Annotated in this window: 42 protein-coding genes and 2 tRNA genes (1 of these 44 running past the window's edge); 18 read left to right on the forward strand and 26 right to left on the reverse strand. The window is 72.0% G+C overall.

Annotated features, from left to right (window positions below; translation table 11 throughout):
• Positions 1-126 precede the first annotated feature (126 nt).
• From FRAAL_RS28790 to FRAAL_RS28800, 3 genes are all read left to right on the forward strand, one after another.
• Positions 127-756, forward strand: coding sequence for a hypothetical protein (locus FRAAL_RS28790; RefSeq protein WP_157892250.1), 630 nt, complete (start codon positions 127-129; stop codon positions 754-756).
• Positions 757-889: 133 nt separating this feature from the next.
• Positions 890-2,461 (forward strand): TldD/PmbA family protein, encoded by a 1,572-nt coding sequence (locus tag FRAAL_RS28795; protein WP_041939930.1) that lies wholly within the window; start codon positions 890-892, stop codon positions 2,459-2,461.
• Positions 2,458-3,987 carry a metallopeptidase TldD-related protein gene (locus FRAAL_RS28800; RefSeq protein ID WP_011607635.1) on the forward strand — a complete coding sequence of 510 codons (1,530 nt, stop codon included), beginning with the start codon at positions 2,458-2,460 and terminating at the stop codon, positions 3,985-3,987. The genes FRAAL_RS28795 and FRAAL_RS28800 overlap by 4 nt, the downstream gene beginning before the upstream one ends.
• 30 nt (positions 3,988-4,017) lie before the next feature.
• Here FRAAL_RS28800 and FRAAL_RS28805 read toward each other — a convergent pair whose 3' ends face one another.
• The 4 genes from FRAAL_RS28805 to FRAAL_RS28820 all read right to left on the reverse strand — a co-directional run bounded on the left by FRAAL_RS28805 (position 4,018) and on the right by FRAAL_RS28820 (position 6,647).
• On the reverse strand, positions 4,018-4,593 hold the full coding sequence (locus FRAAL_RS28805; RefSeq protein ID WP_011607636.1) for a bacterial proteasome activator family protein: 576 nt from the start codon (positions 4,591-4,593) through the stop codon (positions 4,018-4,020).
• Positions 4,594-4,724: 131 nt separating this feature from the next.
• Positions 4,725-5,708: an NAD(P)H-quinone oxidoreductase gene (locus FRAAL_RS28810; RefSeq protein ID WP_197537233.1), complete on the reverse strand. Its 984-nt coding sequence runs from the start codon at positions 5,706-5,708 to the stop codon at positions 4,725-4,727.
• Between the two features lie 53 nt (positions 5,709-5,761).
• Complete coding sequence (locus FRAAL_RS28815) at positions 5,762-6,409, reverse strand: nitroreductase family protein (RefSeq protein WP_011607638.1); 648 nt, start codon at positions 6,407-6,409, stop codon at positions 5,762-5,764.
• Positions 6,410-6,449: 40 nt separating this feature from the next.
• Positions 6,450-6,647, reverse strand: coding sequence for a hypothetical protein (locus FRAAL_RS28820; protein WP_011607639.1), 198 nt, complete (start codon positions 6,645-6,647; stop codon positions 6,450-6,452).
• Between the two features lie 518 nt (positions 6,648-7,165).
• On the opposite strand from FRAAL_RS28820, the gene FRAAL_RS34380 reads away from it, so the two are divergent.
• The 4 genes from FRAAL_RS34380 (at position 7,166) to FRAAL_RS28840 (ending at position 11,527) form a co-directional block, all read left to right on the forward strand.
• A complete protein-coding gene (locus FRAAL_RS34380) occupies positions 7,166-8,548 on the forward strand; it encodes a SigE family RNA polymerase sigma factor (protein WP_011607641.1) in 1,383 nt (460 codons plus the stop codon).
• Positions 8,549-10,051, forward strand: coding sequence for a hypothetical protein (locus FRAAL_RS28830; protein WP_011607642.1), 1,503 nt, complete (start codon positions 8,549-8,551; stop codon positions 10,049-10,051).
• Between the two features lie 583 nt (positions 10,052-10,634).
• Positions 10,635-11,108 (forward strand): hypothetical protein, encoded by a 474-nt coding sequence (locus FRAAL_RS28835; protein WP_011607643.1) that lies wholly within the window; start codon positions 10,635-10,637, stop codon positions 11,106-11,108.
• A complete protein-coding gene (locus tag FRAAL_RS28840) occupies positions 11,108-11,527 on the forward strand; it encodes a DUF3817 domain-containing protein (protein WP_011607644.1) in 420 nt (139 codons plus the stop codon). The genes FRAAL_RS28835 and FRAAL_RS28840 overlap by 1 nt, the downstream gene beginning before the upstream one ends.
• A 100-nt stretch (positions 11,528-11,627) precedes the next feature.
• On the opposite strand, the gene FRAAL_RS28845 is transcribed toward FRAAL_RS28840, so the two are convergent.
• The 3 genes from FRAAL_RS28845 to FRAAL_RS28850 form a co-directional block, all read right to left on the reverse strand.
• Positions 11,628-12,308, reverse strand: coding sequence for a hypothetical protein (locus FRAAL_RS28845; protein WP_231861764.1), 681 nt, complete (start codon positions 12,306-12,308; stop codon positions 11,628-11,630).
• Entirely contained in the window at positions 12,308-12,439 is a 132-nt protein-coding gene (locus tag FRAAL_RS35675) for a hypothetical protein (protein ID WP_256788234.1), read from the reverse strand. Before FRAAL_RS35675 ends, FRAAL_RS28845 begins: the two co-directional genes overlap by 1 nt.
• Before the next feature lie 154 nt (positions 12,440-12,593).
• On the reverse strand, positions 12,594-12,884 hold the full coding sequence (locus tag FRAAL_RS28850; protein ID WP_041939931.1) for an FDXHR family putative zinc-binding protein: 291 nt from the start codon (positions 12,882-12,884) through the stop codon (positions 12,594-12,596).
• A 345-nt stretch (positions 12,885-13,229) separates the two neighbouring features.
• Here FRAAL_RS28850 and FRAAL_RS28855 point away from each other — a divergent pair, with 345 nt between their 5' ends.
• On the forward strand, positions 13,230-14,117 hold the full coding sequence (locus tag FRAAL_RS28855) for a helix-turn-helix domain-containing protein (protein WP_083866957.1): 888 nt from the start codon (positions 13,230-13,232) through the stop codon (positions 14,115-14,117).
• A 358-nt stretch (positions 14,118-14,475) separates the two neighbouring features.
• Here the strand turns inward: FRAAL_RS28855 and FRAAL_RS33385 are convergent.
• Together FRAAL_RS33385 and FRAAL_RS28860 are read right to left on the reverse strand one after the other, a co-directional pair.
• Positions 14,476-14,564: transfer RNA gene (locus tag FRAAL_RS33385), tRNA-Ser, on the reverse strand.
• Positions 14,565-14,651: 87 nt separating this feature from the next.
• On the reverse strand, positions 14,652-15,125 hold the full coding sequence (locus tag FRAAL_RS28860; RefSeq protein ID WP_041941133.1) for a MarR family winged helix-turn-helix transcriptional regulator: 474 nt from the start codon (positions 15,123-15,125) through the stop codon (positions 14,652-14,654).
• Between the two features lie 262 nt (positions 15,126-15,387).
• Here FRAAL_RS28860 and FRAAL_RS28865 point away from each other — a divergent pair, with 262 nt between their 5' ends.
• On the forward strand, positions 15,388-16,890 hold the full coding sequence (locus FRAAL_RS28865; protein WP_011607652.1) for an MFS transporter: 1,503 nt from the start codon (positions 15,388-15,390) through the stop codon (positions 16,888-16,890).
• A 530-nt stretch (positions 16,891-17,420) separates the two neighbouring features.
• On the opposite strand, the gene FRAAL_RS36230 is transcribed toward FRAAL_RS28865, so the two are convergent.
• From FRAAL_RS36230 to FRAAL_RS28910, 8 genes are all read right to left on the reverse strand, one after another.
• Positions 17,421-20,156, reverse strand: a complete 2,736-nt coding sequence (locus FRAAL_RS36230; protein WP_011607654.1) for an FUSC family protein — start codon at positions 20,154-20,156, stop codon at positions 17,421-17,423.
• A 169-nt stretch (positions 20,157-20,325) separates the two neighbouring features.
• Positions 20,326-21,087, reverse strand: a complete 762-nt coding sequence (locus tag FRAAL_RS28880) for an ABC transporter permease (protein WP_011607655.1) — start codon at positions 21,085-21,087, stop codon at positions 20,326-20,328.
• Entirely contained in the window at positions 21,084-22,124 is a 1,041-nt protein-coding gene (locus tag FRAAL_RS28885; protein WP_011607656.1) for an ABC transporter ATP-binding protein, read from the reverse strand. Before FRAAL_RS28885 ends, FRAAL_RS28880 begins: the two co-directional genes overlap by 4 nt.
• A gap of 227 nt (positions 22,125-22,351) precedes the next feature.
• A complete protein-coding gene (locus FRAAL_RS28890) occupies positions 22,352-23,056 on the reverse strand; it encodes a GAF and ANTAR domain-containing protein (protein WP_011607657.1) in 705 nt (234 codons plus the stop codon).
• Between the two features lie 76 nt (positions 23,057-23,132).
• Positions 23,133-23,528 carry an STAS domain-containing protein gene (locus tag FRAAL_RS30810; RefSeq protein ID WP_050997292.1) on the reverse strand — a complete coding sequence of 132 codons (396 nt, stop codon included), beginning with the start codon at positions 23,526-23,528 and terminating at the stop codon, positions 23,133-23,135.
• Positions 23,529-23,570: 42 nt separating this feature from the next.
• The gene (locus FRAAL_RS28900) at positions 23,571-24,092 is read right to left on the reverse strand and encodes a hypothetical protein (RefSeq protein WP_157892251.1); all 522 of its coding nucleotides are present in this window, start codon (positions 24,090-24,092) and stop codon (positions 23,571-23,573) included.
• Positions 24,093-24,176: 84 nt separating this feature from the next.
• On the reverse strand, positions 24,177-25,055 hold the full coding sequence (locus tag FRAAL_RS28905) for an LLM class F420-dependent oxidoreductase (protein WP_011607660.1): 879 nt from the start codon (positions 25,053-25,055) through the stop codon (positions 24,177-24,179).
• A gap of 169 nt (positions 25,056-25,224) precedes the next feature.
• Positions 25,225-26,115, reverse strand: a complete 891-nt coding sequence (locus tag FRAAL_RS28910; RefSeq protein ID WP_011607661.1) for a class II glutamine amidotransferase — start codon at positions 26,113-26,115, stop codon at positions 25,225-25,227.
• A gap of 1,234 nt (positions 26,116-27,349) precedes the next feature.
• On the opposite strand from FRAAL_RS28910, the gene FRAAL_RS28915 reads away from it, so the two are divergent.
• A complete protein-coding gene (locus FRAAL_RS28915) occupies positions 27,350-28,741 on the forward strand; it encodes a glycosyltransferase family 4 protein (protein ID WP_011607662.1) in 1,392 nt (463 codons plus the stop codon).
• Between the two features lie 16 nt (positions 28,742-28,757).
• Here the strand turns inward: FRAAL_RS28915 and FRAAL_RS28920 are convergent, their stop codons facing one another.
• The 5 genes from FRAAL_RS28920 to FRAAL_RS28940 all read right to left on the reverse strand — a co-directional run bounded on the left by FRAAL_RS28920 (position 28,758) and on the right by FRAAL_RS28940 (position 41,957).
• Positions 28,758-29,723 carry a PfkB family carbohydrate kinase gene (locus tag FRAAL_RS28920; RefSeq protein WP_041939934.1) on the reverse strand — a complete coding sequence of 322 codons (966 nt, stop codon included), beginning with the start codon at positions 29,721-29,723 and terminating at the stop codon, positions 28,758-28,760.
• 180 nt (positions 29,724-29,903) lie between these two features.
• Positions 29,904-30,704 carry a DUF11 domain-containing protein gene (locus FRAAL_RS28925; protein WP_041939935.1) on the reverse strand — a complete coding sequence of 267 codons (801 nt, stop codon included), beginning with the start codon at positions 30,702-30,704 and terminating at the stop codon, positions 29,904-29,906.
• A 92-nt stretch (positions 30,705-30,796) separates the two neighbouring features.
• On the reverse strand, positions 30,797-40,153 hold the full coding sequence (locus FRAAL_RS28930) for a DUF7927 domain-containing protein (protein WP_157892252.1): 9,357 nt from the start codon (positions 40,151-40,153) through the stop codon (positions 30,797-30,799).
• A gap of 89 nt (positions 40,154-40,242) precedes the next feature.
• Positions 40,243-41,313, reverse strand: a complete 1,071-nt coding sequence (locus FRAAL_RS28935; protein WP_157892253.1) for a fimbrial biogenesis chaperone — start codon at positions 41,311-41,313, stop codon at positions 40,243-40,245.
• Positions 41,314-41,420: 107 nt separating this feature from the next.
• A complete protein-coding gene (locus tag FRAAL_RS28940; protein ID WP_231861414.1) occupies positions 41,421-41,957 on the reverse strand; it encodes a hypothetical protein in 537 nt (178 codons plus the stop codon).
• Between the two features lie 86 nt (positions 41,958-42,043).
• Between FRAAL_RS28940 and FRAAL_RS35680 the strand changes: the two genes are divergently transcribed.
• Complete coding sequence (locus FRAAL_RS35680) at positions 42,044-42,166, forward strand: hypothetical protein (RefSeq protein WP_256788229.1); 123 nt, start codon at positions 42,044-42,046, stop codon at positions 42,164-42,166.
• A gap of 375 nt (positions 42,167-42,541) precedes the next feature.
• On the opposite strand, the gene FRAAL_RS28945 is transcribed toward FRAAL_RS35680, so the two are convergent.
• The 3 genes from FRAAL_RS28945 to FRAAL_RS28955 form a co-directional block, all read right to left on the reverse strand.
• A tRNA-Gly gene (locus tag FRAAL_RS28945) sits at positions 42,542-42,612 on the reverse strand.
• A 194-nt stretch (positions 42,613-42,806) separates the two neighbouring features.
• Positions 42,807-45,368 carry a glycoside hydrolase family 65 protein gene (locus FRAAL_RS28950; RefSeq protein WP_011607670.1) on the reverse strand — a complete coding sequence of 854 codons (2,562 nt, stop codon included), beginning with the start codon at positions 45,366-45,368 and terminating at the stop codon, positions 42,807-42,809.
• Positions 45,365-46,153, reverse strand: coding sequence for a beta-phosphoglucomutase family hydrolase (locus tag FRAAL_RS28955; protein ID WP_011607671.1), 789 nt, complete (start codon positions 46,151-46,153; stop codon positions 45,365-45,367). Before FRAAL_RS28955 ends, FRAAL_RS28950 begins: the two co-directional genes overlap by 4 nt.
• Before the next feature lie 227 nt (positions 46,154-46,380).
• Between FRAAL_RS28955 and dcd the strand changes: the two genes are divergently transcribed.
• Positions 46,381-46,980 (forward strand): dCTP deaminase, encoded by a 600-nt coding sequence (gene dcd, locus FRAAL_RS28960; protein ID WP_011607672.1) that lies wholly within the window; start codon positions 46,381-46,383, stop codon positions 46,978-46,980.
• A gap of 166 nt (positions 46,981-47,146) precedes the next feature.
• Here the strand turns inward: dcd and FRAAL_RS28965 are convergent, their stop codons facing one another.
• A complete protein-coding gene (locus FRAAL_RS28965) occupies positions 47,147-49,348 on the reverse strand; it encodes a (Fe-S)-binding protein (RefSeq protein WP_011607673.1) in 2,202 nt (733 codons plus the stop codon).
• Positions 49,349-50,019: 671 nt separating this feature from the next.
• Here FRAAL_RS28965 and FRAAL_RS28970 point away from each other — a divergent pair.
• The 6 genes from FRAAL_RS28970 to clpB form a co-directional block, all read left to right on the forward strand.
• Positions 50,020-51,264: a nuclease-related domain-containing protein gene (locus FRAAL_RS28970; RefSeq protein WP_011607674.1), complete on the forward strand. Its 1,245-nt coding sequence runs from the start codon at positions 50,020-50,022 to the stop codon at positions 51,262-51,264.
• A gap of 332 nt (positions 51,265-51,596) precedes the next feature.
• Positions 51,597-53,426 (forward strand): molecular chaperone DnaK, encoded by a 1,830-nt coding sequence (dnaK, locus tag FRAAL_RS28975; protein ID WP_011607676.1) that lies wholly within the window; start codon positions 51,597-51,599, stop codon positions 53,424-53,426.
• Positions 53,423-54,214 (forward strand): nucleotide exchange factor GrpE, encoded by a 792-nt coding sequence (gene grpE / locus FRAAL_RS28980; RefSeq protein ID WP_041939936.1) that lies wholly within the window; start codon positions 53,423-53,425, stop codon positions 54,212-54,214. Before dnaK ends, grpE begins: the two co-directional genes overlap by 4 nt.
• Positions 54,215-54,238: 24 nt before the next feature.
• Positions 54,239-55,438, forward strand: coding sequence for a molecular chaperone DnaJ (gene dnaJ, locus FRAAL_RS28985; protein WP_011607678.1), 1,200 nt, complete (start codon positions 54,239-54,241; stop codon positions 55,436-55,438).
• On the forward strand, positions 55,435-56,001 hold the full coding sequence (locus tag FRAAL_RS28990; protein ID WP_041939937.1) for a heat shock protein transcriptional repressor HspR: 567 nt from the start codon (positions 55,435-55,437) through the stop codon (positions 55,999-56,001). Before dnaJ ends, FRAAL_RS28990 begins: the two co-directional genes overlap by 4 nt.
• 200 nt (positions 56,002-56,201) lie before the next feature.
• On the forward strand, positions 56,202-57,671 hold the 5' portion of the coding sequence (clpB, locus tag FRAAL_RS28995) for an ATP-dependent chaperone ClpB (protein WP_011607680.1). Its footprint extends 1,149 nt past the window's final position; the window shows 1,470 of its 2,619 coding nt (coding positions 1-1,470); it begins with the start codon at positions 56,202-56,204; its stop codon lies off the right edge, out of view.

Here is a 57,671-nt window from a genome sequence, read left to right on the forward strand (position 1 = left end):
TCCGCCCAACAAGATCGACCATGTGCCGCGGGATGTCGGGCCGGCATCACCGGGGTCGGCGGGATCGGGCGGCTTCCTCGCCGCCTCGACCGACGTCGAGGCCTGCCCGACAGGAGGGAAGGTCGCATGGACATCCCCAGCCGGCCGGGTGCGGCTCTCCTCGACGCCCCAAGGTCCTGGCCGTTGCTGTTGGCCTGGACGATCGTCGCGATCCTCATGGTGGTCGTGAAGGCGCTCGTGGATGCGCGGCTCGGTCCTCGCGGCCGGCCTCGCGCCCCGGAAGCGGTCGGGACGCCGGATGCGCGGCCGGTTCCGCCGTCCGCGATGCGCGGTACCGGCGTCCGTCGCTTCGCCCCGGCCGCGTTCGCCCCGGCCGCGTTCGACCCGGCCGCGTTCGACCCGACCGCGTTCGACCCGCTCGCGGACCGGATGTCCTGCCTGCTGCGGGTCTTCCTCGCCGCCGCCGTCCCCAGGGCGGACCGACCCGCCCGACTCGACTTGCGCGCCCCCGCGACGGCCTGGTTCGTCGACGCCTTCACCGCCGCCACGGACCTGCTCATCGGCGTGAGCCAGTCCGATCGTCCCGAGATCCTGGCCGCCGCCGTCCGGGAGGCCGAACGGCGCTGGAGGCTGATCGACGCGTGGAGCCGCGAGACGGCCGAGCCCACGGGCAGTCTCCCCGCACCGCCGCCGGGGGCGGCCGGATCCGGCCGCCCCCGTCCGGACGATCCGGGCTCTGCCGATCATCCGGGGTAGCCATTCACGTGTGGTAATCGAGGCGCGGCCCCGGGCCGCCCTCGGCCACGGGGTGTCGATGGTGGGCGCCGCCACTGCACCGCCCACCCGGGTCGGCGCCCCACCGGGCGCCGGCGCGGGCCAGGATAGGGACATGGCGACACCCGTCCATCAGGACCCGGCCGCATCCGGCCTGCCGGCGCACGAGATCGACGCGGAGTTTCTCGCGCTGCCGCGTCCCGCCCTCGCCGACGCGGCCCTGCAGACCGCACGCGATCTCGGCGCCACGCATGCCGACATCCGCATCGAACGGCTGCGGGACTCCTCGCTGTCCTTCCGCGACGCCGCCCTGGAAAGCCGGCACGAGGGCGCCACGGTGGGCCTCGCCGTGCGGGTCGTGCACGGCGGAACCTGGGGTTTCGCGGCCGGCGTCGACCTCACCCCGGACGAGGCGGTCCGGCTGGCCCGGGAGGCCGTCGAGATGGCGCGGGTGGCGGCCCCGCTGAACTCCGAGCCCGTCGAGCTCGCCCCGGAGCCGGCGCACGCCGACGCGGTCTGGGTCTCGGCGTACGCCGCCGATCCCTTCGCCATCGACGCGCGGGAGCGGATCGAGCGGGTCGGGGGGCTGTGCCGCACCCTGTTCGCGGCGCAGGACGTCGACCACGTCGAGGGCCGGTTCGAAGCGGTGATGGAGAACAAGTACTACGCGGATCTGGCCGGCACCTCGACGACGCAGCAGCGGGTGCGGGTGCTCAGCCAGATCGAGGCGACGCGCGTCGACCCGGGCGGCGGCTTCGAGACCATGCGCACCATCGCCCCGCCCGTCGGCCGCGGCTGGGAGTGGATGGTCGCGGGGCCCGCGGCGGGCTGCTGGGACTGGGACGGCGAGATCGCCCTCATTCCCGGGCTGCTGGCGGAGAAGGCCAAGGCGTCCTCGGTCGAACCCGGCCCGTACGACCTGGTGATCGACCCGTCGAACCTGTGGCTGACGATCCACGAGTCCGTCGGCCACGCCACCGAGCTCGACCGCGCGCTGGGCTACGAGGCGGCCTACGCCGGCACGTCGTTTGCCACCCTCGACCAGCTGGGCGCCCTGCGCTACGGCTCACCGGCGATGACGGTCACGGGTGATCGCACGGCCCTGCACGGGCTGGCCACCATCGGCTACGACGACGAGGGCGTGCAGACCCGCCGGTTCGACATCGTGCGCGACGGCACCCTCGTCGGCTACCAGCTCGACCGGGCGATGGCGGCCCGCAACGCGAACGTGCTCGGGGTCGAGCGCTCCAACGGCTGCGCCTTCGCCGACTCCCCCGGCCACGTGCCGATCCAGCGGATGGCGAACGTGTCCCTGCTGCCGGCGCCGGGCGGCCCCTCGACCGAGGAGCTGATCAGCCGGGTGGACCGCGGGATCTACATCGTCGGCGACAAGAGCTGGTCGATCGACATGCAGCGGTACAACTTCCAGTTCACCGGGCAGCGGTTCTACGAGATCCGGTCGGGGCGCATCGTCGGTCAGCTCCGCGACGTCGCCTACCAGGCGACGACGACGGACTTCTGGGGTTCGCTGGAGGCCGTCGGCGGTCCGCAGACGTACCTGCTCGGCGGCGCGTTCAACTGCGGCAAGGGGCAGCCCGGCCAGGTCGCGGCGGTCAGCCACGGCAGCCCGGCCACGCTGTTCCGCGGCGTCAACGTCCTCAACACGCGGCGGGAGGCCGGCCGATGAGCCAGGTGACCGGGGCGGACACCACCCGGGCCGACCAGGGCGACCGGGGCGACCGGGCGGGCGCGGTGCCCGAGGCGGCCCACGAGATCGTCGAGCGCGCCCTCGCGCTGTCCCGGGCGGACGGCTGCGTGGTGATCGCCACCGAGTCCAGCTCGGTGAACCTTCGCTGGGCCACCAACACCCTGACCACCAACGGGGCGAGCCGCGACCGGTCGATCACGGTCGTCAGCGTCGTCGGCCGGTCGTTCGGGGTGCGCACGGCCTCCACCGTCGGCGCCCCGGCCGGCCGGGGCGCGCGGCCGGGGGACCTGCCGCATCCCACCGACGCCGACGGCCTCGCCGAGCTCGTCCGCGCCGCCGAGGACGCCGCCCGCGAGGCGGCGGACGCCGAGGACTACGCCGACCTGCTCGGGCCCGCCACCGCCGGTCTGGCCGGGGGCGGGCCCGAGCAGGTCACGGGCGGCGGTGCCTTCACCGACCCGGCGGCCCGCACCGGCACGGGGGTGTTCGCCGCGTTCGCCCGCGACCTCGCCGAGGCGTTCGGGGCCGCCCGGGCGCAGGGCAGTCGACTGTTCGGCTTCGCCCAGCACGGCGTCACCACCACCTGGCTGGGCACGTCCACCGGGCTGCGGCTGCGGCACAGCCAGCCGACGGGCAGCGTCGAGTGGAACGCCAAGTCCGGCGTTCCCGGCGGGTCGGTGTGGCACGGACAGTCCACCCACGACTTCACCGACGTGGACGTGGCCGCGACGGTCGCAGCGTTGCGCTCCCGGCTCGCCTGGTGCGAACGCTCGGTGGAGCTGCCCGCCGGCCGCTACGAGACGCTGCTGCCCCCCTCCGCGGTCGCCGATCTGATGATCTACCTGTACTGGTCGGCCGCGGGGCGGGACGCCGCCGAGGGCCGCACGGTGTTCAGCCGGCCGGGCGGCGGTACCAGGATCGGCGAGGCGATCGGGCCGGCGGGGCTGCGGCTGTTCAGCGACCCCGCCGACCCGGAGCTGGCGACGACCCCGTTCGTCACCGCCGGGTCGTCGTCGTCGATGTCGAGCGTGTTCGACAACGGGCTGACCCTGGGCGCCACCGACTGGATTCGCGACGGCGCGCTCGCCGCGCTCGTGCAGACCCGCGCCTCGGCCCGCGCCACGCAGAGCGCGGTCACGCCGATGATCGATAACCTGACCCTGGACGCGGGGGGCGCCGCGTCGCTCGACGAGATGATCGCCTCGACGCGGCGCGGCCTTCTGCTGACCAGCCTGTGGTACATCCGGGACGTCGATCCGGAGGTCCTGCTGCTGACCGGGCTCACCCGCGACGGCGTCTACCTGGTCGAGAACGGCGAGGTCACCGGGGCGGTGAACAACTTTCGGTTCAACGAGTCGCCCGTGGACCTGCTGGGCCGCACGGCGCAGATCGGCGCGGCCACCCGCACCATGGCCCGCGAGTGGGCGGACTGGTTCACGCTCACCCGGATGCCACCGATGCGGGTGCCGGACTTCAACATGAGCTCGGTCAGCCCGGCGAACTGATCGCCGGGCCGCCCGCGGGCGCCGGCGCCGTCACAGGTAGGCGCCGCGCCCGAACGTCTCACCGCCGGGCTGCTGCTGTTGCTGCCCGCTCGGCAGCGCCCGGCGGCGCATCTCCTCCAGCTGCGCCCGAGCCGCCATCTGCTGGGCGAACAGCGCCGTCTGCAGGCCGTGGAACAGGCCCTCCAGCCAGCCGACCAGCTGTGCCTGGGCGATCCTGAGCTCGCCGTCCGACGGGGTGTGGCCCTCGTCGAAGGGCAGCGACAGCCGCTCCAGCTCGGCCCGCAGCTCCGGGGCCAGCCCGTCGGAGAGCTCGCGGATCGAGCTGCGGTGGATCTCTCGCAGCCGGACGCGGCTGGCGTCGTCCAGCGGCGCGGCGCGCACCTCCTCCAGCAACTGCTTGATCATCGTGCCGATGCGCATCACCTTGTCGGGCTGGGAGACCAGCTCGGCCACGGGGTTGCCGCCGGCCGGCCCCCCCTCCTGCTCGTCCTGCTCGTCGGCCGGGGTCACCGACCGGGCCGGCCGGCCGAGCACCGTCTGCGGGCCGTCGTGCAGGGCTCCGTCGGGCCCGACGATCACGACGCGGGGTTCCGGTTGATCCGTCATGACCCCTATCCTGCCCCGTCCGGGCGCGCCACACGGCGCCGGTGCACCGTCGGCCGCCCGGCCATGGCGCGACCGCGGGCCAGCCGTGGCCCAACCACGATCAGCGACAGCCGGTCACGACGCGCCGTCCGTCAGTGCGCAATGGTGAGGATCACCTTGCCGACGTGCCCGAGATCGGCGACGTGCGAGTGCGCCCCCACCACCTCGGTGATCGGGAGCACCCGGTCGATCACCGGTCTGATCGCGCCGCGTTCGACCGCCGGCCAGAACTCGGCGCGGACCCCGGCGATGATCTCGGCCTTCTCCGCCGCCGGCCGGGCCCGCAGCGACGCGGCATGCACCGACGCCCGCTTGGTGAGCAGAGCCCCGAGACTGAGCTCGCCCTTCACCCCGCCCTGCAGGCCGATGACGACGAGCCGACCGCCGACCGCCAGCAGCGACACGTTGCGCGGCAGGTAGGCCGCGCCCATGTTGTCGAGGATGACGTCCGCCCCGTGGCCCTCGGTGGCCTTGCGGATCACCTCGACGAAGTCGGAGTCCCGATAGGAGACGGCCACGTCGGCGCCGAGCTCGCGGACCCTGGCCAGCTTCGCCGCGGTACCGGCGGTGGTGGCGATCACCGCGTCGGGCCGCAGCGCCCGGACCGCCTGGATCGCGAAGGTGCCGATGCCCGACGCTCCTCCGTGGACGCAGAAGACCTCGCCGTCGCGCAGGTCGGCGATGCCGAACACGGTCGAGTAGACGGTGGCCGCGACCTCGGGCAGGCCGGCGGCCTCGACCAGGTCGACGCCCGCCGGGATCGGCAGGAGCTGGCCGGCCGGCACGTTCACCCTGGTCGCGTACCCGCCGCCGCCGAGCAGGGCGCACACCTCGGTGCCGACCTCGACCCCGGACACCTCGGGCCCGACGGCGGCGACCCGGCCGGAACACTCCATCCCGATGATCTCGGATTCGCCGGGCGGCGGCGGGTAGAGGCCCTGCCGCTGCAGCAGGTCCGCCCGGTTGACCGCGGTCGCGACCACGTCGAGGGTCACCTCACCCGGCCCGGGGTCGGGCGGGTCGGCCACGCTGGACCAGGACATGACTTCGGGCCCGCCGGGGGCCGACACCGTCACCGCATGCACCCTCACACGCTACGACGCCGCCGGCGCCCTGGAACCCGCAGGTCCTACCAGCGGTCGCGGTGCAGGACGCTCGCCAGCGGCTCCCGTGCCGCGGGCCGGAAATCCGTCCCGACGGTGTAGGCGACGGGCAGCAGCACGCCCTGGCTCACGTCCGGCGGGATGCCGAGCAGCTTCCCCACCTCGTCGGCGTAGCGCAGGTGCAGCGACGTCCAGGCGCTGCCGAGGCCGCGAGCCCGCAGGGCGAGCATGAAGCTCCACGCGGCGGGCAGCAGCGACCCCCAGAAGCCCGCCTGCAGCTCCCCCGGGATCTGCCTCGCGTCTCCCTCCAGGCAGCCGATGACGTGCACGGGAACCCGGTGCAGGTTCTCGGCGAGGTACCGGGCGGAGTCGCTCACCCGCTGCTGGACGGCGCGGCGCTCGCCCTCGTGCGAGTCCTGCACCGGCCCGGAGCCGGCGTCGAGATAGGCGGTTGCGGCGCGCCGGTAGTACTCGGCGATGCCCGCGCGCAGCTCCGGGTCGGTCACCACGATCCAGTGCCAACCCTGCCGGTTGGAACCGCTGGGCGCCTGCAGGGCGATCCGCAGGCACTCCTCGATGACCTCCGGTTCGACCGGACGGTCGAGATCGAGCCGCCGGCGCACGCTGCGGGTCGTCGTCAGCACCTCGTCGGGGGTGAGGTCGAGCAGGGTCACGATGAGCTCCTTCGTGGCCGCATCCCGCGCGGGTGGCGGATCAGACCGGTTCGGGCTCGGGTTCGGGCGAGTCCGGCGCCGGCTCGGTGTACGGCGAGGGTTCGTGCGGCGCCGGCGGCAGATCCGGCGTATCGGGCAGCAGCGGGCCCGGATCGTCCGGAATCGGAGCGTCCGGGTCGAGCGGCGGCGGCGTGTCCGGACGGTGCGGACGGATGGTCGAGATGAGCGGGCTGGACATAGCACCCGCCGTACCCGGTGGTCGGAGCCGCGGAAACATCGTCCCAGCATCGCACGGCCATCGACCCGTCCATCCGAAGCCTCGCGACCCGCCCCGAAGACCGGATCGGCGCCGCTACATCACCGCTCAACCAACAAAAGCATCGAAGCAACAACAGACACAATCTCGGGACACGACCAGCCAAACAACAAAGACAGCCGATCCACAACGGGACTTCGTTCGGGTGGCGGCCGGCCGCCGAAAGGGCTCGCCGGCGGGCCGGCCCGGCCCCTGACCCGGATGGCGCACAGGTCACAGCGGAGACGGCGGTCCGCACGAGGTGCGACGTCCGTATCGCCGTATTAACGGTACAGGAACTGATCAGCACTCAAGTGCCACGACAGACAGCAGATCCAGTCGCTACCGTCATATGCGCATCACCCTGAACTCTTGGTTCTCTGCAACCAGTCACAGACGACCACAGCATCGACTGTCTGGCCGGCGCCGGGGACGCGCCGGCCAGGACGGGCCCGGGGAGCGTGCCAGTGGAAGCGGTCGCGGCCGACGACGAGCACGAACATCCCCACAGACAGGCGGAGTTCCACGCGTTCTTCGAGAGCCATCATCGCGCGCTGAGCCGCTTCGCGTACCTGTTGACCGGCGACCACGACGCAGCCGACGACCTCACCGCGGAGGCGCTCACCGCGGCCTGGTCGAACTGGGACCGGGTCCGTTCGGCCGAGCTCCCGCTGGCCTACGTCCGGCGCATCGTCGCCAATCTGGCGGCGGACCGCGTCCGCAGGGTCGTGCGCGAGCGGCGCGGGCTGGCCGTGCTCGGGCAGCGCGCCGAGCGATCCGCCCCGGTGCCGGACGTGCCGGCCGTGGTCGACCTGCGCACCGCCCTGATGAGCCTGCCCTCGGGCAAGCGGGCCTGCGTGGTCCTCCGTTACGCCTTCGACCTCTCGGAAGGGGAGACCGCCCGGACACTGGGCATCTCCGTCGGGACGGTGAAGAGCCAGACGGCCAAGGGAGTCGCCGAACTCGAGCGAATCCTTAAGAGAGCCGAACCGCCGCCGACCGCGACGACCCAGCAGGAGGTGACCCCCCGCATGGCGCCCGAACACCCCGCAACGCCCCCGGGCGGCACGTCCCGGCCCGGCGAGTCCCGGATGCACGGCGCGCGATCCGGCTCGGCCGAGTCCCTCGGGGGACACGGCACCGACCAGTCCGACGAACCCGCCGGGCCCGACCGGTCCACCTTCGCGCCGCCGCGCGGCACCGAGCCGACGCCGGGGCCCGAACTGACACCGAGGGCCGGACTGACACCGGGGGCCGAACTGACACCGGGGGCCGAACTGACACCGGGGCCCGGACGGGTTCCCGGAGCCGGTCGGCACCCCGGCGGTGACCCCTTCCCCGAGACGGGCCGGAAGCTCGGTGCGGCGCCGCTGGCCCGGCGTGAACCGCTGCGGCGCGAACCCGTCCCCCGGCGCGGATCAGGCCTGGGGCACCCACCGCTGGCCTGGCGCGAACACGTTCCCGAGCGCGTACCAGGCCCCGACCACATTCCTGGTCCCGAACGCATTCCCGATCCCGACCATGTTTCCGGTCCCGACCACGTTTCCGGTCCCGAACCTGTTCCCGGAGCCGAACGCGTTACCGGCTTCGAGTGCGTTACCGGCCCCGAACGCCTCACCGGAGCCGAACACGTGACCCTGGCCGAACACGCGTCGCAGGCCGTACACGCGTCGCAGGCCGAACACGTGACCCTGGCCGAACACGTGACCCGACTGGACGAACCGGGCTGGCTCGAGCGACCGGGCGGGGCGGGTTCACCGACCTGGCCCGGGTCGCTTCCCTGGCCGCGACTGGCCTGGCCGGAACGACTGGCCTGGCCGGTGTGGCGGGTCGGCGAGGCGTAGATGACACCGAGCACGTCGGGGTTCCAGGAGCCCGGCCATGAACCACCTGCCGGGGCGGGCCGCGCCGGCACGCCGTTCCACGAGGAGCTGCGCGGTCTGCTGGGCGCCGAGATGGCCCGCCACCAGCCCGACTCCGACCGGATTCGGCGCCGGCTCGCGGCGGCCGTCGGGCAGCCGCTGGGCGGGCCGTCCGTCCTCCCGCTGCGCCAGCCGGGCTCCGTCTCCCCCTTCACCGCCCGGGCGGCCGGCAGCGTCCAGGATCTCCCGCAGCCAGGGCTGTACGCCGAACCGCACGCGGACGCCGAGATGGCCGCGGACGCCGAGATGGCCGCGCGGGACGGCCTGGGCACGCTGATCGACCTGACCGGTCCGCTCGACCTCGGCGAGCCCGCCGACGAGGAGGCGAACCGGCCCGGCGCGACGTCGCCCCTGCGGCTGGAGGCTCGCTCCGGCGCGCCCCGCAGGCGCCCGTCCGCGGTGCTGCCGCGGCGGGGCCGGCGCCGACGGCGCACCCGACCCGGCGGCGGTGCGCCCGGGCGGGCGGGCCGGCGTCGCACCCAGGCGCTCGTCGGCGCAACCGTCACCGTGTTGAGCCTGGCCCTGATCGCGCTGGTCGCTCTGTTCGATCTGCAGGGTTCCGATTCGTCCGACCCCCCGACCACCACCGTGACCGCCCGCCCCCGCCCGGCGGAGTCCCCGTGGGCGACCGCGGGCGCCACGCTGGCACCGTCCCGACCGCCCGCCGCGCATTCCCCCACGCCCGCGGACCCCTCGGCCGGTGTCCCGCAGGGGCAGGGCAGTCCGCCCTCCAGCACGGCGGCCGCGGGAGCGGCCGAGCCGGCGGGCGCGGCCAGGCCGTCGAGCGAGGCGTCCACGCAGCCGCTGACGAGGGGCACCAGGCCCGATCCGGCCGCACCGGCCCAGGACGGCACCGGCGCGGCCGGCACCGGCCAGGCGCCCACCACCGGCCTGGCGCCGTCCGCCACCGGCATCTACACCAGCTCCGCCGCGCCGTTCCCGGCCGGATCGCGAGTCCAGCTCCCCGGCGCCGGGGCCGCGGACTGGGCGCTGTTCGGCGAGGGGTGGGGCGGGGTGCAGAACCGGGCGGCGCTGCCGGTCCCGCTGCTCAGCGCGAGCGTGGCGGGCGTCCCGACGACGTCGCCCTCGGGCTTCGACTGGAGCGGCGGGATGCCGACGGCCAGCGGCACCGATGACACCGACCGGCTGGCGGTCCAGGGCACCGCCGTGTTGTCGACCTTCGTCCTGCAGCAGGCCCGCACCCTGGACGTCTACCTCGGGTCGTCGTCGGGACGCGTCGAGATCACCGTGTCCTCGCTACGGGACAGGCGGACCTTCACCGTCGCGCTGCCGTCGACGTTGCTCGACGGTTCGGCGGATGCCCGGGTGAGCGTGTCGCTGCCGGCGAACATCGGGGCCGCCACCGTGTCGATCTCCAGCGGGAGTTCCGCGGGCTGGACGCTCGCGGCCGCGGTGCTGCGGTGACGAAGCGGTGCTCGGGCGATCACGGCGCTCGACCCTTCCGAGCCGGACTCCCTGGCCGCCGGTACGAAGGCGTCGCACCATCGTGTCTAGCCCGTTCGGGTCACCCGGCGGAGATCGCGAAAGACTTTCAAAGAATCTTGCCCTCCGCGGCAACCAAACGACATCTCCCGGACGACTGACTATGTGAACGCCACACCGGCCCCCGCGCCAGGAGGTCCGGCCGGCGTTTCGGCCCGTTCGTCCGGCTAACCCCCCCCAGCCGACCGAACGGGCCGTCGAGCGGTACCGGGGCTGGCCGGTCAGGCCAAGGCCGGCCAGCCCCCTCACCACCGCCCCTTCGCCCACTCCGGGCATCGGCACCCGGCACTCCGGGCGCCCAGCGCCCTCATCCAGTGCCCCGGGCATCCAGCCATCGCCGCCTCCGCCGCGCCCCGGGGCCCGACCGGGCCCCCGCCGTCCGGCTCGGTGCGCGGACCGTCCGTCGCCCGGCTGGCCCGAGCGGGTCATCGACGGTGTGAGCCTGGTCGCTGGCACCTGACCCGCGACCTACGCGAAGCGGACCCGGAGAGGTAGCGTCGACAGCGTGCGCCGGCTGTTGTTTGCACCCTCGTGGATCGCGCGTCATCTCCTCGCGCTCGCTATGGTCGCGCTGTTCATCCGCATGGGGATATGGCAGCTCACCAAGGGCGAGTCGGCGCAGGGCTCGTTGCAGAACCTCTTCTACGGCGTCGAGTGGCCGATCTTCGCCGCCTTCGTCGTGTACTGGTGGTACAAGATGATCAGAGAAGAGCTGGCGCCCCAGGACGACGGCGGTCCCCAGTGGGGCGCGGGCGGGCGGATCGCCCCCGAGGCGCCCTGGCGGCCGGAGCTGGACGGCCCCCGGATGTTGACCGCGGCGTCGGACTCGCCCGAGGAGGACGACGAGCTCGACGCCTACAACCGCTACCTCACCTCGCTGTACGAGCGCGACGTGCTGCGCGAGGCCCTGAAGCAGATCGACCCGAAACAGATCACCTCGAAGCAGATCAACGCGAAACAGATCAACGGAGCCCGCTGATGACCCCCGCCCCCTCCCGCACCGCCGGGGGACGTTCCGCCGCGTCGGCGGTCCGAGCCGCCCTGCTGCGGTACCGCGTGATCGCCTACGTCGTCGGCCTCGGCCTGATCCTGCTGGTGTGCGTCGGCGTGCCGCTGAAGTACGCCGGCGGCAACGACACCGTCGTCGCGGCGATCGGCCCGATCCACGGCGTGCTGTACATGGTGTACCTGGCCTGCGCGTACGACCTGGCGAACCGTTGCCGGCTGCCGCTGCGGCAGACGATCCTGATCATGCTCGCGGGCACGATCCCGTTCCTGTCGTTCGTCGCCGAGCGCCGGGTCACCGCCCTGATCCACCGCAAGCACCTCGCCGCACCGGCCGGCGCCCCGGCCACCCGACCCGCCACCGGCAAGGCCGCCAAGGCGCCCGCCCGCTGAGCCGACCAGACCAGACCGGCTCGCGCCGCCGACCAGACCGGGCCCGCCACCACCCGGCGGCCGGCACGGTCTCCCGGATGTTCCAGGCGGCCGGTGGCCGTCAGGGGCAGCCGGCCGGGGCCAGTCCCGGAGCCGCCGCACCGGTGCGCTGGCGGACCGCAGTGAGCGCGGGGCGGTGTCGCGCAGCGGCCACGGTGATCGAGACGACCTCGCCCGACCCGAGCCGCCGCAGCCGGGCCGGGCGGGACGGCCCGCCACCGCCGACGGACAACACCTGTTCGATCTCGGTGCCGAAGGCGAACAACCGTCCGTCCGACCAGGTGACCAGCTCGGTGTGGGCGCCCGACGGCCGGGCGAGAACCAGCCGGGCCCGGGCCGGTTCCCAGACGACGGCGATCGTGCCCGCGGGGCTCAGCAGAGCCCACCGGCCGCCGGTGCGGTAGGCGTCGGCCGACGCGCGCGCCGAGCGGCGGGCGCCCACAGCCCGCGGCCCGGGGTCGGCGATCACCACGAGCCCGGCGTCGTCGACGGCGATCGGCGGGGTCGGGTCAGCGCCCGCAGACGCCGCGCTCACCGCCCCGAACGCCCCGTCGGTGTGCACTCCGCGCGCTGCCGGCAACCCGGCGGCGGAGGAGGCCAGCATCGTGGTGAGCACCGCCCGCCGCACGTCGACCCCGTCCAACCGGACCAGCCCGCAGACCGTCATCGACTCCTCCATCCTCCCGGCCACCCCACCCGACCGCTCCGCCTGGACCACGCCGCCTGGACCACGCGCCTGCATCACGCCCGGCAGGACCCGTCCAGCAGCACCGGCCCGGCAGGGGCAGACAGCACCTGCGCGACCGCGGCGGCCGCCGCCCCGGCGAGCTTGCGCCGCCGCGATCGGGCGCACGCCACGCCGCGGACGGCCACGGTGCTCCAGCGCCGGAACGTAGCAGTTCCGCGACCGCGTCACCGACCGGTTGACCGCAATCACAGGTGGAGTCGGGAAACAGGCGGCCGACGGAGTTTCGGCCGACGGGCGGGAAACTCCGGACCGGTCCGACGCCGATGCCAATGGCGCCGGTCAGGCGGCTCCGACGCCGGACTGCTCGGCTTCCCGCTTCACCCGCCGGGCGGCGATGACCGGATGGGCCGGGCATTCGACCAGGTGGTCGTCGAAGCCCTGCACGCTCGGCCAGGACTGATGACATGAACCGCAATGGGTCGTGACCGGATCGGTCCACCGCGTGTCGCAGCCGGCACAACTGGCCGTAACCGCGATATGCGCACCGGCCTCGGGCTGCCGGCGGCGGGGCACCTGGATCGGCAGTGTCGGTTGCCGGCCGGGCTGATCCGGATCGGAGTGAAGGGTCACGGAAATCGCGCGGGGACGCCGGGGCGAGGAGACGGCGGCCGGGATCGCGCGAGGGGATGTCGACCGACGGGGAGGCACCCGGCCATCCTGTCGCAGACCTGCACAAGCGTCACGCAACCGGCCGTCGAGTCTTCAGGGTGTTTGTCCAGTGCCAACGCTCCGGAGACGGTCAGGTCGGGGCGATCCCACCTACTCCGGGCATCTCGCGCAACCTTTCGGGCCGCTCAGGGCAGACGCCCGTGGCAGACATCATCGAACACGAAAATCACAATGCAGGGACACTGGGCCATGTCGTGGCGAACGATGGCACGACCGGCCCCGGCCAGACTGGCTACGGTTGCACGCATGACGAGCCCCTCCACGGGACCCGGCCCGGCCGACCCGGCACCCGGGGGTGCCCGGATGGGCGTGGGCGCGTTGCTGCGGCAGTGGCGGGAACGACGCAGAGTCAGTCAACTCGAACTAGCACTTCGGGCGGATAGCTCCGCCCGGCACATCAGTTTCGTCGAGACCGGCCGGGCCACGCCGAGCCGGGCGATGGTCCTGCGACTCGCCGAACATCTCGACGTTCCGGTGCGGGACCGCAACGCGCTGCTGATCGCCGCCGGCTACGCCCCGGCCTACCCGGAGACCCCGCTGCACGACCCGGCGATGACCGCCGTGCGCGCCGGGTTGGAGCAGCTGCTCACTGCCTATGAGCCGAACCCGGCGCTGGTACTCGACGGGCACTATGACGTTGCACTGACCAACCGGGCGGCGCTGGTTCTGCTCACCGGCGTGCCGGCGGACCTGCTGCGCCCACCGCTGAACGCCATGCGCCTCACTCTGCATCCGCGTGGGCTCGCGCCGCGAATCGTGAATCTGGCGGAATGGCGATCGCACCTGCTGGAGAGAATGCAGCGGAACATGATTCTGCGTGGTTCGCCCGCACTGCGCGCGCTCCACGACGAGGTGTCCGCCTATCCCGTTCCCGACCGACCGGCCCTCAACGATCCGGGTGCGGACACAGGCCCCGGTTCGGCGAATCCCGCAGCGCCGTCCGACGGGGCGCCTGCGGCGCTCGCACTACCGATGCGGATTGTCGTCGAAGGACATCTGCTCACGCTCATCTCCACGATGACGACGTTCAACACCCCGATGGACGTGACCGTCTCCGAGCTGGCGGTCGAGACCTTCCTGCCCGCCGACCCGGAGACGGCCAAAGCCCTTGCGGCCCTCGCCGAGGGGCGATGAACCGGCCGCCCCGCCCGCGCTCGCCCCGCGCGGCCGCGGGCTATCCCGCCGTGGCGGGCACGCGGTCCCGTCGCGGCCGACGACCCCGGCCGTGGGGTCGGTGTAGCCGCCGTCGGGCGTCCACGCCGCGCTGACCGCCGCCGCGATCCGGTCCGGCTCGGTCGCGTTCCACGCGGCGAAGTAACGCTCGACGGCCTCGGTGTGCACGGTCACAGCACTCATCTCGCTGCGTTCGTCCCGGCGGGTCCGCACCCTCCGGCGTCGGCCGTTTCCGACCCGACCAGCGTCGCCGCCGGCTGCGGCCCCGTCGATGACCGGCGGGGTAATGCAGCAACGGAACGTCAGGAGCTGACGTGAGCGGAGGGCGTGGGATTCGAACCCACGAAGAGGATCACTCCCCTTAGCGGTTTTCAAGACCGCCGCCATCGGCCTCTAGGCGAGCCCTCCCACCTGGCAGTCAAGCCAGACAAGCGTGCTCATCCTACAAGATCCGATCATCGCCCGGCCGCCGCCGCGGCGCGGCGCGGCGGGCGGCTACCGGTCGGCGACGGGGGCGGGACGGGGCCAGGGATAGCCGTTCTCGCGCTCGCAGGTGATGTTGAAGCGGCCGAGCAGATCGGCGAAACATCGCCGGTCCTCGGCGGACCAGTTCTCGAGGACCTGGCCCAGCCCCCGCAGCACCACATCGCGGTCGGCGTGCAGGCGCGCCAGCCCCTGCGGCGTGACCGCCAGCTTGCGGGCCATCCCGCCGTCGGGATCGGGGATGCGCTCGACCAGGTCGGCCTGGAGCATCGCCGCGGCCTGCCGGTTGACGGTGGAGACGTCGAGGGCGAAGGCGTCGGCGAGCTGCCCGATGGTCATCGGCCCCTCCGCCTCGATCCGGCTCAGCAGTAAGTACGCCGAGCGGTCGAGTGTCCGGCCGTGTTGCTTGTGGGTGGACGTGGGCAGGATGTGATGGCGGGCGAGCAGCAACAGCTCTCGCTCGATCTCCTGCAGGTCCTCGAGCACGCTCGCCTCCGCCGCGCATCCGGGCACCTATGCCCTCGTCTGACCGTGACCTTTATCCCAGACTATGCGCAGCTCCGGCGTCTGTGCACGGCACACATAGCATGTATCGTGCACAACAGCGATCGTCCGTGGCAACCGAAACGATCTCGCAAACCCCCCTTGCAAGCGACATGGTCGTGCGCACCCGCAGTCACTCGCGGTCCGCGCGCAGACGGTCACCTTCCGTCGGTGATCCTCGCCGTCATCCACCCCGGAGGCTCCCATGGCACAGGCGTCCGCCGACCCGACCAGTCGGCAGGAGGGCGCACCCGCGCCCGGGCTGATGATCGGGGCCCTGGCCACAGCCGGGGTCGTGGTCTCGGTCATGCACACCCTCGTGGTGCCGCTCATCTCGGACCTTCCCGAGCTGCTGCACTCCTCCGCCTCGAACACGGCCTGGGTGGTGACCGCGACCCTGCTCGGCGCCGCGGTCTCGACGCCGATCGTGGGCCGCCTCGGCGACATGTACGGCAAGAAGCGGATGATGATGGTCAGCCTCGTGGTGCTGATCATCGGCTCGGTCGTCTGCGCGCTGAGCACCTCGCTGCTGCCGATGGTCGCCGGGCGCGCGCTGCAGGGTCTGGCGACGGGCCTGATCCCGCTCGGCATCAGCGTGATGCGTGACGAGCTGCCGCCCGAGAAGCTCGGCTCGGCGCTCGGGCTGATGAGCTCCTCGCTGGGCATCGGTGGCGCCCTCGGTGTCCCGCTGTCGGCGATCATCGCCCAGCAGGTGAACTGGCACGTGCTGTTCTGGGGGGCGGCCGGGCTCGCCGTGCTGGTGCTGCTGGTCATCTGGAAGGTGATCCCCGAGTCGCCGGTGGGCGACAAGACCCACGGCCGCTTCGACTTCGTCGGCGCCCTCGGGATGTCCGCCGGCGTGCTGTGCCTGCTGCTCGTCATCTCCAAGGGCAGCGACTGGGGCTGGACCAAGAGCACCACGCTGGGGCTCGGCGTCGCCGCCGTCGTGATCCTGCTCGCCTGGGGCTTCTGGGAGCTGCGCACCCCGAGCCCGCTGGTCGACCTGCGGATCAGCGCCCGCCGTCAGGTCCTGATGACCAACCTGACCTCGGTCATCATCGGCTTCGCGATGTACGGCATGTCCCTGATCATCCCGCAGCTCCTGCAGGCCCCCAAGGGCACGGGCTACGGATTCGGCCAGTCGATGATCGTCGCCGGCCTGTGCTTCGCGCCGTTCGGCCTCGTGATGATGCTGGCCTCCCCGGTCACCGCCCGGCTGTCGGCGGCCTTCGGATCCAAGGTCACCCTGATGCTGGGCGCGGGGACGATCGCGATCGGCTACGGGCTGGGCCTGGTGCTCATGAGCGAGGTCTGGGAGATCATCTTCCTGGCCTGCATCATCGGCCTCGGGGTCGCCCTGGCCTACGCGTCGATGCCCGCCCTGATCATGGCCGCGGTGCCGCCGACCGAGACGGCCGCCGCCAACGGCCTGAACACCCTGATGCGCTCGCTCGGCACCTCGTCGTCCGCCGCGGTCGTCGGCGTGGTCCTCGCGCACATGACCACGACCTTCGAAGGCGTCGCGCTGCCGTCCGAGGGCGGCTTCCGGCTCGCGTTCGTCCTCGGCGCGGGGTCGGCCCTGCTCGCGCTGCTGCTGGCCACCTTCATCCCCGGCCGGCAGGCAAGCGCCGCGGTCACCGTCCCCAGCCAGCGGGAGACCAGGAGCACGGTCACCGAGGCGGAGACGGTGGACGCAGTCCAGGCCTGAACCGCCTCCCGATCCGCCGGACGCGCGGGTACCCACGGTGTGGGTGCCCGCGCGTTCGGGCATCCCGCCAGGGTGAGCAGACACCCCCGTCAGGACGTCGATCGCGTCCACGGCCCGCCGGGCGACCGCGGCGAGGGCCGTGCCGCCGGCCGGGACGGCGGTCCCGGGGCCGCGGACGGCCACCGCGGCCACCTGGATGGGCAGCAGGGCGGGCGCGCCGGCCGGCTGGACAGCACCCGAACGGACCGTGCCCGGCTGGACCGCACCCGGCCGGACCTCGACGACGCCACCGCCGAGGCAGTCGGCCGGCTCAGCGAGGCGCTGGAATGGGTGGAGCGTGCCCGCGGTGCGCTGTATGAGTTCCATCAGCTTTCCGGGCGGGCGGACCGCACCCTGGCGGAGGCGATCACCGGGCTGGAGGACGCCGGGCACGCCCGGACAGCCGGGTTCGTCCGCGGCCAGTTGTACGGGCGCAACGTGCTCGACGGACGCTGGACCTTCCAGATCGTCGAGGAGTACGACGAGCTGTACTACCGCCCCTTCGCCGAGGTGGACGACGAGGTCCGGCGGCGGCTCACCGACGGGATGCGCCACGTCCACGAGGCCCGGATGAAGTCGCGGGAGCGCGCCCGGGCCGGCCGCGACCTGTGGGGCCCCGGCGCCTGAGCGGCGCCGCCCCCGCCGGTGACCAGGGTGCGGGCCGCTGCGTCGAGCCGGCCCCGCAGGCCCTGGAGCACGGCGAGATGCTCCGCGCGCTCGACGATGTCGAGCGCGGCCACCACCCCCGCCCGGTCCCCCGTGGCAAGCGCCGCCCGGACCCGGACGAGCGCACACGTCCGCACCGCGTCGACCGGAGACGCCGGGGTGACTGGCAGGGACGGCGCAGACGGCGCAGATGCCGGAGACGCCGGGGATGCAGGGGATGGCGGGAATGCCGGGGGCTCGGCTCGACCGGTCAGGGCGTCGGCCAGGCGCAGGTGCCATCGCCGCAGCTCGTCCAGGCTTGCCAGGAGCCGCGGACGGCAGCGGAGCAGCCCCACCCAGGCACTGGCCCGGCCCACGGCCGGCGAGTCGGCTCCGGCGATCTCGGCCCGCAGCGGGTGGGCGCCGGTCAGCCGCAGAGCCTGCGCGGTGCGCCGGATCCGCAGGGCACCGGCGGAGACCAGCATGAGCGCGTCGACGTCGAGCTGACCGGCGGGCCGTTCGGACAGGTACTGGCGGACCGCGTCATCCAGCAGTCGGCCGGCGCGGACGGCTGTGCACGCCATCTTGGCGATCTCCCGCGCGCGGGCCGCCTCCGCAGCGGCACAGGGCGGCTCCGCGGCGACCTGGACGAGGAAGTCCGAGGCTGTCCGGTAGGCGGCGGCGGCCCGCTCCCGTACCAGCCTGGCAGCCGCTCCCGTCGGCCACAGCAGCGCGCCGACGACGACGCTGATCGCAAAGCCGAGCACCACGTCCTCGATGCGGACGAGACCGACCCGCCAGCCGGCCGGCTCGACGATGTTGAACAGCAGCACGACGGCGACGGTGAATCCGGCCTGGCCGACGGCGAACGCGTTCGCCTTCCGGGCGTACCCCGCGATCAGGACCGCGACCGGCAGCAGTGCCCACAGGACCGGCCTCGCCGGGCCCGCCACGACGACGGCGACCCCACCGACGGCGATCCCCACCGCCGTGCCGGCCAACGCGCGCGCGACGGTGATCCCGGTCGCCAGCGCGTTCGAACGCAGCACCGACAGGGTGCCCAGCACCACCCAGAACCCGTGCTGCAACCCCGTCGCGCGGGTCACCGCCACGGCGAGGGTGAGGCCGGCGGCGCCGCGCACGCTGTTGCGGAACCAGATCGCCCGGACGTCGGCGTACCCGGCCGCGAACTCGCGGGTCAGGCGCAGGCGGGCCCGGATCCGCTGCCATCGACCCGCGCCCGGCATCGGCCGCCACAGCCGGCGCTCCCCCGTCGCCACCAGGGTGTGCACCGCGAGCTGCCGGGTCCCGAGAGCCAGCTGGCGCAGCCGGAACGCCTCGGCCGCCGCGACGTCCAGCCCGCTCGGCCCGCTCGGCCCGCTCGGCCCGCTCGGCCCGCTCGGATCGGTCGGATCGCTCGGATCGGTCGGATCGGTCGGATCGGTCGGCTGCCCGGTGGTCCGGCCGACGGCGTCGAGCAGCGCCTGTCCGATTCCCTGGGCGGCCCGATCGAGTCGCTCCACGCCCAGGCCGCCGCCGCGGAGTCCGTCCCCGCCGGTGCGGCTCGCCCGCGGCGGGCGGGACGGCCGGTCGCGAGGTGCGAACCAGTCACGAGGGGCGAACCGGTCGTGGCGGGCAAACCGGTCGCAGTGGGCGAAAGGGTCGAGCCGGTCGGCGACGCCGTGCAGGGTGTCGACGACGGCCGCCAGGAGTTCGGCGGCCGGGCCGGGAAAGCAGTGTCGACGCACCCGGTCCCCGGCGGGCACGGCAAGGGCGAAGGGGACGGTCCAGTCCAGGTCGGCGATGGCGTGGCCGAGGGCGGCCGCGGAGCCACCCGCCCCCGTCGGACGGTACGACGTGGCGGCGAAGCGCCGGCGAACCTCCGCCGCCGCCGAGCGCACCACGGCGTTCATCACCTCCGGCCCCCCGGTCGTGTCCCCGGCAGGGCTCGCGGCGACGCAGTCGGCCAGGGCCCGGCAGGCGGCGGCCAGGGCCCGGCGAACCTCGTCAGGCGGCCGGGCCGGCCACAGCACCACCAGCGAGAGCAGGGCGGCGACGGCGCCCAGACCCCAGCCGGCGAGCCGCTGCGGCACGGCGGACAGACCCGCCGGACTCGTCACCGGCAGCACGAAGGACAGCAGCAGGGCCGGGGCCGCGACCGCCAGGTACACGTTGATCACCCCGGCGAACAGGGCGGCGAAGGCAACCACCGCCATCCCCCCGCACGCCGCCCACGACGACCGGGAACACAGCGTGCCCAGGGTGATCAACGGCAGCCCGGCCACGGCCAGCCCGAGATAGGCGGCGATGCGCACCCGGGCCGGACCGCCGAAGTCGACGAAGACGAGCAGGGCGAAGACCGCGAACCAGGCGAACAGGCTCAGCAGGATGCGGTCGAACACGTAGTAGCCGGCGGCCAGCACCGCGGGCGCGACGACGGCGGCCCGCAGCGCGCTGCGCAGCAGAAACGGGTCGACGCCGGCGAGAACGACGAGGCTGCGCCCCAGCCGCGACGGCCCGAACCGGTGGCCCGGCGGCCCGCCTCGCCCGGACGCAGGCGCAATCCCGACCCCCTCCACCACCCGTCAGCAACCGTCGCCTGTCAGCAACGTCGCCCCCTCAGCAACGTCACCTATTGTGAACCAGCGCTGACGTCAGGTGGTGAAGCAGGCGCTCCGCGCGAGCCGGTGTCTCCTCGGCGGGCGACTCGTCGAACCGCTCGGCGTCAGGAGTCGGGCGGGCGCCAGGCGGTCAGGCGTCCCGGCGCCTGGCCAGGATCAGCCCGATCACGAACAGGCCCACGCACACCGCGGCGTAGTACACCAGCGAGCCCCAGGGCCCGAACGGCATCCCCTCGATCGCAGGCGGGCCGTCGTCGGTCTCGGGCTGGCCGGCGACGATGAAGTTGTTGCCGACGGTGTACGGCAGCCAGTGCTGAATGTGATCGCCGATCCGAGGGATCGCCGGCAGCAGGTTCTCCAGCAGGAGCAGGTAGATGAGTTCGATGACGACGGCGCCGGCGGACTGCCGGACGATCAGACCGACGGCGAGGGCCAGCACGGCGGAGAGCAGGTAGATCAGCCCGACGCCGAACACGTTGCGGTACTCCTGCGCCGTGTCGATCCCCAGCGGTGCGTCCGGCTGGATCAGCCTGGCGACGCCCCAGGAGCCGACGGCGGTGATCTCCCCGACGATCCCCGCCAGCACAGCGACGACCACGGCCTTGGCGACCAGTGCCGGAGTGCGGGTGGGGACGGCGAGGAAGGTCGACCGGATCGTGCTGAACCGGTATTCGGTGGTGACCGCGAGCGTGGCCATCACCATCATCACCACGAGCCCGAAGGTGAAGGCGAACTGGGTGACGCTCGGGGTGAGGGTGGACAGGTCGTCGGCCTTGGTGGTGGCCGCGAAGATGGAGGTCAGCCCCACCGTGAGGGCGGTCGCCAGGATCATGCACCACCACGGCGAGCGGGTGGAGAACAGCTTGATGCGTTCGACGGTGAGCAGAGTCATCGGGCGTCGCCTCCCCGCGTCGCGTCCACGGCCTCGTTCTCCCGCGGCAGCGGCCCGGCGGGCTGTGCCGGGGCGGCGGGTGCCCCGGCGGGCGGTGAGCCGTTCGCCGGCCCCCCGAGCGCGCCGGCGTGGTACTCGACGTCGCCCCCGGTGAGCTGGATGAACGCCTGCTCCAGCGAGCCACGCTGGGCGGCCAGCTCGTGCAGCACCAGACCGACCCGCCCGACCAGCTCGCCGACCTGCTCGGTGCTGCTGTTCGACACGAGCAGCGCCGCCGGCCCGTCGTCCCCGGCGGGCACGTCGCGGACCGCGAGCCCCTGACCGGTGAGCTCACCGTGCAGCCGCTCCATCTCGGGGCCGCGGACCCGGACCGTCGACTCGGACGCCATGTCGATGAAGGCGCGGGTGCTGGTCTGCGCGATGAGCCGCCCGCGCCCGATGACGATGAGTTCCTGGGCGGTCAGCGCCATCTCGGAGAGCAGGTGGCTGGAGACGAAGACCGTCCGACCCTCGTCCGCGAGCCGGTGCATGAACCGACGGATCCAAAGGATTCCCTCCGGGTCCAGGCCGTTGACGGGCTCGTCGAACAGCAGCACGCCCGGATCACCGAGCAGCGCCGTCGCGATACCGAGCCGCTGGGCCATGCCGAGCGAGAAGCCGCCGGCGCGCTTGCCGGCCACGCCGGTCAGCCCGACGATCTCCAGCACCTCGTCCACCCGTTTCGCCGGGATCCGGTTGGACGCGGCCATCCACCGCAGGTGCGAACGCGCGGACCGGTTGGGGTGCACCCATTTCGCCTCGAGCAGCGCACCCACCTGGCGCAGCGGCTGCTTCAGCTCGCTGTAGCGCCGGCCGTCGATGCGGACCGTGCCCGCGCTCGGGTTGTCGAGCCCCAGAATCATGCGCATCGTCGTGGACTTCCCGGCCCCGTTGGGCCCCAGGAATCCGGTCACCTTGCCGGGCTGCACCGAGAAGGACAGGTCGTTGACGGCGACCGTGCGTCCATACCGCTTGGTGAGCCCTTGTGCCTCGATCATTCGCCCCCTTTCGTCAGAGGTCGTTTCGGGGCATCCGCCCGGTGGGCATCATCGTCGTGGCGCCGCCACGGTCAGGCCAGGCGTCGCCGCCGGCCAACCGTGTCGTCCTGGCGACAGTGAACAGGGCGGCCGCGACGACCATCGGGCCAGCACCCGTAGCCGAACGGGGCGCGCCGGCCGGGACCGGGGACCGAGAACCGAAGACGCGGACCGAGCCGGTCGGGTGGTCAGAGCACCCGCCGCCGGGCGAGGATCTCCCCGGCCAACTCGGAGACCCGTCGGCGCTCGTTGCGCGCGGTCCGCCGCAGGGTCTCGAATGCCGAGATCGGGTCCGTCCTCATCGTCGCCATGAGATATCCGACGGCGCGCTCGATCGGAACCCGGTACTCCAGGGCGTACTGAAGCTGGCGGGCGAGTTTGTCGTTGCGGTCGGCGATGAGCCCGGCGAGCAGCAGATTTTCGAGAACCGCGCCGAAATGGACCATGGCGTCGCGCTCGCTGTCGGTCCAGACGCGCGGGGCGTCGGAGGCGACGTTGAGGGTGCCGATCGGCCCGCCACCGAGGCGTACCGGCACGCCGAGGACGGCGCGGATCCCGCCGTCGAGCAGGACGGGGGTGACCCGCGGCCACCGGGTGTCCGTGGCCAGATCCTCGGACAGCACGATCTCGTCGATGATGAAGGACTCGACGCAGGGGCCCTCGCCGAACTCCTCCTGGGCGCGTTCGAGCAGCGCGCCGCTGCTGTCGGAGGCGGCGATGCTGCGCAGGGCCCGGTCCGCATCGACCACCAGGACGCCCGCGCCGGTCAGGTCGAAGATCTCGGTGACCGCGTGCACGACCTCGCTGACCAGCCTGGCGAGCTCGACCTGACTCGGTACCAGGTGGTGCAGCCGGGCCAGGCTGGCGTCCAGCAGCAGCTTGTCGATCTCCATCGTGGTTCCCCCGTACGTCCAGCGCGACCCCGACCGCGGCAACCCGGCCGTCCCATCCTGCCGGATCATCTGGGGGTTAACCCGCAGATGCCGCAGACGCGGTGGTGGCCGACCCGGGGTCGGTCACCGCCTGCCATGCAGCATCTACCGTACGGAATCGCGGCACGCCCTGGGGTGTGAGGATGGTTGCCATCCGCTCCACGATCGGCGCGCATCCGGCGAGTGCGACCCGCACGCCCCGCTCCCGGCCCGCCCGCCAGAGCAGGTGCAGCACCGTGAACCCACGGACGTCGACGAACACGCCGGTCAGGTCGACGACGAGCGTGCTCGCGCACTCGTCCAGGCAGGCCCACAGCAGCGCCCGGGCCATCGGCTCGACGGCGGCGTCGAGGTCGCCCTGGAACGCGACCGTGACCCCGCCCGGATGGTGCCGCACCACGGCGACGGGCCGGGCCGGGCCGGCGGTGCTCACCTGGGCCCCGCCGCCCCCGCACCCCCCGGGACGCGGCGCCGCTCAGCCATCGGCCGCCTCGCCGCGAGAATCCTCTGCGCCCGGCTCGCCGGCGCGTCGGTGTGCCGCACCCGGCGCGCCGCCGCGATCGTCCGCCGCGTCCGGCGCATCGAACTCGTCCGGGCGGTGCGACGAGCGGCGGCGGCGCACCCCGACATCGACCTGACGGCGGACGGTCCCGTCGATTGCGGCCGAACGCTCGGCCGCAATCGACGAATTGATCATCCCGAGCAGGCGGTTCTGCTCGTCGGCGGGGATCCCGGACATCAGGCTGGCGACCAGCTCGGACCCGCCGTCCACCCCGACGACCACCGAGGCGGCGTCCGCGGCCGCGGGCAGCGATGGCGCCGGCTCGCCCTCACGGGCGGCAGGGACCGCGGCGACGTCGCCGCGATCGGAGACCCGCTGGTCCGCGACGTGCTGGTCTGCGACGCGCTGATCTGCGACATGCTGGTCGGAGACCCGCTGGTCGGACACGCGTTCGTCGGCGTCCGGAGACGGGGCGCCTGGAGCGTCTGCGGGCATGCGTCACTCTCCGTGACTCGGCCGCAGACACAGGGCAGGCGAATGGATCGGTTGTCGAGAGACTACCGCATGGGACTCCCCCGGTCAGGGTGACGCGAGGGTGTTGATCGCGCCGGCGAGCCGGCCCCACTGGTCGAGCGGGAGCTGGCTGGGCGTCGGGGTCAGGACCTGCACGGCGACGTGGTCCGCGCCCGCCTGGTGGTGTTCGGCGATCCGGGCGAGGACGGTGTCCAGATCACCCCAGGCGACCAGGGCGTCGACGAGCCGATCGGAACCGGATCCGGCCAGGTCCGCCTCGGTGAAGCCGAGCCGGCGCAGGTTGTTGGCGTAGTTCGGCAGCCCGAGGTAGAAGCCGATGCCCTTGCGGGCCACCGCGCGGGCGCTGTCGGGGTCGGTGTCGAGCACGACCTTCTGCTCGGGGGCGAGCAGCGCGTCCGGCCCCATGATCTCCCGCGCCCGCCGAGTGTGCTCGGGCGTGGCGAGGTACGGCAGCGCGCCCGCGCTGCGGCGGGCCGCGATGTCCAGCATCCGCGGTCCGAGCGCCGCCAGCGCCTGGTCGGAGCGGGGCACCCCGAGCTCGTCCAGCGTGTCGAGGTAGTCGAGTAGGACCTCGACCGGCCGCTCCCAGCGCCGACCGGTCAGCTTCTCCACCGGACCCCGATGCCCGACGCCGAAGCCGAGCAGCAGCCGGTCGGGATGCGCCTTGGCGAGCATCGCGTAGTGATCGGCGACGATGTCCGCCTTCTCCGTCCAGATGTTCAGGATGCTCGTGCCGACCACCAGCCCTTCGGTGCCATCCAGGATGGCGGCGGGAAGCTCCAGATCCCCGCTGGCGGCACCGATCCACACCGTCGGGATACCCATCGCCGCCACCTCGGCGGCGACCTCGGCCCGCGACCGGACGTCCGTCGGCCACTGCCGCTGGGCTGCCCACAGCCCGATCCTGCCGACTTCAAGTACCACCACGAGCCCCTTCCGCGCAGGGAACTGCGACTGTCCGCATGATTGCCCGTGAAGCATTGCTACCCCGTGCGCACGCCCCCTATGTCGGCAGGTTTCGTCGAACCTTTGCGGGGACGCCGTACGGACCTCCCGGGGACGCCGTACGGACCCCGCGGGGACGCCCGCCGGGTCAGGCGGACATCGGCAGATCGGGGACCGAGGTGGTCTGCGACACGGCGGCCTCGGGTCGCAGGTCCTCCAGGGAAAGCTGGTGGACGGGCGGCCCGTCGAGCACGATCCGCGAGGTCACCGTGAGATCGGCCGCGACGTGGAGCAGCTCGCCGCTGTCCATCAGCCGCCAGCGCGGGTCCTCGTCCATCCGCTCGCTCTCGACCACCACCGCCGGCTCGTCGAGCAGGTCGAGGGAACGGACCCGGATCTCGCTGAACGGGCTGGCGTGGTCGAGGTGGCGGCCGTTGCGTCCGCCGGCGCCACGCTGGAGCACGTACAGGCCGTTGGTGTCCGGGTAGCGCAGGGCCCACAGCTCCCCGGCGGTGATGAGAATCATGTTGATCGAGTAAAGGGGAAGGTTCTGCGCCGCCCAGCGCGCCGCCGCGGCGATGCCCTCGCCGACGTCGCCGTCGTGGGCGTCGATCTCCCGGGTGACCAGCGCGAAGAAGCGCTCGGAGTCGGTGTCGCCGAGCACCGGCAGGCCGGCCGTGCCGAGCTCCGCGTCCAGCTTGCCCAGGCCCTCGATCACCCCGTTGTGGGCGAAGATCCGCCCGTCGCGGACGAACGGGTGCGTGTTGGCGTCGCTGGCCCGGCCGGTGGAGGCATGGCGCACGTGCGCGACGAAGGTCGACGAGGTGACGTCCTGCGCCTCCCGGGCGAACGCCGTGTCCGCACGGCTGCGGATCGCCTGCCTCACCACCTGCGGGACGCCGTCCGCGTCGAAGGCGCCGAGGCCAGCGCCGTCCGGCGTTCGCAGGGTGGCGGCGCGTGGGCTGTCGGGCGCGTCCAGCAGCCAGAACGTGGCCTTGATCCGCTTCGGGCCACTACTCATCGCGAACAGGTGGCACATCGACGCCCTCCCTCACAGTCTCGACGGCCCCGGTCCGGCCGGGGCCCGGCTCACCGAGCCACGCGGATCCGCCGGTCCGGCGTGGGGATGGCCGTCGGCGGAGCGAAAAGGGCAACGCTACCTCCGGCCCGAAGCTACCTCCGGCCCGAAGCGCTGACGATCCACCCGACGCCCCGCGCCCGCGACCGGCGACACGTTCGGTGAAGTTCTCGCGGATGGTCTGTTCCCCGCACCGATCCGGTCACTCCCGGCACATGCGGCGCATCCCATGCCGGAGTGCGGTGACCTGGCCGTGATATCGGAGTCGGGCTGGACGGACGTATTGTTGTTTCGTTCCGTTTCGTCATGCACACAACGACAGATGTAGCCGGATGGTGCCGGCGCGGCCGCGGCCCGGACGCTCCTGAACCCGTCCCCGTCGGCCGACGCCGTGCCGACGCCGTCACCGCCGTACCGCCGCCGTCACCCCACCCCACCGCCGTCACCCCACCGCCGTCACCCCACCGCCGTCGCCGCCCCGCAGCTGCTGCCCCGCCGCAGCCCTCGACCTTCCCGGCACGTCCACACGCCGGGTCCGCTCGGGTCGGCCGCCCGGCGCCACACCCCGGCCATCTGCGATTCCCACGCGGCGGGCCCGGACGCAGATCCTCGCCCGCGAGAACCGCAGCCATCGCCACGACGAGGCCGTGTAGATCGGCCGAACACGGTCGTTACGCGCGCGGGCAGTCCCGCCCCGCCCAACCCTCCGCCGCGGTAGTCACAACGGGCACCCCGATGCGACCGTGTCTCCCACATTCCCACCCGGCCGTCCGACAATTTTTCTGTTTATCAGAAAACACCGCGACAAAAACCGGCCGGGTCATCGCCTCCTTTTCGATCGTCCGCCACCCCGCTTCGGCCAGGGCGAGTGGCCCGACCAGAGTCCGTCCTGTTCACACCGGGGTCGCCCGGCCGGCCGGGTCTCGGCCCTCCCGCGGAAACGGCGGCGAGCCACCTTTTCCCACAAGCTCGGACGAAGGACCGACTCCCGGCCGATCGGCGAACGGTTTCGGACCTGCCCGGACAATGTCGACGCCAGTCCCGCGTGACGCAATTCCACCACGTCCAGCCGGACCATCCCGGGCGAAACGCCGGACGCGCGTCGACAATCACCGGGAGCCCCGAGAGGTCCGCGGTAACGTATTACCGTCATTCCCGCATGCTCCGGTGACCGGACCGATGGAAACGGAGAAGCATGGCGGAGTCGGTCCGATCGCGCAACGCCCTGTGCATCCTGTTCTTCTGCGAGCAGTACCCGCCGGTCGTCTGGGACGGCGCGGGCAGCTACACGGCGACGCTGGCCGTCGCGCTCGCGCGGCTCGGGCACGAGGTGCACGTGCTCTGCGCCCAGGGTCACCGGGTCGTCGACTCCCTGCAGGACGGGGTGCACGTGCATCGCCGGCCGCTGCTGCGGGTTCCGGTCACCCGCGGGCTCGGCCCGGTCGGGGCGCGGCTGCGCGGGCCGCTGTACCCGCGGGACTCGATCACGCTGCGGGTCAGCCTGCCGTTGTCCTACAGCTTCTGGCTGCGCCGCCTTGGCCTGCGCCCCGACGTGATCGAGACGCAGGACGGGGAGACCCGCGGCCTGCTCCAGGCGCTGTACCGCACCCTTCCGCTCGCGATCCACCTGCACTGCCCGACCATGCTCACCGTCCAGCTCGCCGGCCAGCCGCTCGGGTGCAAGGGCCGGCTCGCCGACCGTCTCGACCGGATCTCCGCCGATCGCGCCGCCGTGGTGACCTCACCGTCGCAGCTCCTCGTCGACACCCTGCGCGAACATGGCTGGCTGGGCCGGCGCGCCGTGGAGGTCATCCCGAACCCGTTCGACGCCCATCCCTGGCTCGACGTCCCGGACGTCGCCGGCACGGCGCCGATGGTCGCGGCGGTCGGCCGCCTGGAGGCGTACAAGGGGGTGGACGTTCTGCTCGACGCGTCGGCGCGGCTCAACCGCGCGGGCGTCGCCCACCGGCTGGTGCTCGCCGGGCGCCCCGCCGGCACGATCGGCGGCGCCCCCGCCGGCAGCTGGCTCGCCCGGCGGGCCCGGGAGCTCGGCCTACAGGTGGAGTTCCCCGGCCATCTGTCAGCCGGCGAGCTCCGCGCCCTCTACCGCCGGGCCCGGGCCGTCGCGGTGCCCAGCCGCTTCGAGAGCTTCTCGATCGCCGCCGTCGAGGCGATGGCGGCCGGGCGGCCGGTGGTGACCACGACCCGGACAGGCGTGGCACCGTTCGTCGAGCGCTGGGGGTCCGGGACCGCCGTCCCGCCCGACGACGCCGAGGCGCTGGCCGCCGCCCTCGCCCCGTTCCTGCTCGACCCCGCGCGGGCCGCCGCCTGCGGCGCCCGGGGCCGGCTCGGGGTCACCGAGATCGACCCGGCGGCGATCGCTCGCCGCAAGGAGGACGCCTACCGCCGCGGCATCGCCCAGTTCGCCACGGCCTGCGCGCCACCGCCGGCCGGCGGGCGGCGGGCGGCGAGACCCGCCGCACCCCCTGCGCCCACCGCGCTCCCTGCGCCCACCGCGCACGCTCCGCCCGGACCCGCCGCGCCCGGTACCCCGTTCCCCTGCCGCCCACCCCGAATCCGACGGTGACCGGGCCGGGCCGGCCCTATCCCGACCGCCGCCGTGGGCCGAAGACCAGCTCGCGGAGCTCGCCGGCGGTGGGAAGCGCCTCGTAGGCACCGACCCGGCCCACCGTGAGCGCCGCGGCGGCCCGTGCGTGGTGGACGGCGGTGGCCGGGTCGTCGCCCGCGACCAGGCGGGCGGCGAGCACGGCCGTGAAGGCGTCGCTGGCCCCGGTCGCGTCGATCACCGTCGCCGCGACGGCGGGGTGGACGGTCGTCGCGCCGCCGGTCCGCAGCACACATCCCCGTTCGCCCAGGGTGACGCAGACGGTCGGGACGCCGAGCGTCTCGGCGACCGCTTCGGCGAGCCGCCCGGCGGGCCCGCGGGCGGCGGCCCGCCCGGCCAGCAGCGCGCGGGCCTCGGCCTCGTTGGGGACGAGGATGTCGACCTGCTCCCACGCAACGGCCGCGACGACCGCCGGGTCGCCCGGCGCCGGCGCCGGGTTGACGACAACCCGCGTGGCGGCCTTGGCGGCGGCGGTGACGAGGTCCGCGGCCCGTTCGGCGAACTCGAACGTCACCAGGGCCGCGTCGACCGGGCCGCCCGTCGCCGCCGCGGCGGCGTGGACCTGGTCTCCGGTGACGGCCAGCGCCTCGGGGACCCGCCAGACAACCGCCTTCTCGCCGTCACCCCGCACATGGACGACGCAGACGGGCGTCGGCACGTGCGGGACCACCGTCATCGCCGACACGTCCACCCCCTCGCCGGCAAGCGCCGCCCGCACGGCCGCCCCCACGCCGTCCGTTCCGACCGCCCCCACCGCGGTCACCGGCAGGCCGAGCCGTGCCAGGGTCACCGCCTGGTTGAGCGCCTTCCCACCCGGCGCGGTCCGCATCGCGTCGGCCCGCACATCCTCGCCCCACCCCGGCAGCCGCGGGGTGCTGACGAGGCAGTCGAGCACGAACGCGCCGGCGACGAGAAACCGCGGCGCCTCGGCCGCCGCCGTCACGGCCCCTCGCCGATGTCCCCGAACCTCCTGCTCTCCCGCCACCTGCCCCCGTCCGCGGTCAGCCGCTCACGCCGAGGGCCCACGGTAGATCCGCGGCGAACGGGTACTCGGAATGGGCTGATACTCGCGGCGGGCCCCCGCAGCGCCCTGGAGCCCTGGAGCCCTGGAGCCCTGGAGCCCCTAGAGCCGGACGGTCTCGTCGGGGCTGCTGGGGCCGGCCTCCTCGCCCGCATCGCCCTGGGGGTTCCGGTCCGACCGCGGGCCGGGTATCGCCACAAGGTGATCCCCCTGGTGGGTCCGCCCCTCTCGACCAGGCGACCGTCGGTGCCGAGGCGAGCGTCGGTAGCGCAGGAACAGACCCGCACCGAGTGCGAGCGCCGCGGCCAGGGCCCCGCACAGCGCCAGGAGCCAGCCGGGCAGGCCGGCCCAGCCACGACCGCCCCCGCCCGCGGAGCCCGCGGCAGCGCCGCCGGCGGGCAACCGGTCCGAGTCGGCGGCGCAGACGATCGGCCTGCTGTCGGCGTGCGCGGCCACGCACACGACCGCCGCGAGCCGGAGCAGGCCGGGCGGTGGCTTCGTCACCTCGGCCCGAACGCCGAACACGGTGTTGCGACCGGAACGCAGGTCGGTCCGCCAGGTGACCGTGCCGTCCCTGAACGCGCCGTCACGATCAGCCGAGCCGAACCGGGCGCCCGCGGGGAGTGTCTGGGTGACCAGGAGATCGGTCGCGTCGACCGTGCCGATGTTGCGGATCCTGACCGTATAGGTGAGATGGTCGCCCGCCCTGACATCGGTGTGACCATCGTCGATCGCGACCGAGAGATCGGGAGCAGCCGCATCGGCGTGCTCCGGCGACGGCGTCTCGTCGGCGAGGGCGCCGGGCGGGGCCACGAACGTACCGGCCACGACGAGGGGGCTGCCGAGCAGGGCGGCGGCCAGCAGAAGCCGCCCACGCACGCGCCCGAAACGGAAGATGCTCATCTCATCTCTTTCCGGTCTCGTCTCTTTCCGGATATCGGGCCGCCGCCATCGCACCTGGACTCGCCGCCATCCTCATCGACTGGCCGCCATCCTCATTGACTGGCCGCTATGTAGTCGAGCGTGGTGGAGTACGTGTCGGAGGCGACGAAGGGAACATCGATCGCATAGTCGTTGCTGACCGCGTCCCCGCCCGGGGCCGACGGCTGTCCCTTCGAATAGACCGGCACCGCCACCGTGTCGGACAACGGGGTAAAGGTCGACGTCCCGGACTGCCGAACCAGCAGGGAGCTCACCGGGATGGAGTCGCCGTTGCCGGCCGTCTGCCCCGTCAGGGTCGGCGACGTCGCCTGGACCGCGACCGTGTATCCGTCCGTGCTGTTCGTGGTGACGGTCATGGTCACCGCCCCGTTCTGGACGACGGAACTGTTCGGTTCGCCGGTGAGGGTGAAGGCGGGGGTGAGATCGGTCAGGGCCAGGCTCTGGGCGGTGATGGCCGTCGCGGTCGTGCAGGCCGGTTCGGTGCCGGTGCCGGTGCAGGTGCTGCCGGCGGCCGTGGACGCGACCCGGTTCACCAGGTCCGCGCCCGCGGTCGCGGCGTCGTCGACCGTCACCGAGTAGGTGATGGTGACTCCGGCGCCGACCGCGAGATTCCCGGTCCAGGTGAGCGTGGGCGCGGCGTAGGTGACCGTGCCGGCGCTGGCCGCGGCGTCCGCGTTGTAGGTCGCGTTGTTCACGACCGTCGCCAGGCTGTCGGTGATGGTCGCGCCGGTGTAGGCGGCCTGCCCGTTGTTCGTCGCGGTGATCGTGTACTGGACGGTCGAGCCGACGACGGCCGACGTCTGGTCGACCGTCTTGGTGATCGCCAGGGCCGGCACCAGCACCGCGGTGGTCGTCGTGCAGGCGGCGTCGGCGCTGCCGGTCAGGCAGGTGGAGCCCGCGGTGGTCGAGGCGACCGCGTTGATCGCGACGTGGTCGCCGTTGGCCGGCAGGGCCGTGGTCACCGAATAGGTGATGGTCGCCGTCGCCCCGAGGGCGAGATTCCCGGTCCAGGTCAGGTCGGGCGAGGTGAACGCGACGGTGCCCGTGCTGGCCGTGGCGTCGCCGTTGTAGGCGGCGTCGTCGAGCACGTCGGCGAGATCGTCGGTGAACGAGGCGCCCGTGTAGGGGGTCTGCCCGGTGTTCACCACGGTGACCGTGTAGCTGATCGCGCTGCCCGCGACGACGGTCGCGTTGCCGGTGCCGGTCGCGGCGGCCTTGGTGATCGTCAGGGCGGGGACGAGCACCGGAACCGCGACCCGGCAACCGAGCCCGCCGCTCCCGTCGGTCGGGCAGGTGCTCCCGATCGCGGGCGAGGTCACGGCGTTGTTCAGCGTCCGGTCGCCGAGGTCCGGATCGTTGACCGTGACCGAATAGCTGATCGTCACGCTCGCGCCGATCGCCAGGTCACCCGTCCAGGTCACCGTCGGCGCCGCGTACGTCACCGTCCCGCTCGTGGCGCTCGCGTCGGCGTTGTAGACCGCGTCGGCGAGCAGGCCGGTGAGGTTGTCGCTCACCGAGGCGCCCTGGTAGGCCGACTCCCCGTTGTTCGTCACGGTGATCGTGTAGGTGACGGTGCCACCCGGGGTCACCGTCGTGACGTCAGCCGCCTTGGCGATGGCGAGCCTGGGAGCCAGGAGCGTGACGGTGGCGCTGCAGTCCGGGTTCGTGTTCCCCGCCGGGCAGTTGCTGCCCGCCGTCGGGGAGGACGCGGCCGCCGTCATGGTCCGGTCCCCGGTGTCCGGGTTGTTCACCGTGACCGAGCCGGTGATCGTCAACGTCTGCCCGATCGCCAGATCCCCGACCCAGTTCAGTTGGCCGGTCGTCAGGTTGAGCTGGAGCAGGCCCGAGGAGGCGACCGCGTCGGCGTTGTAGGTCGCGTCGTCCAGCAGGCCGAGGAAGGCGGCGTTCACCTCGGCGTTGGTGTACGCGGTCGCCCCGGTGTTGGTGGTGGTGAGCGTGAACAGGACCGTCTGCGTCGGGATGGCCGTCGACGTGTCCGCCGTGAAGGTGGTCACGAGTTCACTGACCAGTACCGAGGCGGAGCACCGCGAGTCCGTGCTTCCGGTGGCGCAGTTGTTGCCCGCCACCGTGGAACTGACGCTGTTGGCGAGTTTGGCGTCGCCGGTGTCGGGGGTCAGCACGGTGACCGAATAGGTGATCGTGGTCGAGCTGCCCGGATTCAGGTTCCCGGTCCAGGTGAGCGTCGGGCTGGCGAAGCCGACGGTGCCCACGGTCGCGGCCGCGTCGTTGTTGTAGGTGGCGTCGTCGAGCACCCCGGTCAGCGCGTCGCTGACCACGGCACCCGAGTAGGGAGTCTGCCCGGAGTTGGTCACGGCGATGGTGAAGGTGACCGTGCCGCCGGGCACCGTCGTCGCCGCGCTGGCCGACTTCACGATCGTCAGCGCCGGGGTGAGGACGACCACATTGTGGCCGCAGCCCGTGCTCCCGCTGGCCGGCAGACAGGAACTGCCCACGTCGGTCGAGGCCAGGACACTGGCGAGGATCTTGTCACCCGGATCGGGGTTTCGCACGGTCACCGAGAAGGTCACGATCACCACCTCGTCGACGGCGAGGTCACCCGACCAGGAGACTGTCGGGCTCGCGAAACTCACCGTCCCGGCGGAGGCGGTGGCGTTCCCGCCGTAGACGGCATCGTCCAGGGCACCGCCAAGGTCGTTGGTGACGGTCGCCCCGGTGTAGGGCGTTTCACCGCTGTTCGTGATCGTGACGGTGTACGTCACGACACCACCAGGAACAGTCGCATTGACATTCGTCGCCGTCGTCATCGTCAGGCCGGGGAGCAGCACTGGCACACTTTCGAAACAAGCCGGATCAGTGCCACCCGTCGGGCAGTTGCTACCAGGCGCATCCGAGACGATGGAGCCCTTCAGCACCCGGTTCCCGGTATCCGGATCATTGACCTGAACACTTCCAATAATGGTCACGGTGCCACCCACCGGAATGTTGCCTGTCCACTGCAGCCCGGTCGCGCCGACCACCATCGTTCCCGAGCTGGCGCTCTGACCGCCGTAGGGGGAGGAGTCGTCCACGACGTCGTCACCGACCAGCGAGGCCGTGATCCCGGTGTAGGGAGTCTGTCCCGTGTTGGTGAAGGTGGTGGTGAAGGTGACTATTCCACCGGGGGTCGTCGACGTCACGTTCGCGGACTCGGCGAACGTCAGCTCACTGACCGTGACCGTGGCTGTGCACCGCGGGTCAGTACTCGCCGCCTGGCAGTTGCTCCCGACCGAGGCCGATGCCACCGAGTCGACCAGGATGTCGTCGCCGGTGCCGGGACCAGTCACCCCGACGGAGTAGGTGATGGTGACCGATCCGGACGCCGGTACGTCACCGGTCCACGACAACACCGGCGCGGTGTAGCTCACGATGCCGGCGGACGCGACCGCGTCGGCGTTGTAGGTGGCGTCGGTCAGAACGTCGGTCAGGTCGTCGGTGAAGGCCGCTCCCAGGTAGGGCGTGAGCCCGGCGTTCGCCACCGTGACCGTGTAGTGCACCGTTCCCCCGGCGGCCACCGAAGGCGCGTCCGCTTCCTTCGTGAACGTCAGGAGCGCCGCCGCCACGACCGGGAGCACGACGGTGCAGCGCGGATCGGATCCGCCGGACGGGCAGTTGGAGCCCCCGGTCGTCGAGACGATCGTGCTGGCCAGCGACTCGTTCCCCGGATCGGGATTCCTCACCGTCACCGAATAGGTGATCGTCGCGGTCGCGCCCGGATTGAGGCTGCCTGTCCAGCTCAGCGTGGCGCCGGCGAAGGATGGCGTGCCGGTGGAGGCCGTGACATCCGCGTTGTAGGTCGCGTCGTCCAGGACCGCGCTCAGCGGGTTGCTGAAGGTGGCCGCCGGATACGCCGTCTGGCCCGAGTTGGTCACCGTGACGGTATAGACGACCACCTGGCCCGGCACCGCGTTGTTTTCATCCGCCGTCTGTTCGATCGTCAACGCCGGGGTGAGGACGACGACGCTCGACCGGCAGGCCGGATTTCCGCCGGCAGGCAGGCAGCTACTCCCGACGGCCTCCGAGGTGACGGCGCTGGCGAGTATCTTGTCGCCCGGATCCGGATCAAGCACGGTCACGGAGAAGGTGATCGTGACGACAGCGCCGAGGGCCACGTTTCCGGTCCAGGAGATCGTCGGCGCCGTATAGGTCGCCGCGCCCGAGGAGGCCGACACGTCACCGTTGTAGACGGCGTCGTCGAGCAGACCGGCCAGGGCGTCGGTCACCGTGACACCGGTGTAGGGGGTCTGGCCGCTGTTCGTCACGGTCACCGTGTAGTCGACGGTGTCTCCCGGCTGCACGGTCGCGGCATTCGCCGATGTCGCGATGGTCAGGCCGGGAACGACCACGTTCGCCGTGGCCGTGCACCGCGGATCGCTGCTGCCGGCCGGGCAGTTGCTTCCCGGGGCGGCGGACTGGGTCACCAGGGTCATTACCAGGTTCCCGGGGTCGGGATTCTTGACCGTCACGGTGGAGGCGAGGGTGACGACGCCGCCGACGGGGATGTCACCTCTCCAGATGGCCCCCTGGCCGGGATTAACGGAGATCGTGCCGGAGGAGGCCGTCTGATCACCGTTTCCCACGGCGTCGTCGGTGATGCCCGTTCCGTTGAAACCGACGGTGATTCCGTTGTAGGCAGTCTGCCCGGTGTTCGTGAAGGTGATGTTCAACCCGACTACGGAGCCGGGAGTCGCCGTCGGCGAACCGAAGCTCGAGTTGAAGATCAACTGGGACACCGGCACCGCCACGGTGCAGCGAGCATCCGTGCCTCCGGTCGGACAGTTGCTCCCGACCGTGGGCGAGGTGATGGTGTCGGTCAGGATCGCGTCGCCGGTGAGGGAGCTGTGGGTCGTGACCGAGTAGGTGATCGTCGCCGAGGCGCTGGGCGCGAGATCTCCCAGCCAGGTCACGGCGGGCGCGGTGTAGCCGACGGTGCCCGAGGTCGCCGTGGCGTCGGCGTTGTAGGTCGCGTCGTCGAGCAGACCGCTGAGCGAATCAGTGAAGGATGCCCCGGTGTACGGAGTCGGCCCGGAGTTCGTCACGGTCACCGTGTAGGTGACCACCCCGCCGGGGGTCGTCGTCGCCGAGCTGGCCGTCTTCGCGATGGTCAGGTCCGGTACCAGCACCTGTACCACCGCCGTGCAGGCCGAGTCGCTGCCGCCGACCGGGCAGTTGCTGCCGATCGCCGGCGAGGTGACGGTGTTGACCAGGAGCTTGTCGCCCGGATCCGGGTCGAGCACGGTGATGGTGTAGGTGATGGTCGCACTCGCCCCGGCGGCGAGGCTCCCGGTCCAGGTGAGGTTCGGCGCGGAGTACGCGACCGTGCCGGTGGACGCGGTGGCGTCGGCGTTGTAGGTGGCGTCGGAGAGCACTCCGGCCAGCGAGCTGGTGACCGTGGTGCCGGTGTAGGCGGTCTCCCCCGTGTTCGTCAGCGACACGGTGTAGGTGACGGTGCCACCGGGCGTCACGGTGGAGACGTCCGCGGTGTTCGTGATGGCCAGGCCCGGCGTCAGCACCGGCACCGTGGAGGTACAGGCGGGTAGCGCGTTGCCGACCGGGCAGGTGCTGCCCTGCGTCGCCGAGCTGACGATGGTGGTCAGGACCTTGTTGCCCGTGTCGGGGTTCTTGACGGTGAGCGAGAGGGTCACGACCACCGAGGCACCCGGCGCGAGGCTGCCCGTCCAGACCAGGGAGCCGCCGACGTTCGCGATCTGCCCCGTCGTGGTGGCGCCGTCCTGGTTGTAGGTCGCGTCGTCCACCACATTGGCGAACGGCACCGAGAAGGTCGCGTTGGGGAACGGGGTCTGGCCGTCGTTCACCGCCGTGTAGGTGAAGCCCACCACCTGGTCCGGCTCGGCCGTGGTCACCGTGCTCGCGGAGGTGATCGTCAGGACCGAGACGGTCACCGCGGTCGAGCAGCGCGGGTCGGTCCCCCCGACCGGGCAGGTCGTCCCCACCGTCGGGGAGGTCACCGTGTCGGACAGGATCTGGTTGCCCGTGTCGGAATTGTTCACCGTGACCGAGTAGGTGACGGTCACCGCCGCCCCCGCGGCGAGGTTCCCGGTCCAGGTGAGGTTCGGGCTGGTGAAGGCGACCGCGCCGATCGTGGCCGTCGCGTCCGCGTTGTAGGTGGCGTCGTCGAGCACCCCGGCCAGGGCGTCGGTGAAGGTCACGCCCGAGAATGCCGCCGCACCCGTGTTGGTGGCGGTGACGGTGTAGGTCACGACGCCGCCGGGCGCGGCCGAGGTCGCGTTCGAGGACTTCACGATCACGATGGGGCCGGAGCCGACGGTGAGGGTGACCGCCTGGGTGTCGGTGGCCCCGAACGCGTCGCTGACCTGGACCGTGAACGGGGTGCTGCCGGCCGTGGTGGGCGTCCCGGACAGGACCCCGGTCGAGGAGTTCAGGGTGAGCCCCGGCGGCAGGCTGCCCGCGCTGACCGACCAGGTGAACGGCGCGGTCCCCCCGGTGACCACGAGGGTGTTGCTGTAGGCGACACCCACCTGGCCGGCCGGGGGAGCCGGGAACGCCAGGTTCGGCCGCGGCACGATCACCAGGCTGACGGACTTCGTCACCGCCTGGCCGAAGGCGTCCACGACCCGGACGGTGAACGACGCGGTGCCCGCCGCGGTCGGGGTGCCCGACAGCAGACCCGTCGAGGAGTTCAGGGTGACCCCGGGTGGCAGCGACCCCGCGCTGACCGACCAGACGAACGGGCTCGTGCCGCCCGACACCGTCAGCTGGTTGCTGTAGCCCACCCCGACCTCGCCCGCCGGCGGTGGCGGGAAGGGGAGGGTCGGGGCCGACGCGATCGAGATCGTCAGGCTCTGCGTCGCGGCCTGCCCGCTGGCGTCCGCCACCCGGACGGTGAACGGATAGCTGCCGGCCGTCGTCGGCGTGCCCGAGAGCAGACCCGTGGCGGCGTTGAGGCTCAGGCCCGGCGGCAGGCTGCCGGTGCTGATCGACCAGGTGAACGGGGCGGTTCCGCCGGAGACGGTGAACTGGTCGGTGTAGGCCGCCCCGACCTCGCCCAGCGGCGGCGCCGGCAGGGCCAGGCTCGGCGAGACGTTGATCGTCACGGCTGTGGAGGCGGCCGACTGGGGTCCGGTCCCGGCCGCGTTGATCGCCGCGACCCGGAAGGTGTAGGTGGTTCCGCCGGTCAGCCCGGTGATGCTCTGCGTCGTCGCCGTGCTCGTGAAGGTCTGCGCCGTCTGCGCGACCCCGCCGATGTAGGGGGTCACGACGTACCCGGTGATGGCGCTGCCGTTGCTGGCCGGCGCCGTCCAGGACAGGTTCGCCGAGGTGCTGCCCGCGCTGACCGCCGTGATCGTCGGCGCGGCCGGCAGGGCGTAGGGCACCACGGCCGCCGAGGCGGGGCTCGCCGCTCCCGTGCCGACCGCGTTCACGGCCGCGACCGTGAACGTGTACGAGGCGGCGGCGGTCAGGCCGGTGAGCGTGCGGGTCGTCGTCGAGGCGTCGAAGGACACCGGCGTCTGCGCCACCCCGTTACGGATCGGGGTGACGACGTAGCCGATGATGGTGCTGCCGTTGCTCGCCGGGGCGACCCAGGTGACCGTGGCGCTGGTGACCCCCGCCGTGGCGGTCGGCGCCACCGGGGTCGCGGGTGCGCTCGTGTACACGTACGACGTCACCCCCGCCACCCCGACCGTCACGACGGTGACCCCCACCGTCGCCGCGCTGGTCCGGGCGGGCATCGACGAGATCGCCAGCGAGCCGTTGGCGTTGACGGTGAAGCAGCCGGCGGCGGGCCCCGACTGGCAGGGCAGCAGCACCACCGGGGTACCCGCCTGCTGCTGCGCGGTCGTCCCGATCTCGATCGCCGTCGCGCCGGTGATGTTGGTCCCCGTCACCGTGGCCGCACCACCGCCGGAGATCGACCCCGAGGTCGGGGAGATCGCGATCCCGGTGGGGGTCGCCGCGATCGTTCCCGCCGTGGCCGCGGCGCCGAAGCCCGGGTTCGCGTCGCTCGCCGAGGCGGTGGTGGTCGTCGCGGATCGGACGAACGCCGGGGTGACGCTCGCACCGGTGACGATCGCCACCACGGTGATCGGGGTCAGACTGGTCCCGTTGGTGAAGGGTCCGTTGCTGTTGGTGCAGGTGATCGTCTGCCCGCTCGGGGCCTGACAGACCCAGCCGGAGCCGAACGCGCCCACCGGGACCACGCCCGCCGGCATCGTCTGCGTCACCGCGATGGGCAGGGACTCGTCCGCCCCGGCGCTGACGCCGGCGGTCACGCTGTAGGTCACCGGATCACCCGGTGCGAGGGTCGTCTGGGTGAAACTGGTCGCGGCGACGTTGAGCTGCGGAACCGGGTTGAAGGTCACCACCCTGGTGTTGTCGATCTCGTGGAAGTCGGTGGAGCCGCCGGTGGAACCCACCCAGCCGAAGGCCAGCTGCCGGGGGATGCCGGCCGGCGTCGTCCAGCTCGACGACGGGTACAGCCCGCTGGGCACGGTGGGCAGCGTTCCGCTCAGGGTTCGCGACGTCCCGCCCACCGGCGTGAAGATGACCTTGTAGGAGCCGGGGGTCGCGGAGACACCCGAGTCCGTGACGATGGTCTGCGCGGTGGGGTTGACCACCACCTCGACGGGCACCACCGAGGCCGCGCGGGTGGCGGCGTGCAACGGCACCACCGGCGAGGATGTTGTCGTCGCCGTGCTGTTCACCGCGCAGTACCCGACTGTTCCCGCGCCGGGGCCGCGTACGACGACCTGCCCCTTGACCTGCGCGCCGGTGGTGGAGATGTAGGCCGGATTGGTGCAGCCCGAGCCCTGGTACGTGGTGTTGCTGAAGTTGCCGAAGACATCCAGGCCGACTCCCAGGTAGGCGGTGCTCAGCCCGCTGAGGCCGGCCGCGAGCCAGGCCGAGTAGCCGAGTCCGCCGCCGAGCTGGCCCATGCGCGCCGGCGCCGTCGGAGCGGCCGGATCGACCGCGGCCAGCACGAACGCGATGCCGTCGGCGCTGCTGCCGCCGTACTGGTACGAGTTGAAGGTGACGTCCAGTCCCTGCGAGGTCGGCACGCTGGTCGCGCCGAAGACCCCGCCCTGCAGGCTGGTCGCGTTGGCGGTCAGGCGTAGTTTCCCGGCGCCCTGGGCATCGTTGCTGGAGGTACAGCTTCGCAGCACCCCGGTGTTCGAGTTGCCGCTCGCGGTCAGACACGCCTGGTTGCCGCCGGTGGCGCTGACCGGTGGCAACGGCAGCGCGACCGAGCCGAGCCCGTCCGGTGTGTTGTTGTGGAACGGCTGATTGAACAGAAGGGTACCGGCGGCGTAGGCGACGGTCGGCATGAGAGCCGAAATCGAACCGGACAGAAAAAGGCTCACCAGGCCGATGACCAGCGCCTTGAATGCACGCCCACCACGGATCGCCGCCATCTTCCGCGGAGATCTCCGTCTCGTTCCCCTCACACCGTTCATTACATAGAGTTTATAGTCGATGACCTTAAGTAACAAGCGTCGGCCGACTATGAATCGGGCGTGTCGTCCCGGGTCTCGGATTCCGGGCTCAGGAGGTCCCGAGCGAGGTCGGTGCTTCCGCCGTCGGTGGTCTCACCGGCCTGACGCGGCTCGACGAAATCCTCCCGCCGCCGCAGGGCACGGGCCTCCGCAAGAATTCGCGCCCGGTAGCGCCGGCGTATGAACACACCGAGCAGGAGGATGACGACGGCGACGGCGACAAACAGCGCCGCCTGGCCGACCGGAAAGAGCACGACTCTGGCACGCGCGCTACTGACGCTGCCTTTCGAGCCAGGAACGGCGACCTCCGCCCGGCAGACACACATGCGTGGCGGATCGTTCCACCGCGCGGTGACCACCCGGGTCGCCCCGCGCTGCACGGTAAAGTCGGGGAAGGCGACGTCCCGCCCGTCGACCCGAACTTTGAGATGTCCCTTTCCGCGGAAGTCGCGGTGCACTGTGCCGGTGTTCCGCAGCGTCGCGGTGAAGTCGATCGGTCCGCTCGTCGCGAATCCCGAGGTCCGCAACGAGGTGACCCGGACGGTGTCGTCCACCGGGCCCGGCACCGTGATGTAGAGCGGAGCGCCGATCCCGCGGTTCAGCCGGATCGTCCTTCCGTCCTTCAGCGCGGGCACCATGAACAGCATCGCAACGTGGTGATCGCCCGGCTCCGGATGCGGCGGAACGGCGATCCGCACGGCGACGATCTGGCGGGTGCCCGGCTCCAGATGGAACGCGGCCGGGCTGACCGTTATCCAGTTCATCGCCGACTGCGGGCCCTCGTCGCGTTTGAACTGGAGGGTCCCGTCCCGGCCGGCCGTGAAGCCCGCCCTGTTGACCACGATGTCGAGCGGCAGGCGACCACGATTACTCACCGCGAAGTGCTGGTCCTTCGCGAGCTGCTCCTGCGGAATCACCAGCCTCGTCGGACTGACGCTCAGTCCGAAGTCCGCTTTGGGGGGAGAAGGTGCGGGGGTCGACGCAGTCGCACTGGACACCGGGCCGACCAGTGCTACCGTCAATGCGAGACACGTGGCCACCACAATTGCCCAACCGCCCAGCCGAAGCCGGTTGGTCATCGTCGACCCACCGCCATGTTCTTCTCTCCCTTATGCGTATCCGGGACCCGATGCCGCCCGAAGTCAGCTATGTCCCACAGCCGTTTCCGGCTGCCTCGGAGGAATTACTACAGGGTGGTGGCGACGTAGTCGAGGACCGCAGAGTAGGTGTCCGGAGTCACGAACGGAATGGTGATCTGGTAGTCGTTTGTGAAGGTGTCACCCGCCTCTGCGGAGGGCGTGGCCTGGGTGTGTACCGTAACGGGCGTTCCGAAGACCAACGGGGTGAAGGCGGTGGTTCCCGCCTCGCGGACCCGAAGGTCGCCGATCGGAATCGTGTCGGTGTTGCCCGGCGTCGTCGGATTCAGGGTGGGCGTCTCCGGCGCGACCGTCACCGTGTAACCCTCGTTGTTGTTGGTTGTCACCGTGAACGTGACGGGCGGGGCCGTGGTCGATACGGTCTCGCCCGGGTTGCCGGCCAGGGTGAACGACGGCACGAGGCCGGTGAGCGTGATGGACGAACCGACCACGACGTTGGCTATGGTGGTCTGGGTGGACGTCTGGCCAGGTACCGCGTTCGCTCCGGTGCTCAATCCTCCTATGACGGTCGCCACACCGGCCGTGACGACGAGACCGCGCCTGAGCGCGGTGCGTGATTCACGCACTAGGGACATTCTGGGCTCCACTTCCTCGGGCTGACTACGCAGAGTGTTTTGATTACTACTCAGCGTGTCAAGAATCGAGGCTCTCGGTGAGCGTCTTCCTCGGGCAGGTCCGCTCCGGCCGGCAGGTACGCCACGGCGACCAGGATGATTCCGGCGGGGCATGGACACTCGCCGACAACGCCGACGATCGGCCCTCGGCCCGTCGCTGACCCCGACTCCGACCCCGACGGAGACGACCGGACCGCGACCGCGCCGGAAAGGTGCGAAGGCGAGCCGACAAGGTCGGGTTACGACTGAACACGGCGATGGGTCGGCCTACCCGGCGGGGCTGGCCGCGTCTCCTACGCTGTGCCCGCCTCGGTGTTACGCCTCTTCTGATCTCCGGCCGGGGCGACAGGGAGGTCGACCCCAGAATGACAGCCGCCGCACCGGGGTCCGCGGCCTCGACAGCGGCGGTGTCCGAGCAGTCGCCATCATCGAGGTCGCTGAGAAGTCCAGGCGTTCACCCGAGGCTCCAGAGCTGAAGCCTGGCAACGGCAGAATGAGCAGGTCCGGCGATCCCGGACGAGCCTCACCCAAGTCTGAGCGGGCGACGGGAATCGAACCCGCGTTGCAAGCTTGGGAAGCTCGTGTTCTGCCTCTGAACTACGCCCGCGTAGTGCATCCGCATCGTACCGGATCGCGCGGCAGGCGGGGCAGGGCGGGTGCGGCGGGGCGGGACACGGAAGGCCCGTGCCCCCCGCCCGCCGCCGCCGGCGGCCCGACCCTGACAGTCCCGCATCGCCGCCGCCGCCGTCGTCGTCGGCTTGGCCTGCATGCCGGTCGGGACGCCGGCGGCGTGCGCCGATGTCAGCCGTCCACGGTGCTGCCGGTGGCGGAGGGGACCGCGCCAGCGGTGCTTCCGGAGCCGCCGCGACCACCGGTGTGGCCGCCGACTCCGCTGTGGCCACCGACTCCCGGGTGGCCGCCGACTCCGCTGTGGCCACCGTGGCCGCCGCCGACGCTGGCGGCGCCGCCTGCGCTGGAGCCGGCGCCGGGGTTGGACGGGCCACCCTCACCGGGCGGACGCAGGAAGCGCAGCGGCTCGCGGCCGGCCGGCTGCCTGGGTCGTTCCAGCACGGGGGCGGGCGGCACGTCCAGGCTCACCGGCTCGCCCGGCTGGACCCGCACCGTCTGGCCGTGGTGGAGCAGGGTCATCGCCGGACCCTCGGAGACGGTGTAGGTCGCCGTCGCATCGGACACCTCCACCCGCAGGTGACGCCCGCGCACGCAGAGGCCGAAGGCAAGCCTGGTCAGGCCCTCCGGCAGGCGGGGCGAGAAGGCGATGACCTCGCCGCCGTCGCGCAGGCCGCCGAAGCCCTCCACGAGGGCGATCCAACTTCCCGCGAGCGAGGCCATGTGCAGGCCGTCGCCGGTGTTGTGCTCGATGTCGCGCAGGTCCATCAGCGCGGCCTCGCGCAGGTAGTCGTGGGCGAGGGAGAGGTGGCCGCACTCGGCGGCCATCACGGCCTGGCAGCAGGCCGACAGCGAGGAGTCCCGGACGGTCAGCGCCTCGTAGTAGGCGAAGTTGCGGATCTTCTCGTCCATGGTGAACGCGTCGCCGCAGCGCTGCATCGCGAGCACGAGGTCCGCCTGCTTGACGACCTGCTTGCGGTAGAGGTCGAAGTAGGGGAAGTGCAACAGCAGCGGGTACTGCTCGGCCGTGGTGTGCTCGAAGTCCCACACCTGGTGCTCGGTGAAGCCCTCGGACTGCGGGTGGACCCCGAGATGGGGGTCGTAGGGGATGAACATGTCCTCGGCCGCGTCCCGCCAGGAGGCCGTCACCTCGGCGTCCACGCCGAGCTCGGCGGCGCGGTCGGGATGGCGGCGGGCGGCGTCCGCGGCGGCGATGAGGTTTCGCTGCGCCATCAGGTTCGTGTAGACGTTGTTGTCGGCGATCGCCGAGTACTCGTCCGGGCCGGTGACGCCGTCGATGCGGAACCGGCCGTCGAGGTCGTGGTGACCCAGCGAGCGCCACAGCCGCGCAGTCTCGACCAGGATCTCGAGGCCGACCTCGCGTTCGAACCGCTCGTCCTCGGTGACGTTGACGTAGCGGGCGACCGCGTCGGCGATGTCGGCGTTCACGTGGAACGCCGCCGTCCCCGCCGGCCAGTACCCGGAGCACTCCTCGCCGTGGATGGTGCGCCAGGGAAACGCCGCACCCGCGAGGTCGAGCAGCTCGGCGCGCTCCCGGGCCAGCGGCAGGGTCGCGTGCCGCCAGCGCAGCGCGTCGCCCGCGGCGGCCGGGGCCGTGTAGGTCAACACCGGCAGCACGTAGGTCTCGGAGTCCCAGAAGGCGTGCCCGTCATAGCCCGGACCGGTCAGGCCCTTCGCCGGGATGGCGCGCCGCTCCGCCCGGGCGGCCGACTGCAGGACGTGGAACAGCGCGAACCGGACGGCCTGTTGGACCTCCGGGTCGCCGTCGACCTCGACGTCGGCGCGCGCCCAGAACGCGTCGAGGTACTCCTTCTGCTCGCGTACCAGGCCGCCCCAGCCGGTCTGGCGGGCGGCGACGAGCGCGGCCACGGCCTGGTCGCGCAACGCCGGCAGGGACCGCTGCTCGGACCAGCCGTACGCGAGCCACTTGACCATCCGCAGCTTCTGGCCGGGCAGCAGCACGACCGTCGCGGTGACCCGACCCGCGTCGGGCTCGCTCTCCGAGGAGATGCCCAGCGAGTCCGGGCCCTCGAAGTGATGATCCATGGCGGCGGCGACCCGGATCTCGCTGTGCCGGGTGATGTGGACGGTCTCGACCTTGGTCCCGTCGGCACGGTGACGCTCGGAGATCAGCGGCGACTCCAGCGCGGCGGCGGCCCGCGGGTCCCCGCGCCAGGTCGGGAGCTGCTCGTTGGCGACCAGCTCCGACTGGATGACGACCCGGGCCGGATCGCCGATCGCCTCGACCTCGTAGTAGAAGGCGGCGATGGACCGCTGGGAGAACGACACCAGCCGCTCGGAATGCACCCGGATCGTCTGGCCGGCCGGTGAGACCCATTCCACGTCGCGGGTGAGCACGCCCTCCCGGAAGTCGATCATCCGCTGATGCGACAGCAGTTCGCCGTACCGGATGTCGAACGGCTCGTCATCCACCAACAACCTGATGATCTTGCCATCGGTGACGTTGATGACCGTCTGCCCTGACTCGGGATATCCGTACCCGGCCTCGGCGTACGGCAAAGGGCGCAGTTCGTGCACGGAGTTCAGGTAGGAGCCGGGCAGTCCGTGGGGATCACCCTCGTCGAGGTTTCCGCGCAGCCCGATGTGGCCGTTGGACAACGCGAACAACGATTCGGACCGGCCCAGATCGTAGAGGTCGACTCCGGATTCCCGGATCGCCCACGGCTCGATCAGATAGGACGCCTTGTCGATCATGCCGGGCCGCGCCCGGCGGCGGACGGCGTGGACGGCGTGGACGGCGCGAGCAGATCGGCCAGATCCTCGACGACGATGTCGGCGCCGTGCTTGCGCAACTGCTCGGCGTGCCCCTGCCCCACCCGGTCGACGCCGACCACGTAGCCGAAGCCCCCGGCCCGGCCGGCCTCGACGCCGGCCAGGGCGTCCTCGAACACCGCCGCCCGCTCCGGCGGCACGCCGAGCAACCTGGCGCCGGCGAGAAAGGTGTCCGGCGCCGGCTTGCCGGCCAGGTGGTCCCGGGCCGCGACCACGCCGTCGACGACCGCGTCGACGAAGGCGTCGAGGCCGGTGGATCGCAGCACCTCCACGCAGTTGGCGCTGGAGGAGACCACGGCCCGGGGCACCCCACGCCTCGACAGCTCCTCCAGATAGGTCCTCGAGCCCGGGTAGACCTCCACGCCGTCGGTCCGGATCCGCTTCAGGAGCAGGATGTTCTTGCGGTTGGACAGGGCGTTCACGGTCAGCGCGGACGGCGGGTCGTCCGCGGTCCCCTCGGGCAGCCGGATGTGGCGGGCGGCGAGGAAGGCGCGTACCCCGTCGACCCGGGGCCGGCCGTCGACGTATTCGGCGTAGTCCCCGCCGATGTCGAACGGGACGAACGGTTCACCGGACCGACTGGCCCAGTTCTCCAGAAAGTCGTCGAACATCTCCTTCCACGCGGCGGCGTGCACCGTCGCCGTGTTGGTGAGCACCCCGTCGAGATCGAACAGGCACGCCTGAATGTGATCGGGTAGCCCGAGCATGCTTCTCCCGCCTGTGTTCGCATTCCCCGCCTCTCCGCCGGGGACGCCCCGTTCCGGCCGGGCGTTCCCCGAGCGGACACGTCTCTCCTACCCCTGTCACGCTACGTCTCACTCCTTCGGTCGACCCCTCGGCCGACCCCCGGCCGACCCTCGACCGACCCCACCGCCGACGGCGACCGGCCGGACGGGCGGTGAAGATCGACCGCGCATGCTCTAACGTCCACGACGTGCTGCTGTCCGACCGGGACATCCGGACCGAGATCACCGCGGGCCGGATTCGCCTCGACCCCCACGACCCCGCCCTGATCCAGCCGTCCAGCATCGACCTGCGGCTGGACCGCTGGTTCCGGGTCTTCGCCAACCACCGGTACAGCCACATCGACCCGTCGGTCGAGCAGGAGGATCTCACCGAACTCATCGCGCCCGACGGCGACGAGCCGTTCGTGCTGCACCCGGGCGAGTTCGTGCTCGGCTCGACGCTGGAGATCGTCACCCTGCCGGACGACCTGGCGGGCCGGCTGGAGGGGAAGTCGAGCCTGGGCCGGCTCGGGCTGCTCACGCACTCGACGGCCGGTTTCATCGATCCCGGCTTCTCCGGGCACGTCACGTTGGAGCTGTCGAACGTCGCGACGCTGCCGATCAAGCTCTGGCCGGGCATGAAGATCGGCCAGCTCTGCCTGTTCCGGCTGACCTCGCCGGCCGAGCACTCCTACGGCTCGGCCGTCTACGGCTCCCGCTACCAGGGCCAGCGCGGTCCGACGCCGTCCCGCGCCTACCGCGACTTCACCCGCGCCCCCGTCCCGAACGGCGAACTCCCGCCCGCCTGACCCGCCGGCCTCCTTGCTTGTCCAGAGGGTTCTGCGCCCGATTTATCCCTCCGGACAAGCAGGGACGTGCCGGCCCCGTGCCGGCCGGGGACCGTAGACGACGAACCGGGGCCCTCGCCGCTGGCGAGGGCCCCGGTTGCGGTGGGGCTGGTGGAGCTGGCGCAGGTCAGCCGACGGGCTCGGCGGGGGTCGTCGCCGGCGCCGCCGGGGCCAGCGAGCGGGCCAGGAGCTGGGAGACGTCGAGCACCTCGACGCTCTCCTTCGCCTCACCCGCGAGCTTCTTCTCGGTGACGGCGTCGGTCAGCATCACGATGCAGAACGGGCACGCGGTGGACACGACGTCCGGGTCGAGGCCGAGGGCCTCCTCCATCCGGTCGACGTTCACCCGCTTGCCGATCTTCTCTTCCATCCACATCCGCGCGCCGCCGGCGCCGCAGCAGAACCCACGGTCCTTGCAGCGGTGCATCTCCTGACCGCGGATACCGGGGATGGCCTCGAGGATCTCCCGCGGCGGGGTGTAGACCTTGTTGTGCCGGCCGAGGAAGCACGGGTCGTGGTAGGTGACCGAGGAGTCGATCGGAGTGATCGGCACCAGCTTGCGCTCCTCGACGAGCTTGCCGAGCAGCTGGGTGTGGTGGACGACCTCGTACTCGCCGCCGAGCGAGGAGTACTCCCGGGCGAGGCTGTTGAAGCAGTGCGGGCAGGTCGCGACGATCTTCTTGACGCCCGTTTCGTTCAGCAGCTCGATGTTCGCCTTGGCCATCTCCTGGTAGAGGTACTCGTTGCCGAGCCGGCGGGCCGGGTCACCGGTGCAGGACTCGTTGGTGCCGAGGATCGCGAACTCGACGCCCGCGGTGTGCAGCAGCTCGGCGAAGGCCCGCGCGACCTTCTTCGCCCGGTCCTCGATGGCACCGGCGCAGCCGACCCAGTACAGGTACTCGACGTCCTCGGGAATCTGCTCGCCATCCCCGATGATCCGCACCTCGAAGGGCAGGCCCTCGGTCCACTCGGTGCGGGTCCGCGGCGACACGCCCCACGGGTTGCCGTTGTTCTCGAGGTTGCGCAGCATGACGCCGGCCTCGGACGGGAACGCCGACTCGATCATCACCTGGTAGCGGCGCATGTCGACGATGTGGTCGACGTGCTCGATGTCCACCGGGCACTGCTCGACGCAGGCGCCGCAGTTGGTGCACGACCACAGCACGTCGGGGTCGATGACCCCGCCCTCCTCGGCGGTCCCGACGAGCGGCCGGTCCACCTGGGGCTGGCCGGGCTCGGGCACGCGGCCGAAGCCGGACTCGGGCACGCCGTGGTGGGCGTGGGCGTCCTCTTCGACCCCGGTGACCGCCTTCGGTGCCTCCTCGCCCTCGGCCTCGCCCTTCGTCGACAGCAGGTAGGGCGCCTTGGCGAAGAGGTGGTCCCGCAGGTCCATGATCAGCAGCTTCGGCGACAGCGGCTTGCCGGTGTTCCAGGCGGGGCACTGGCTCTGGCAGCGCCCGCACTCGGTGCAGGTGGCGAAGTCGAGCATCGCCTTCCAGGTGAAGTCCTCGACCTTGCCGACGCCGACGAGCGGCTCGTCCTCCTCCATCAGCTTCTCGATGTCGGGGGTGCTGCCGAGCGGGCCGAGGGCGGCGGGCTCCCGCTTGAGCACGACGTTGATCGGGGCCAGGCCGATGTGCAGGTGCTTGGAGTACACCACCAGGACGGAGAAGCCCATGATGACGGCGATGTTGAGCAGCAGGAAGGCCGTCTCGATGTCCTCGTTCACATCGTGCGAGAGGCCCGAGAAGATCCGGCTGACGACGTAGGAGGCGAAGGCCCACTTGGTCTGGCCCTGCGGCAGGTTCCCGGTGTTGTACTGGGCGCCGCGGTAGATCAGCAGGGTCCCGACGACGGCCGTGATCAGGCCGAGGATGACCCACGCCGGTCCGGTGTGCGAGCCGTAGAAACGCGACTTCCGCTCCAGCCGGGCGGGCGCGTTCTTGACCCGGATGATCGTGAATGCAGCCAGTCCGGCGAGCACCGCCACGGAGAAGAAGTCCTCCAGGAAGCCGATGGCCGCCCAGTGACCGAATCCCGGAATGTGGAAGTCGTCGTCGAACAGACCGCCATAGGCCTCGATGACGGTCAACAACAGAATCGTGAATCCCCAGAAGGTGAAGAAGTGCGCGATGCCCGGCACCGACCACTTCAACAGCTTCCGCTGACCACCGACCTCGCTGATCTCGGTCCAGATGCGCTTCGGCAGGTCGTCCAGCCGGCCCTGCGCCGGCTGTCCCGACCTGATCAGCCGGAACAGCCAGAACACCCGGCGTCCGGCTACCGCGAGAGCGATCAGCGTGATCGCTCCACCGATCGCAATTCTCACAGCATCCTCCATCTGGCACCCACCATTGCGGGTGAGCCTACTCGTACCGGCCAGTAACAAATGGGACGAGTGATCCGCACCACCCGTTCGACGAGCCCCGTCCCATCCGACGAGCCCCGTCCCATCCACCGACCAAGGTCGTCTTCGCGATCCGGGTGCGGACGGCGTTGACCTCTTCAGCCGGCGGCGAGCCCGCCTACCACCCGACCCTGCCACGACGTGGTCCGAGCGGCCCGTTATAGGGGGTCCGAAGGCCCGATCACCCGCACCGGGTGCTCTGGACTGCTACTTTCAGTGGCAGATGCCCAACCGACGCGCAACGCCCCGCACCGCCGCGACTACCGCGCCGTCGCGCACCCGCGCCGGCCTCGGCGGGCGGCCGGCGGCGGGCGCGGCGCCAGCACCGTCCCGCCACGTCCGACCACGTCCCGCCCACGTCCGCGCCGCGAAGTCACCCGAGTCGATGATGTCAACCCTTGTGCTACAGGGATCTTCGACGCACCATGGGGACGGCCTTTCGCCCACGCTGACCGGGCGATCGTGTGTCCCGCGGTGCATGCTTCTCCCCGGCATGCGTGGGCTCGGTGCCAGCGCTGTCGCGACGACGCCCGGCGTTCCCGGCGGACGGGCCGCTACCAACGTTGACGACCCCTGCGACCATGGTGGGCACGATGGCAACGATCACCCGGCCGACGATGACCCGAGTCGGCCGTCCCGGGCAGTCCCTGCAGACGGAGTACCAGCGGGCCCGGGAGAACCAGGCACTGGTCCGGCGGGACCGGCTGACGCGGCAGGTCCCCCGCATCGCGGCCCGGGCGGCCGTGGTCGGCTTCGTCCTCGCCCTGGTCATCGGCTTCGGGGTCGGGCAGCCCGGCATCGCGATCGCCGCGTTCTTTCTGGTCTTCCTGGCCTGGCCGGCCGGCATCATCATCGCCGCGTACGGCACCGCACCGGACATCGAGTCGCTGCGGGAGGGCGCCGAGGCCGAACGCAGGACCGCCCGGGCCATCGCCCGGCTGCGCCGGCAGGGCTACATCATCCTCCACGACCGGTCCGTGCCGTACTCGGAGGCGACCATCGGCCACCTCGTGATCGGTCCCGGCGGGGTGATGGTGCTCGGCAGTGACAACAGCAAGGGGACCGTCCGTTACACCAAGGGCGGGGCGATCTGTGACGGCGAGTCGCTCAAGCCGGTGATCGACCGGGCCTCCTGGCTGGGCGGCGAGGTCCGCAGCCAGATTCGGGCCGCGCTGCCGATGCTCAAGATCCCGGTCAGCCCGATCCTGGTGATGGTCGAGGCCAACGTGCTGTGGAGCGACGGCGCCGTCGACGGTGTGACGATCATCAGTATCAAGGACGTCCCCAACTTCATCCGCAAGAAGCCCGGCCGCCTCAACCCGGGCGAGGTACGGCAGATCATCGCCGCGGCGGAGCGACTGTTCCCGGCCTTCTCGGCCAACCGCCTGGCCGACCAGGTCACCGTCGACCGGGACCAGTGGCTGAGCCTGATGGACGCGCTGCGCACCATCCGCGAGCGCGACGGCGACGCCAGCGACATGCTCGACCGGCTCGCCCAGATCGAGGCCGACCTGGGCCGGCAGGTCGACCTCAGCGAGCGGACCGGGATGCCGCTGGCCGTCCCGGGCCGCGAGGCGCCGGGCGAGGCCGCGGACCTCGCCGAGGACGACCCGCCCGACGCCGCCGGCGGCCCGGTGACCTCGATCGGCCTGGCCGCCCCGGGCGGCGGGGGCGCCCGGCAACGCCCCGGCGCCCGCCGGGGTCGCATCCTGGCAGCCGTACGGCCGCCGCGGGCGACCTCCGTGCCACCCCGCAGCGGCGCCGCAGGCAGCCTCGGCGACCCCTCGGACGGCTCCCCGTCCGACGAGGCGAAGCCGCAGCCACCCACCGACTCCTGACCGGCCAACGCCCGCCACGATCCCCGCACCCGACGCCGCCCGCCGGTCCCCGACCGGCGGGCGGCGTCGGGTCTGTGGCATGCCCAGCGGCCTGCCCGTGGGAATCCTCTCCGGGTTCGCAAAGTTGAGTGTGGCAGACTCACCTCTGCCGGGTTATGCTAGGGGCCGTCATCATGAGTCAGGAAGGCTCAACCTCCTGATACGCCCTAGCGTAAGCAGGACCGCACTCTCCGGGTGACCCTCGGAGAGCCGGTCCACCGAGAGGTTCAACCCCACGAGGTCGGCCCGCACGCACCGCCCGCGCGCCGACACGGATCGAGAGGCACACAGACATGGCACGAGCGGTCGGCATCGACCTCGGCACCACGAACTCCGTCGTGAGCGTGCTCGAGGGCGGCGAACCCACGGTGATCGCGAACGCCGAGGGCTCTCGCACGACCCCGTCGGTCGTGGCCTTCGCGAAGAATGGCGAGGTCCTGGTCGGCGAGGTCGCGAAGCGGCAGGCAGTCACGAACGTCGAGCGCACCATCCGGTCGGTCAAGCGCCACATGGGCACCGACTGGAAGATGAAGGTCGACGCGAAGGACCTGACTCCGCAGGAGATCAGCGCCTTCATCCTGCAGAAGCTCAAGCGGGACGCCGAGTCCTACCTCGGCGAGACCGTCGCGGATGCGGTCATCACCGTCCCCGCCTACTTCGACGACGCCCAGCGGCAGGCGACCACGGAGGCCGGCACGATCGCGGGCCTCAACGTCCTGCGGATCGTCAACGAGCCGACCGCGGCCGCCCTCGCCTACGGGCTGGACAAGGGCGAGAAGGAGCAGACCATCCTGGTCTTCGACCTCGGTGGCGGCACCTTCGACGTCTCTCTGCTGGAGATCGGCGACGGCGTCGTCGAGGTGAAGTCCACCTCCGGCGACACCCACCTCGGCGGCGACGACTGGGACCAGCGGATCACCGATCACCTGATCAAGACCTTCAACGGTCAGCACGGGGTTGATCTCGGCAAGGACAAGATGGCCCTGCAGCGGCTGCGGGAGGCCGCCGAGAAGGCGAAGATCGAGCTCTCCCAGTCCAGCCAGACGTCGATCAACCTGCCCTACATCACCGCCTCGGCGGAGGGCCCGCTGCACCTCGACGTGTCGCTGACGCGGGCCGAGTTCCAGCGGATGACCTCCGACCTCATCGACCGCTGCAAGCACCCCTTCCAGCAGGCGGTGAAGGACGCGGGCATCAAGGTCAGCGACATCGACCATGTCGTGCTCGTCGGTGGTTCCACCCGGATGCCCGCCGTCGTCGACCTGGTCCGCGACCTGACCGGCGGCAAGGAGCCGAACAAGGGCGTCAACCCGGACGAGGTCGTCGCCGTCGGTGCCTCGCTGCAGGCCGGCGTGCTCAAGGGCGAGGTCAAGGACGTCCTGCTGCTCGACGTCACCCCGCTGTCGCTCGGGATCGAGACGAAGGGGGGAATCATGACGAAGCTCATCGAGCGCAACACCACGATTCCCACCAAGCGCTCGGAGATCTTCACCACCGCCGAGGACAGCCAGCCCTCCGTGCAGATCCAGGTGTTCCAGGGTGAGCGCGAGATGGCCGCGTACAACAAGAAGCTCGGCATGTTCGAGCTGACCGGTCTCCCGCCGGCCCCCCGCGGCCTGCCTCAGATCGAGGTGACCTTCGACATCGACGCGAACGGCATCGTGCACGTGTCCGCCAAGGACCTCGGCACGGGCAAGGAGCAGTCGATGACGATCACCGGCGGGTCCGCGCTGCCGCGCGACGACATCGACCGGATGGTCCGCGACGCGGAGCAGTACGCCGAGGAGGACCGCAACCGCCGCGAGGAGGCCGAGACCCGCAACAAGGCGGAGACCCTCGTGTACTCCACCGAGCGGTTCCTGGCCGAGAACGGCGAGAAGATCGACGCCGCGGTGAAGTCCGACGTGGAGGAGAAGCTCGGCACCCTGCGCGGCGCCGTCGCGGGCACCGACACAGCGGCCATCCGCGAGGCAGCCGACGCGCTGGCCGCCGCGAGCCAGGCGATGGGCCAGGCCATGTACGAGCAGGCCGCCCAGGATGGCGCGGGCGCCCCCGGCTCCGGTGGACCGGCCGACGACGACGTCGTCGACGCCGAGATCGTGGACGAGGAGGACAAGAAGTGACCTCCGGTCAACCTGGTGACTGGTGGGGTGCGAGCAGGTCCGACAGTCGAGACGAGGAGGAGCCTCGCGTGGTCGTGCGCGACCGGCGGCGGATCGACCCGGAGAGCGGTGAGGTGCGGGCGGATGCCGCCGCCGCACCCGGCGGGGTGGGAAGTGCCGCTCCCGCCGGAGCCCTCGACCAGGAGGTCGACGGCGAGCTCGTCGCGTCCCTGCAACAGCAGATCGCCGAGCGCACGGCGGACCTGCAGCGGCTGAAGGCGGAGTTCGACAACTACCGCCGCCGGGTCGAGCGGGACCGCCAGCAGATCGGCGAGCAGGCGACCGCCAAGGTGCTCGCCAGCCTGCTGTCGACCCTCGACGACATCGGCCGCGCCCGTGACCACGGGGATCTCGAGGGCCCCTTCAAGGCCATCGCCGAGGCCCTCGAAGCATCGTTGGAGGCAGCCGGCCTGGAGCGCTACGGGTCGCCGGGCGACGAGTTCGACCCGTCCGTCCATGAGGCGCTCATGCACTCCTACCGGGCTGACGTGACCGGCCCGACCTGTGTGGACGTCTTCCGCGCCGGTTACCTGCACGCGGGTCGGGTCCTGCGCCCGGCGCAGGTGGCGGTCGCGGAGCCCACGGGCGAGGCGGCACCGGCCGAGGTCGAGCCGGAAGCCGTCGAGGCCGCGCGCGGCGGGTCCGGGCTGCCGGACGAGCAGGCGGCGCAGCGGCCGAGCCCCATCCCCGACGACACCGGCAGCATCCCCGGCCCGGACAACGGCGGGCCCACTGTCAGCGCCGACTGACACGACGAGGAGAGGAGGGGCGCCGTGAGTGTTCGCGACATGGTCGAGAAGGACTATTACGCCGCTCTCGGCGTTCCCAAGGACGCCTCGGCGGCCGACATCAAGAAGGCGTACCGCAAGCTTGCCCGGGAGCTGCATCCGGACAAGAACCCCGGCGACGCGAAGGCCGAGGCGCGCTTCAAGGAGGTGTCCGAGGCCTACGACGTCCTCTCCGACGAGAGTCGTCGGCGGGAGTACGACGAGGCCCGGGCGCTGTTCGCGGCCGGCGGCCGAACGGGCGGCCTCGGGGGCGGGCGGGCCGGCGGCTACGGCGGTTTCGGCGCACCCGGCGGCTTCGGCGCACCCGGCGGGGGTTACGGCGCCGGCCCGAACGTCAACTTCGAGGATCTCCTCGGTGGCTCGGGCGGCGGTCTCGGCGGTTTCTTCGACATGTTCCAGCGATCGTCGCCGGGTCGCGGGCCACGCCGGGGCGGCGACATCGAGGCCGAGGTGACCATCCCGTTCGAGAAGTCGCTGACCGGGCTGGAGGCTTCGGTCCGCCTGCCCGGTGCCGCGACCTGCACCACCTGCGAGGGCAGCGGGGCTCGGCCGGGGACCACCCCACGGACCTGTACGACCTGCCGCGGGCTGGGCGTGGTCTCCCGTTCGCAGGGCGGATTCGCGCTGTCCGAGCCCTGCCGCGACTGCCTGGGCAAGGGCACGCTGATCGACCATCCCTGTCCCGACTGCCGGGGCTCCGGTCGGCGCGAACGCGAACAGCGCATCCGCATCCCACCGGGCGTCAGCGACGGCCAGCGGCTGCGGGTACGGGGCCGCGGCACGCCCGGGGAGCGTGGCGGCCCGGCGGGTGACCTGGAGGTGACGGTCCACGTACTGCGTCACCCGGTCTTCGACCGGGAGGGCAACAACCTGACCATCACGCTCCCCATCACGATCACCGAGGCGGCCCTGGGCGCGTCGGTCCGGGTGCCGACCCTCGACGGCGCGCCGCTCACGGTGAAGGTGCCGGCCGGTACCTCCAGCGGGCGGCGGCTGCGGGCTCGTGGGCGAGGCGTCCCGGCAGCGGGCGGCGGCCACGGTGACCTCATCGTGACGTTGGAGGTGACCGTGCCCAAGCCGGCCGATCTCTCGCCGCGGGCACGCACGGCGTTGCTCGAGTTCGCCCAGGCCCATCCCGAGGACCCACGGGCGCCGCTGATGGAACGGATGGAGGCAGAGGGATGACCGCGCGTCCGAATCGCACCTCCGATCCGCCGGCCGCGCCGAGCGCGCGGCCGGCGCCGGCACGGCGGTCGGGGGACCGGCCGCCGCCGGACCCGTTGGGCTCGGCCACCGAGGTCCGGCCGGAGGGGTACTACCCGACCGGTCCGCTGCCGGGCCCCGCCCACGACGAGGACGCGCCGGTCTACGTCATCTCGATCGCGGCGCAGCTCGCCGGCATGCATCCGCAGACCCTGCGGTCCTACGACCGCCTCGGGCTGGTCACCCCGGGCCGCACGGCGGGGCGGGGGCGGCGTTACTCCGCCCGGGACGTCGCCCTGTTGCGGGAGGTCCAGCGCCTCTCCCAGGAGGAGGGCGTCAACCTTGAGGGCATCCGGCAGATCCTGCACCTGAGCGCTCAGGTGATGGCGCTGCAGGCGCAGGTCCGCCAGCTCACCGAGGAACTCGCCCGGGCTCGCGTCGACGCGGAGCGGCAGGTGGCCGAGGCGCATGCCAGCCACCGGCGCGACCTCGTCCCTGTCGACCGTGGGGCGATCGTGGTATGGCGGCCGCTTCCCCGCCGTTGACCGCCCGGCCGGCAAGGGCGTCGGCCGGTGCGGCATCCGACCCCAGGGGGCTCCTCTCGGTCCAGGAACGGGCCACGAGGAGCCCCTTTCGCCTTTCCGGGAACCCGCAGAGACGAATCAGGGTTGAGTGGGAACGACTCAGGTATGCTGAGCGTTCGAACGGATGACACTGCACGCACCTGACCACACTGGGATCCGCCATGAACGCTGAACGCCTCACCGCCCGCTCGCAGGAGGCTCTCTCCGCGGCGATCAGTCGAGCCACCGGCGACGGGTCACCACTCGTCGACCCCCTTCACCTGCTCACCGCCCTGCTCGAGGCCCCCGACGGGGTCGGTGCGGCGCTGCTGTCCTCGACCGGCACCTCCGTCGACGCGGTCCGGGGCAGGGCCGAGGCAGCCGTGTCCCGGCTGCCCCGGGCCACCGGGATGAGTGTGTCGGCGCCCCAACTGTCCCGTCAGCTCCTCGCCGTGCTCGACAACGCCGAGCGACAGGCGGGTCGCCTGGGCGACGAGTACACCTCGGTCGAGCACCTGGTCGTCGCGCTCGCCGAGGAGGGGGGCGAGGCCGGCCGCATTCTGACCACCGCCGGCGCGAGTCCGGACGCGCTGCGCGGTGCCTTCGACAAGGTCCGCGGCGGTGCCCGGCGGGTGACCAGCCGCGACCCCGAGGGTTCCTACCGCGCGCTGGAGAAGTACTCGATCGACCTCACCGAGCGGGCCCAGCAGGGCAAGCTCGACCCGGTGATCGGCCGGGACGCGGAGATCCGCCGGGTGATCCAGGTTCTGTCCCGGCGCACCAAGAACAACCCGGTCCTCATCGGCGAGCCCGGCGTCGGCAAGACCGCGATCGTCGAGGGCCTCGCCCTGCGGGTCGTGGCGGGCGACGTGCCGGAGTCGCTGCGCGGCCGGCGGATCGTCTCGCTCGACCTGGGCTCGATGGTCGCGGGTTCCAAGCTGCGCGGCGAGTTCGAGGAGCGGCTGACCTCGGTTCTCAACGAGATCCGCGAAGCCGAGGGGCAGATCATCACGTTCATCGACGAGCTGCACACGGTGGTCGGCGCCGGCGGCGCCGAGGGCGCGATGGACGCGGGCAACATGCTCAAGCCCATGCTCGCCCGCGGTGAGCTGCGCATGATCGGCGCGACCACGCTGGAGGAGTACCGCACCCGCATCGAGAAGGACCCGGCGTTGGAGCGCCGCTTCCAGCCGGTGATCGTGGGCGAGCCGACCGTCGAGGACACCATCGGCATCCTGCGCGGTCTCAAGGAGCGCTACGAGGTGCACCACGGGGTGCGCATCACCGATGCCGCGCTGGTCGCCGCGGCGACCCTCTCCGACCGCTACGTCACCGCCCGCTTCCTGCCGGACAAGGCGATCGACCTCATGGACGAGGCGGCGTCCCGGTTGCGGATGGAGATCGACAGCCGGCCGGTGGCGATCGACGAGCTCGAGCGGGCCGTGCGCCGGCTGGAGATCGAGGACATGGCGCTGTCGAAGGAGAACGACGACGCCTCCCGGGAGCGGCGCGGGCGGCTGCAGCGCGAGCTGGCGGACCGGCGCGAGGAGCTGTCGAGCCTCACGGCGCGCTGGCACCGGGAGAAGGACTCGATCTCCGAGGTCCAGAAGATCAAGGAGGAGCTGGAGAACGCGCGCCGGGCGGCGGAGCTC

It is taken from the genome of Frankia alni ACN14a (genome assembly GCF_000058485.1).
GTDB lineage: Bacteria > Actinomycetota > Actinomycetes > Frankiales > Frankiaceae > Frankia > Frankia alni.

Excerpts from the sequence above, each read along its gene's own strand:
- FRAAL_RS28935 (WP_157892253.1), bottom strand. The coding sequence starts at position 41,313 with ATGACCAACCGGCTTCGGCTGGGCGGTTGGGCAATTGTGGTGGCCACG.
- FRAAL_RS28915 (WP_011607662.1), top strand. The coding sequence starts at position 27,350 with ATGGCGGAGTCGGTCCGATCGCGCAACGCCCTGTGCATCCTGTTCTTC.
- FRAAL_RS28790 (WP_157892250.1), top strand. The coding sequence starts at position 127 with ATGGACATCCCCAGCCGGCCGGGTGCGGCTCTCCTCGACGCCCCAAGG.
- FRAAL_RS28925 (WP_041939935.1), bottom strand. The coding sequence starts at position 30,704 with ATGAGCATCTTCCGTTTCGGGCGCGTGCGTGGGCGGCTTCTGCTGGCC.
- FRAAL_RS28930 (WP_157892252.1), bottom strand. The coding sequence starts at position 40,153 with ATGGCGGCGATCCGTGGTGGGCGTGCATTCAAGGCGCTGGTCATCGGC.
- FRAAL_RS28880 (WP_011607655.1), bottom strand. The coding sequence starts at position 21,087 with ATGACTCTGCTCACCGTCGAACGCATCAAGCTGTTCTCCACCCGCTCG.
- FRAAL_RS28955 (WP_011607671.1), bottom strand. The coding sequence starts at position 46,153 with ATGCTCGGGCTACCCGATCACATTCAGGCGTGCCTGTTCGATCTCGAC.
- FRAAL_RS28865 (WP_011607652.1), top strand. The coding sequence starts at position 15,388 with ATGGCACAGGCGTCCGCCGACCCGACCAGTCGGCAGGAGGGCGCACCC.
- FRAAL_RS28970 (WP_011607674.1), top strand. The coding sequence starts at position 50,020 with ATGGCAACGATCACCCGGCCGACGATGACCCGAGTCGGCCGTCCCGGG.
- FRAAL_RS28890 (WP_011607657.1), bottom strand. The coding sequence starts at position 23,056 with ATGGAGATCGACAAGCTGCTGCTGGACGCCAGCCTGGCCCGGCTGCAC.
- FRAAL_RS28845 (WP_231861764.1), bottom strand. The coding sequence starts at position 12,308 with ATGCAGGCGCGTGGTCCAGGCGGCGTGGTCCAGGCGGAGCGGTCGGGT.
- FRAAL_RS28840 (WP_011607644.1), top strand. The coding sequence starts at position 11,108 with ATGACCCCCGCCCCCTCCCGCACCGCCGGGGGACGTTCCGCCGCGTCG.
- FRAAL_RS28885 (WP_011607656.1), bottom strand. The coding sequence starts at position 22,124 with ATGATCGAGGCACAAGGGCTCACCAAGCGGTATGGACGCACGGTCGCC.
- FRAAL_RS28800 (WP_011607635.1), top strand. The coding sequence starts at position 2,458 with ATGAGCCAGGTGACCGGGGCGGACACCACCCGGGCCGACCAGGGCGAC.
- FRAAL_RS28830 (WP_011607642.1), top strand. The coding sequence starts at position 8,549 with ATGACACCGAGCACGTCGGGGTTCCAGGAGCCCGGCCATGAACCACCT.
- FRAAL_RS28950 (WP_011607670.1), bottom strand. The coding sequence starts at position 45,368 with ATGATCGACAAGGCGTCCTATCTGATCGAGCCGTGGGCGATCCGGGAA.
- FRAAL_RS28820 (WP_011607639.1), bottom strand. The coding sequence starts at position 6,647 with ATGTCCAGCCCGCTCATCTCGACCATCCGTCCGCACCGTCCGGACACG.
- FRAAL_RS28900 (WP_157892251.1), bottom strand. The coding sequence starts at position 24,092 with ATGCCCGCAGACGCTCCAGGCGCCCCGTCTCCGGACGCCGACGAACGC.
- FRAAL_RS28795 (WP_041939930.1), top strand. The coding sequence starts at position 890 with ATGGCGACACCCGTCCATCAGGACCCGGCCGCATCCGGCCTGCCGGCG.
- FRAAL_RS28805 (WP_011607636.1), bottom strand. The coding sequence starts at position 4,593 with ATGACGGATCAACCGGAACCCCGCGTCGTGATCGTCGGGCCCGACGGA.
- dnaK (WP_011607676.1), top strand. The coding sequence starts at position 51,597 with ATGGCACGAGCGGTCGGCATCGACCTCGGCACCACGAACTCCGTCGTG.
- FRAAL_RS28855 (WP_083866957.1), top strand. The coding sequence starts at position 13,230 with ATGACGAGCCCCTCCACGGGACCCGGCCCGGCCGACCCGGCACCCGGG.
- FRAAL_RS28910 (WP_011607661.1), bottom strand. The coding sequence starts at position 26,115 with ATGTGCCACCTGTTCGCGATGAGTAGTGGCCCGAAGCGGATCAAGGCC.
- FRAAL_RS28990 (WP_041939937.1), top strand. The coding sequence starts at position 55,435 with ATGACCGCGCGTCCGAATCGCACCTCCGATCCGCCGGCCGCGCCGAGC.